Source organism: Mycobacterium sp. 134, from assembly GCF_048282715.1.
Taxonomy (GTDB): Bacteria; Actinomycetota; Actinomycetes; order Mycobacteriales; family Mycobacteriaceae; genus Mycobacterium; species Mycobacterium septicum.
In genome coordinates this window covers 1,979,337-2,035,262 of record NZ_JBLVUN010000008.1, presented here as the reverse complement: position 1 = coordinate 2,035,262, position 55,926 = coordinate 1,979,337, and the positions used below count along the sequence as shown (strand labels likewise).

Genomic DNA, 55,926 nt, shown 5'->3' with positions numbered 1-55,926 from the left:
CACGGCGATCACCGACAGCACCGCCGACTGCAGCCGCGTCTTGGAGATCTTGTCGGCCCACATCTCGATCACGTTGCGGCCCTCGGCATCGGTCCGGCCCAGCAGGTAGGTGAACACCATCATCTGCACACCCATCGCGATGGCGTCGTAGATCGGGTACTGGTGTTTGGTCCCCTCCCACAGGCCCAGCCCCTCGATCACGTAGCCGTAGTAGAACAGGCCGAGCCGCGCACCGATGATCGCGTTGAAGAACAAGGCCCAGCAGAAGCCGACCGCGAAACCCACCAGCAACAGCGTCTGCGGTCGCCGCCAGTTCCACTTCCCGGCCGCCCACCGCCCGAGGGCGGCACCGATGATCGCCGGCAAGACGAAGTAACCCATATAGCCGACGGGTACCGCCGAGGGGAGCCCTCCCCACGTCATGTCGAGCGGCCACCACGATGGCATCCGCGGCAGCGCGGGCGGAAACTGCGCGTACATCGCCCAGTCGTAGGGCGCCTCGATCCAGGAGAACGAGAGCGCCGAGATACAGAGCAACAGCAGCGGATGCAGACGCCCGCGCCGGTAACTCAGATAGATCCCGACCGCCAGGAATCCCAGACCGGTGACGTACGCGAAGGCCACCCCGGCCGTGATCAGGACGTCGACGCTCACGGCTCGACCTCCTCGGCCGGCCGACGCCGTGCTTCAGGATCGAAGTAGAGAACCAGGCCGACGATCAACACGATCAGGACGAACAGGCTGCCGAGCATGATGAGGGCGCCCACCACCACCTCCTTCTGATGCGATGCCCGGTGCTATCGGCCAGGCCCGTTGGGCCACTTGAGCAATGAGCCTCCATCGACACGGATCTGCTGTCCGGTGATGTAGCGGCTGTCGTCACTGGCCAGGAACACACCGAGGTTGGCCATGTCCTCGGGTTCGATGTACGGGATCGGCATCGCCTGGAAGATCGTGAACAACGGCTCGGCATCCTCGCGGGTGGCCTTCTTGCCCTCGGCGGTCAGATCGGGCCGGAACATGGAGTACATGCCGTCGTTCTGCAGCAGGTGGGTGTTGCAGTTGGTGGGGTGAATGGCGTTGACCCGGATCATCTTCGGGGCCAGGTGCAGGCTCATCTCCTCGACGTACTCGATGACGACGCGCTTGCTCCATCCGTACCCTGCCCCGCCGGGGCCCATGTTGGGGTTGTCGGTGGTGCCCCGGATCATGCCGGCTGTCGATCCGGTGACGATGATCGACGATCCGTCGGGCAGGTGCGGAACGGTGACCGCGACGGTGTTCATCACTCCGACCAGGTCCACATCCGAGGCGTCGACGAACTGCATGGGATCCGGCCTGCCCATCGCCATCGGAAGGATTCCGGCGTTGGCGACCACGATATCGATCCTGCCGAGGTCGGCGATCCCGGCTTCGACCGCATCTCGCAGCTCGTGACGTTCGCGGACGTCGGCGACGCGGGCGACGATGCGCCGGCCGAGTTCCTTGATCGCCCTTTCGGTTTCGGCCAGGTCATCGGGCGTGGCCAATGGGTAGGGGTTTGACGGGATGTCGCGGCAGATGTCGACCGCGATGATGTCGGCACCTTCGGCGGCCATCGCGATGGCATGCGCCCGCCCCTGTCCGCGGGCGGCGCCGGTGATGAAGGCGACTTTGCCTTCGAGCTTTCCGGTCATCTGTGCTCCTAGTTGTGCTGGCCGGTCAGGCGGCGGGTTTGAATTCGATGTGAAGCTCGCTGAGCCCACGCATGATGAACGTCGGCTCGTAGGTGTACCGGCGATGCTCGGCGGGACCGTGGTGCCCGGTGGAGATCGTGATGTCGGACATCCGGTCCAAGATCCGGTTCAGGGATATCCGGCCTTCCGCGCGCGCCAGCGGCGCGCCCGGGCAGGAGTGCACTCCCCGGATGAACGCGATCTGTTCGCGCACATTGCCACGGTCCGGCTGGAAGGTGTTGGGGTCCGGGAATTTTCGCTCGTCACGGTTGCACGCCCCCGGCAGCACCATGACGGTGGTCCCGGCAGGCACCTCGATGTCACCGATGCTGGTGGTCTTGCTGGCCATCCGGAAATGAGATTTGACCGGGCTCTCCATCCGCAGCGTTTCTTCGAGGAACGACGGGATCCTGCCCCGGTCGTCGCGCAGCATCGTCTCGAATCCCGGGTTGTCCGCGATGAACCGGACCGCCGAGCTGACCAGCTTCGTCGTGGTCTCCGTACCCGCCGCGAACAGGAACGTCGACAGGTTCATGACGTCCTCGATCTCGGGCGTCGATCCGTCCTCGTACTTGGCCAGCGCCAGGCCGGTCAGCACGTCCTCGCGCGGTGCGCGCCTGCGGTCCTCGATGTAGGCGTAGAACTTGTCGTTGAGCCACTGCAGGGGGTTGTGCGTCGTCGGTGCCTCCTTACCGAGCTCACCGACCGTTTCCAGCGCGAACGCCGCCTTGAACTCCTCATGGTCCTCGCCCGGGACGCCCAGGAGATCGGCAATGACCAAGAGGGAGAACGGCTTGGCGTAATCGGCCAGGAACTCGGCCGATCCGCGGTCGACGAATGTGTCGAGTTGCTGATCTGCCAGCCGCCACATGAAGTCCTCGTTCTCCTTGAGGCGCTTGGGGGTGATCAGCTTGTTCATCAGACCGCGCGTCCGGGTGTGCAGCGGAGGATCCTGCGAGGTGATGTGCTCGCCCATCGGCACCGCCAGCCGGTGCTCCTCGATCAGCTCCGAGACGTCGTCGCTCTCCCCCGGTCCGAACGGCAGACCGGAGAACGGTCCCGCCACCGACACGCACGACGAGAACGCCGGATCCTTGTAGACGGCCAGCGCCTCGTCGTATCCGGTGACGGCCAGCACGTTGAACGGAGTGGCATGGGCCACCGGACATTTCGACCGCAGGTGGTCGAAGTAGGGGTAAGGGTCCGGCACCAGTGATGCATCGGTGAAGAAATCCGCTTCTTCGAACTCGGTCATCTCACGTTCTCCCGGTCAGTTTTCCTTGCGCGAGCAGACGCGAATGTCCCCGAAACGCGGCGTGTCTGGGTACATATGCGTCTGCTCGCCAGAGTTGTCATCCGAAGAGCACCGGCAGCGACGTCGGCGACCGGAAGACCTGACCACGGATGTGCGGGTCGCCTCCGTCCGGGTCCAGCCGCAGGTTGGGCAGGCGGTCCAGCAGAAGGTTGATGGCAGTGCGCATTTCGAGCCGAGCGAGGTGCATGCCCAGACACACGTGTACCCCGTGGCCCCAGCCGAGATTGCCCTTGGACGCACGGAAGATGTCGAACGCGTCCGGATCGGCCCACCGGTCGTCCTGCCGATTCGCCGAACCGAGCATCGGCATCACCGAACAGCCTTCCGGAATGTGAACACCTCCGAGCTCGGTGTCGCACGTCGTGGTGCGCGTGATGGTCAGCAGTGGCGGGTTCCACCGCACCGCTTCCTCGATGGCCTGCGGCAGCAACGACCGGTCGGCCCGGACCGCGTCCAACTGCGTTGTGTCCGAGAGCAACCCGAAAAGCAGGTTCCCCAGTGACCTATAGGTGGTCTCCACTCCGGCGGGCAGCAGTAGTCGCAGGAAGGAGAAGATCTCTTCGTCCGTGAGCTTCTCGCCGTCGATCTCCGCCTCGGCGAGAAGGCTGATCATGTCTTCCTTCGGCTCGGCGCGCCGAGCCTGCAGGATCGGTGCGAAATACTCGCACAGCGCGGCCGACGCCGCCAGCCCGCGTTCCGGGTTCATGATCCAGCTCAGCAGCGAGATGGACCAGCGCTGGAATTGCGGATAGTCCTCCTCAGGCAATCCCAACAGACCCGCGATGATCCGGCTCGGGTAGTCGAACGTGAATGCCTTCACCAGGTCGACCTTGCCGTCGGCGGCGAACTTGTCGATGAGCTCATTGGCGACCCGGCCGACCAGCTCGTCTTCCCAACGCGCCAGAGCCTTCTGCGAGAACGCCTTCGACACCAGCGATCGCAGGCGACCATGCACCGGTTCGTCCATGCCCAGCATCACGCGCTCACCGAGCACCGGGCCGAATGCCGCGATGACACCGGATGACGAGAAGGTCAGATTGTCGCGCAGCATCTGCTGGGCGTCCTCGTAGCGGTACACGATGAAGACAGGTTTGCCCTCCTCGCCCGGCATCGCCGACATGTCGATCCGTTGCACGGGCTCCTCGCGCCGAAGCCTGGCCAGTTCCGGGAATGGATCCCGAACGTCACCCGAGACGGCGTCGTCGAAGGAGCCGAAGTCCTCGAGGTCGTCAAAAAGCTGTTCCACAGAAGTTCTCCTCTATGTCGCCGGGTAGGCGACGGACTTGATCTCGGTGTACTGCTCGAATCCGGCCGTGCCGTTCTGGCGACCCACACCGCTGTTCTTGTAGCCGCCGAACGGGGTGTCCGCCCCGTAGCCCGCCGTGCCGTTGAGCCCGATGAACCCGGCGCGCAGCCGGCGAGCGACGGCAAGTGAACGATCCAGCGAGCTCGACATGACGTTGCCGGCGAGTCCGTACGGGCTGTCGTTGGCAATCCGGATCGCGTCCTCTTCGTCCTCGTAGGGAATCACTACGAGGACGGGACCGAAGATCTCCTCCTGGGCGATCGTCATCGAATTGTCCACGTCGGTGAAAAGTGTTGGGTTGACCCAGAAACCTTTGTCGAACTGGCTGGGCGCCTCGGTGCTGCCGACGAGCATCGTGGCGCCTTCGTCGACGCCTTTTCTGACATAGCCGAGGATGCGGGCCTGCTGCTTGGCCGAAATGACCGGGCCGCAGAGGGTTCCGGGGTCCTGCGGGTCACCGGGACTGATGTTCTCGTAGATGGCCTTCAGAATCGTGACGCCCTCGTCGTAGCGGGACCGCGGCAACAACATCCGGGTGGGAGCAGCGCAGCCCTGCCCGCGTGCAGCAACGGGCCGATACCGATTAAACATGCGGAGTTGAACGCTGTGTCATCCAAGTCCTCCAGCACGATCGTCGCCGACTTGCCGCCGAGTTCGAGGAAGAGCCTCTTCATCGTCGCGGCACCTTTTTCCATGATCCGCTTGCCCACGGCCGTAGAGCCGGTGAACGAGATCATGTCGACCTTGGGCGACAGGGTCAGTTCTTCGCCGACGAGGTGGTCCGATGCCGTCACGACATTCACCACACCCGCGGGGATATCGGTGTTCTCGGCGATGAGCCGGCCGAGCCGCGTGGCGTTGAAGGGAGTGTCCGGCGCCGGCTTGAGGACCACCGTGTTGCCGGTTGCCAGCGCCTGGCCCAGCTTGTTGATGGCGACCTCGAACGGAAAGTTCCACGGCACGATGGCACCGACCACCCCAACCGGTTCATGCCACACCTTGCGCGTGGTGTTCACGCCGGTGACCGATACCACGGTGTCACCGAGATCGGTTTCCCACGGGAAGGTTTCGATGAGCCGGGCCGGATACTTGAGGCCGTCGGCGAGCGGTGCATCGAGTTGTGGTCCGTGTGTCACGGCTCGCGGAGCACCCACCTCGGAGATGAGTTCCTCTCGCAATTCCTCCAACTCGCCCTCGATCGCTTCATGCAGCTGTTCGAGGCACCGCTTGCGGAAGTGGTGGTTGGTCGACCAGTCAGTCTCGTCGAATGACCGGCGAGCGGCGTCGATGGCCCGGTTCATGTCGGCCCTCGAGGCATCCGAGACCTCTCCGAGGATCTCTTCATTTGCCGGGTTGACGTTGGTGAACGTGCCTGCCTCGCCGTCGACGAGCTTGCCGTCGATCAGCATTCTCGATTCGAAAGTCCCTGTCGAACGCTCAGCCATGGCGCGTGCCTTCCCCTCGGAGTGCGCCGAACCGCGGGATGCCCATCATCAGCCGGGTCATCTGGTGCAATCCCGCCGCCGGGATCAAACGATTGGCGATCAACAACATTCGCGCATCGGGCCCGACCGCGGTCCTGACGAACGGCTTCGAGTTGTCCAGCGCTTTCGCCAGGCCCTCGGCGAACTTCTCGGGTGATCTGGCCGCGCGTTTCATCATGGCCCGCCCGCGCTTGTCCATCGTGCGGTGATGGGGAGCATAGGGTCCGTCCAGATCACGGTCGTCAGTCGTTCCCGCATCGGTGATGATCTCCGTGTCGTAGGTCCCGGTGACCAGGATGGTGACACCGATCCCGAAGGGCGCGACCTCCCCGGCCATCGATTCACCCCACCGCTCCAGCGCACCCTTGACCGCCGAATACGGTGCTGTTGCGGGCATTCCACGCACACCCGCGGCACTCGAGATCAGCACGATGCGGCCGCGGCCGGCCTCTCGCATGGCCGGCAGCAGAGCCTTGGTGAGCGCCACCGGGCCGAAGATGTTCGTGGCGAACATGCGCTCCCAGAGGTCGGGCGATGTTTCCTCAACCATTCCCGCCGCCGAGATGCCGGCGTTGTGCACCAACGCATACGGCGCGCCGACCGCCTCCGTGATGGTCTTGGCCGCGGCCGCGATCGACGCTCCGTCGGTGAGGTCGAGCTGGACACCGATCAGCCTGTCGTCGTCCTCGCCGGCTCCGGCCGCCTCCCGCAGCACAGGCATCGCCTTCTCCGGGCTGCGCATCGCAGCCACCACGCGCCACCCCTCGCGATAAAGGCGCGTGGCAGATGCGAAGCCGAGTCCCCGGGACGCCCCGGTGATGACGACTGCCCGATTCTCTTCGCGCAAGTGCTCATCGGGTGTCCGCGGCTCAGCCATCCTGGCCACCCGTCGCGCACCGGTTGCTCGTCGAACCCAACTCGACGTCGGGATTGCGAGCGGGCCCCTGCTGCCAGGTGGACCACTTGCCTACCGAGTAAGGCCCCTCGGCTCCGTTCGCCCGGTAGAACCCTTGTGGGTCATAGATCTTGGCTTCGGGGAACGGCCACGGGCAGGCGACGGAGGTCGCCGCGCCGCTGGCCTTGATGACCCAGAACCAGCTGCCGTAGGCGAAGTACGACACGTTGATGATCGCGAACATCACCAGGAACGTGCCGAGTACCGGCCTCGACGGGAACAGCTTCGCCTTGGCGGCGAGCTTCTCAGCCACGGACTTTCCCGTGTCGTCGCGGTAGACCAGGATCGCCGCCGGGACCATCACGAAAGTCACCGAGAGCGATTCCCAGATCAACGGGAACTGGAAGGTGCTGCCCGGGAACAACGTGCCGAACGGAATGGCCTGCGAGTAGATGTACAACCCCGTACGGACCAGGCTGACCTCCAGGATGGCATCGAAGATGAAGCCGATGACCAAAACCAGTGCGCCCAAGCTGATCAGTGGGTGTCGGGTGACGAACGCCTCGGGACCTCGCTTGGCCTGCAGCTTGCGCAGGATCCAGATCCCCGGGAAGTACGGGCCGAAGTAGAACAGGACGTAACCGAACACGATGAACGGCTCCACCGTCGGCGACATCATGATCAGGTACCAGTTCTCCGGCCAGTGCAGCAGCATCGGGTTGTACACCGCATACGGCGACCAGTTCATGATCGGGTCCTGCCAGACGATCAACGTCGTCACCAGGACCATGAGCAGCACCGGACTGCCGGGGTTCTTCCGCCAACCGACGATGAACATGACGGTGAACACCACGACGATGATCACGGCGCCCACCTGCGGGATGATCTGCCAGTGATCGAACGCGGTCAGGAACGCGACGGGACGCGGCCGGCCCTCGACGTTCGGGTTCGCCACCCGCGGGTCGACGTCGGTCCGACCAACCGCGGCGAACAGGCCGAGAAAGCCGAGCCAGGCGAGCAGGGCGATCACGCGACCCCAGTTCGGACCCTTGCGCGGCGGCGGTTTGACCTGAGCATCAGGCGGTAGGGATTCCCTGGTGGTCATGTCATTCCTCCCCGAACCGGTCGACCAGGTGCGAATTGATACCGTCCGCATCGAGGGTCCGGGCGACCAGATAGCCCGATCCCATCCACGCGCGCCGTGTCCACTTCCCCAGGGACACCCGGGTTCCGGGTGCGCCGGAAGCCGCGGGCATCATCTTCACGCGCTCCAGTGCCTCTTTGACGCCGCGCGGGCTCAGCGGATGGGCATCGGTGAAGGCGCGCACCAGCGTGGCGGCCACGTCGTGATTGACCACCGACACGCAGTACTCGGGGCGACTTCCGCTGTACCGCTTGGCGTATCGGTCAAGCCAGGCCTGTCCGACCAGGTTGCCCTCGTCGTACTGATCGACCCCGACCCAGCCCAGGAACGCGTTCCACATGATCGGGTTGACCCAGGCGTTCTGGAACGCGGTGGTTGTGAAGCGCGGGGGATCCCAGTTGACGGCCTCAAGCGCCGGGTTGATGAACACGATGCCGAAACCGAACCCGAGATGGACGATCGCCTCGGCCTTCGCTTCGTGCAGCGTGCTCACCGCGGCGTTGATGTCCTGTGCCGTCTGCGCGATCGCGGCCTCGGCGACGATCCGAATACCCTTGCGGGCACAGGCCGTTCGCAGGTTCTTCAGGTAGCTGTCGCCGATGAGGTTCTGCTCGACGAGTACGCCGATCTCGGTCAAGCCCCGCTTCGCGACCAGGTCCGCCAGAAAGATGGGTTCGTCGGTCATCGATCCCTGGGGAAAGGCGAACGTCCACTCGCCGAGCCAGTCGTCGGTTCCCGTGACGCTGATGGCCGGCACCTTGAAGCGCTCTTCGATCGCCTCCCGGAGCGGGACACAGTTGTCGGTGATGTTCGGTCCGAACACCACCAGGCAGCCCTCGTCCACGAGTTCGCCATACGCATCGATGACCGCCTTCACCGAACCCTTGGGCAGCCCCTCCACCTCGCGGTAGATCATCTGCACCGGCCGATCCATCAGCCCTTGCTCGACAGCCTCTTCGAACACCAGGTCAAACGTCTGGGTGAATGAAGCCAGCAGCTCGTCCGGAAACCCGGGCGGCAAGGTGAAGTCCATCAGGTAGCCGACCTTGATGGGCTCCGCAGTGCTCTCGTATGACATCTGACCTCCATGGTGCGGGCGTTCGTCGCAGGAACACCGGGGTCGACCTAATATTTGTTCTGAACCTAACGGCGGTGCCGCATGGCGTCAATCACCAGCTGCCGATCCGCCCAGGTAGACGTCGATGAGCTCGTGCAAACCGCGGCTCACGGCCACGTCGTCGGTCAGCGGTCCCGCGACCGCCACCCTGGCCGCCACGGTCATGGGCAACCCCTCGGCGACCAAGCGCCCGGCCGCGATCAGCACCCGGGTCGACGCGACTTCCCGCAGGCCACCGGTCTCCAGGCGCCGGATGGCCTGCCCGAACCGCACCAGCTCGGCGGCGGTGGAAGGATCGACTCCCGCCTCGTGGGCGATGATGCCCTCTTCGACTTCGGGTTCCGGAAAGCCGAACTCGATGGCCACCATCCGCTGGCGGGTCGAGTCCTTGAGGTCTTTGAGAACGCTTTGATAGCCGGGGTTGTAGGACATGACCAGACCGAATCCCGGCGCCGCGTCCAGCGTGATGCCGAGGCGCTCGATCGGCAGCTGGCGGCGATAGTCGGCGAGCGGATGCAGCACCACGGTGGTGTCCTGGCGGGCTTCGACCACCTCGTCCAGGTAACAGATCGCGCCCTCGCGCACCGCGCGGGTCAGCGGGCCGTCCATCCAGACCGTCTCATCGCCCCGCAGCAGATATCGGCCGACGAGATCCGCGGTGGTGAGGTCGTCGTGGCAGGCGACGGTGATCAGCGGCCTGCCGAGATCATGGGCCATCGCCTCGACGAAGCGCGTCTTGCCGCACCCGGTCGGACCCTTCAGAACCAGCGAAAGCCCCTGGCGGTACGCCGCCTTGAACACCGTCTCCTCGTTGCCGACCGGCTTGTAATAGGGACGCGTGCTCAGGGTCTGCGAATTGGCTCCGTTCTGGTGAGCGAGTCCGGACTCGTTGGCCATCAGCACACCTTTCGTGGTATCCGCGACGCTGCGGTACTGGAGCGAGCCTAGCGCGGAACAGATGTTTGTTTCAAGCACTTGTTGCCAGACGTTGCGTGAGCATCGACGTTGCCAATGACATTCTGGGACTTGACATCACCGCCAACGGGACCACCCTTCAGGACACCCGGCGACGAACCTCGCCAGAGCGAATCGCCGAGCGGAACAGCGGACCGATGACACCGGCGAGCTGGTCGGGACCGGAGATGGTCGCGTGCGCGGTGCTACCGAACACCCGGCGCAAGGACTCCACGTCGGTGCTGGCTCCGATGGTCAGGCAGACGCAACCGGTCCCCCGGCGCCGCGCCTCGGCCAAGGCGCGTCTGGCATCCGCGGCGCCGTAGGCCCGCTCGTAGCCGTGGTCGTAGGCCAGTCCGTCGGACAGGACGACCAGCAGTCGCCGCGACGTGCCACCGCGCTTCTCCAGGACCGACGAGCCGTGCCGGATCGCCGCTCCGAGTCGCGAATAGGCACCGGGTTCAAGGCTGTTCAGTCTTCGGATCACCTGCGCATCCAGGTGGTCGTTGAACCGTTTCACCGGGACCATGGTGACCGCGGACCGCCCCTGGGAGTAGTAGGCGTACAGCGATACCCGGTCGCCCAGGTCATGCAGCGCGACCATCAGGTGCGCCACCGCAGTGCGCTGCTGCTGGTGCACGGTGCGGCCGACGGTGCCCGGCTCCGCCGTCGAGCCGGACACATCCAAGAGCAACAGCACCGACAAGTCCCTGCGTCTTCGGAGACTGTCGAGATAGACGGCCTCATCGGGTATCGATCCGGCGCGGACCTCCACGCGCGCCTCGAGCGCGGCATCGATGTCGATGTCGTCGCCCTGAGGCTGGCGGTGGCGCCGGTGCAGACCCATGCCGAGGCGCGCCAGCGGGCGCCGCACGCTGATCGCATCCTCGATCTGCTGGGTGGCATGCGCCTTGATCTGCGGGTCAGCCTCGCGGACGGTGCACCAGTCGAGCCGATAGACCCCCCGGTCGGCGTTCCATTCCGGGTACCTCACGCCCTCGGTCGTGATGTCGACGACTTCCTCCGACGACACCGTGGCCAGCGATGAAACTGCATGCACCCCGCGTCTTGTCGAGTTGGTGCGGTGGGTCGGCGAGTCGGCGCCCGGCGGTCCGCCACCGCTGCCACCCGTCTTGCGCGACGAGGACAGCAGTTTCTTGAGCCATTTTCCGATGGCTCCGCCCCCGCCGACCGGGCTGGAGAACAGATCGGGGTCATCGGAGTCGTCCCAACCATCGGGGTCGCCTTCCTCCAATTCCTCGAGTTCCTGCTTACCCTGCCGCCGCGGCACATGTCCCACAGACTGCTGATCGGCCGGCTTGACCGCCGCACACGCCGCCAGAACCTTCTTGGCCTGAATAACCCCGAAGCCCGCAGGCGGGGCGCTGAGCGCATCCCGCCCGCGGGCGATCGCCAGGGACGATGCGGCCGAATCACTGCGTTCGGCGATACTTCGGTCCATCAGGGCACCAAGAGAATTCGGCAGGAGCGCTTGATTGGCCAGCAGCGCACGATGCCCCTCCACGGCCAGGTAACGTTCGGCCAATCGCCGATGCCGGACCAGGGCTCCGACCACATCGAGGTCCAGGCTGCCTGCCGCGATCAGCGACGCCTGCACGGCTACCGATTCGAGCCGTGCGCGTGCGGGCGCCGACGGGTCGACGAACACGGTCTTGCCATCGGTCCACGGTGCGCTCCCCGCGTCAGCCGGGGCGACCGCGACCGGACGCGCTGCCAGCGCGGACGCCAGCATGCCCAGCCCCGAGAATCGGCCGCCGTCGCCGCCACCGTCAGACACCCGCTACCTCCACTGCACACAGCGCGTTGACCAAATATCTGTTCCACCGTAGAGTTCGGCACCACCGGAGTCAATCGACCGAAGCCGGAACATCAACCAGCAAGGGCTACAAAGTGATCGACTTCAACGACCAGGTCGCCGTGGTGACCGGCGCCGGACGCGGCCTCGGCCGGGAGTATGCGCTCGAACTGGCACGGCGCGGGGCCGCTGTCGTGGTCAACGACCTCGGCGGCACGATGACGGGCCAAGGCTCCGACGCCGCGGTCGCCGATCAGGTCGTCGAGGAGATCACGGCCTCCGGCGGCACCGCCGTGGCATCCTACGATTCGGTCGACAGCCCGGAGGGCGGTGAGGCGATCGTGCGCACCGCGGTCGAACGCTTCGGCCGGCTCGACGCCGTGGTCAGCAATGCCGGCATCTTCAACAGCATCCCGTTCGACGAGCTGTCCGCCGAAGAGTGGCGGCGCATGTTGAGCGTTCACCTCGACGGCGGGTTCTACCTCGCCCAGCCCGCCTACCGCGTGATGAAGAGCCAGGGCTACGGCCGGTTCGTGTTCGTCGCCTCGTCGGCGGGGATGTTCGGCCAGCACCTCGAGGCGCACTACGCCGCGGCCAAATCCGGGCTGGTCGGGTTGACCAACGTGATCGCGCTCGAGGGCGCACCGCACGGGATTCTGGCCAACACCGTGCTGCCGTTCGGTATCTCGCGAATGGTCACCGAGACCCTGGGCGATCCGAAAGTCCTTGAGGACAACGGCTTCTTCAAGGCGATCCGGCCGGAACTGGTCGCCCCGCTGGTGGTGTACCTGGCCAGCCGCGACTGCGGGCTCAGCCACCAGAACTTCTCGGCCTGCGCAGGGCGCTTCGCCCGCGTGTTCGTCGGTTTGGGCGAGGGCTGGATGGCGCCACCGGACTCGGACCCGAGCGCCGACGACATCGCCGCGCACCTTTCGGAAGTCGCTGCGACCGAGCCGTTCACGATTCCGGGATCGATCTACGACGAGGTGTTCGGGGTGACCGAACGGCTCGGCGTCACTGCGTGAGCCGGGCGGCGGCGTTGCGGTCGACACGTTCGGCGCAACTTCGCTGACGCCGGGCGCGAGTGCTCTACCGGCGCATATGGCTGCACGGGATCCCCAGCGCACCAGCACTGTTCTGGTAGCCTCTAACCAAATATTGGGTCAGTCACCCAAATCGTATGACGGGAGCCAGCAATCATCGTGGAGTCGCTGTGGGCCGTCCCCAGGTAACGCCTGGGGAGCGCAGGACGCTCAAGCGCACCCCAGGTCGCGCAATCGACGCCGGCTCCGCTGCTGAGGATCGCACGCGCCGGACCGAGATCCTCGAGACCGCTGCCACGTTGATCGCCACGTCGGGCCTCCGTACCTCACTGCAAGAGATCGCGGATGCGGCAGGCATTCTGCCGGGCAGCCTGTACCACCATTTCGAATCCAAGGAAGCGATCCTGGTGGAACTGCTCGAGCGGTATCACGAGGACCTCGACCGCATCGCCGGGCAGGCCCAGAGCCGGTTGGACGGTCCCGATCCGGCGTCGCCGTTCGACCGTATCGCCGAACTCGGCTCGGATATCGCGCGGTGCGCCGTCGCACACCGGGCCGCGCTCCAGATGTCGTTCTACGAGAGCCCGAGTTCCAACCCCGACCTCGTCGCACTGGCCCAGCGCCGCCCGACTGCCACGCTGGACGCCATGCAGCAGACCCTGCGGGCCGCTCGTTGGGCCGGTTACCTGCGGCCGGACGTAGACCTGGCCGTACTGGCCGACCGGATCTGCCAGTCCATGCTGCAGGTCGGACTCGACGTCATGCGCCACAATGCCGCACCGGAGAAGGTCGCTACCCTGCTGTGCCGGATCTTGCTGGAAGGCTTGTCCACCGGTCAGCCCGCCGATGCCGAGCTCGACAAGTCCGTCCCGTTCATGGCAGCCGACGACGTGGTTCGGAGCTGGATCGAGGAGGCCGAGACCGATGACAAGACCGCCCACATCCGGGCGGTGGCACGGGCCGAGTTCGGCCGGCGCGGCTACGAGGGTACGACCGTGCGGGATATCGCTTCGGCGGCAGGCATGGGTACCGGCACGGTGTACCGGCTCATCGGGTCGAAGGACGAACTACTGGCGGCGATCATGCAGTCCTTCGGCGAGAAGATCGCGGTGGGCTGGACGGAGGTCCTCGGATCCGAGGGCACCACCATCGAAAAGCTCGACGCGCTGAGCTGGATCCACACCAACGCGCTGGACCAGTTCGGAGACGAGTTCCGGATCCAGTTGGCGTGGATGCGCCAGTCGCCGCCGGACACCCCCAACCCCGGCTGGCTGTTCATGCAGCGTGTCAAGCAGGTCAAAGCGCTTCTCGCCGCAGGGATCAAAGCCGGTGAGATCAGTATCGACAGCCCCTCGAACGAGATCCTGGCCCGGTCGGTCATCGGCGTGGGATGGATACCGGAGAACATTCTTCGGCAGTTGGGCACCCGCGCATCGCAGATCCACGTCCGGGACACCAGCCTGCGCGGTGTGATCGTCCGCTGATCACGGACTAGTCGAAAGCGTACCGTGGCAACGTGTTCGGGATATCGACCGAGCTCAGCAAGCCCGCAGGCGCGTCGACAACGTAGGGGATCGCGTTGACCACCCGCATAGCGGTGGCGGCCATCGCCGCCTGCCCGGCACCGTACCCCTCGTCCTCCCCCAAGTTCATCGCACAGTGGATGTCGGGATCACCCTTGATATCCACCCGGTAGGTGGCGTCGAATTCCGATGCCTGCCAATCGGGTGCGACGTCGCGCGACATCCGGATGATGTGCTCGACGACGATGGCCTCACGCCCGTTGACCACACCGGCCGCACGCGTGCACACCGCACCGCAGGTTCCGGCGCCGATGGTCCCGAACGCCACCGTGATGTCGCGGTCGGTGATCCTGCGATCGAGCGAACCCCGGATCTCGGACACCTCGGCCCCGAGCGCATCGGCGATCATGTGAATCGGTGCTTTCCACGCCATCTCGATGAATCCAGGGGTTTTGAGCATCGGCTCGAAATCCAGCGGGCGCCCGAAACCCATCCCGTCCATCATCACGTCGGCGACCGGGTAGTGATCGTTGAGGGACACCTCGGTGACCGTGAGGCGGTCGATCTTCTTCGATTGTGTTGCCAGCATCAGCGCCAGTTGATCCGAGCCGAATCCGGGGAAGACCCCTGAGGCGTAGAACGAACAGTTCCCGACCTTGGCGGCAGCGTCCAACTGATCGCGCCATTCCGCTGAATAGTAGGCCGGCGGGTACACCAGTCCGGTCGATGTCGTTGACACCACGTTGATTCCGGCGTTCAACAGTCGCACGTAGTCGGGCACAGCGCCGGCATCGCGGTCTGGCCCACTCGCCGCGTACACCACACAGTCGGGGGCCGACGCGATCAGCGCCTCGGCGTCATCGGTGGCCGGCACGCCGAGGGGCGCACGCCCCGCGAGCACACCCGCGTCATGCCCGACCTTCGACGGCGAATGCACCCACACACCGGCCAGCTCGAGATCCGGGCGCCGGGCGATCGCGTCGATAGCGATCGATCCGACGCCGCCCGTCGACCAGACGACGGTCCGCAGGGGTCGCAAAGTTCCTGTCACGCTTGACTCCTCATCCGACTTTCGGTCATGCGCGTTCGGATGCCATGACGGCCCGTTCCAGGTAGAACCAGGCGACGTCGGGCGGTAACCCTCCGCACAGCGGTAGCAGGGGCAACGGTCTGCCGGCACGGATGTAACCGGCGGCCTCGTCGACGGTCAGGATCTGATAGGGGCCGCCTGGCCGCCGCAGTTCCGGCACGGTCTGGGCGCGCGAGATGCTGGCGACCGCGTTGTCCCCCTTCCGATAGGCCGCGGCGGTGAGGACGTCGTGAAGTAGGAAGGGGCCCAGCTCATCCCATGCCCGGTCCGCGTCGTCGGCCACGAACACCGCAGTGGGCGTGTTCGGCGCAGGCAACTGGACCACACCGGGTTCGTGGCCGTTGGCGCGGCATTCGGACTCGTAGAACTCCCTGAGTCCCGGGGTCGCGGACTGCGAGATGAACCCGAGGCCGTGGCGGGCCGCACGTCGCGCCGCGGCCCGGGTGCCGCCCGCGATGAGCAGGTACGGTCCCGACGGACTCGCACATCCGGGTGTGACCGTGATTCGCCGGCCGTCATGGTCGACGGTCTCCCCCGCCAACAGACGAAGCAACAGCGCCACCTTCTCGTCGGCCAGCTTGCCGCGTGCGCTCATCTCCACACCGAAATGTTCGTATTCCTCGGCACGATGCCCGATGCCGAAGGCGTACGAGACCCGGCCACCGCTGATGATGTCCAGCGCGCAGATCTCCTCGGCCAGGCGGACCGGATCCCAGAACGGAATCGGCACCGCGGCAAGCAGAATCGGTATTCGATCGGTACGGGCGGCAATCGCCGATGCGAGGACTGTCGGCGCGGCGAGGTGCCCGTCGGCGGTGCCGTGGTGCTCCGACAGCACTGCCATCACCGCGCCGCGCGTCTCGGCCCATGCGCACATGTCGATCGCGGCGCCGTAGAGGTCAGTCGTCGAGGTATGCGGCGCACGCATGTCGAATCGCAGCGTGAACATCACGCCGACTGTAACCTAAGTTTTGTTCCGCGTCACCGGTAGCCGCGAGCAGGCGCAAATGTCCCCGAGACCGATGATCCCGGGGACATTTGCGTCTGCTCGGCGTGACGAACTCAGCGGCGCGGCAGCCCCAGCACCTGGGTGGCGATGATGTTGCGCTGGATCTCGGAAGTCCCGCCGGCGATGGTGCCGCCGAAGCTTCTGGCGTAACGCTCGAACCAGCTCGCGAAGTAGTGGTCGAGGTTCATGTGCTCGTACGGACCCGAGGTGGTCGGGTGGATCAACCCGTCGGGACCGGCCGAGGTCAGCGCATTCTCGAACGCGTTGCGCTCGGCTTCGGATCCGAACAGCTTGAGCACCGACACCGACGCGGTGTCCGCCTCGCCGCGTGAGGCCTTCGCCAGCGCCGCGGATCCCATGGCCCGCAAGGCCTGGTAGTCCATGATCGTGGTGGCGTACTGGTCACGCTCCAGCTCGGTCTTGGGCTGGAAGTCGGCCAGCATGTTGTCGATCCGGTCGGCGAAACCGAGCCACATCATCGTGCGCTCGTGCCCGAGCGAACCGTTGGCCACTCCCCATCCGCCGTTGAGCGGACCGACAAGGTTCTCGGCCGGCACCCGGGCGTCGGTGAAGAACACCTCGTTGAAGTCGAGATTCTCCTCACCGGTCATGTCCGCGAACGGCCGGCACACCACTCCGGGGGTGTCTGTCGGGATGATCAGCACGCTGATTCCCTTGTGCTTCGGGGCATCCGGGTCGGTACGCACGAAAGTCAGCAGCCAGTCGGCGTCATGAGCGCCCGAGGTCCACACCTTCTGTCCGTTTACGACGAAGTGGGTCCCGTCCAGTACGGCGCGCGTGCGCAGCGACGCCAGGTCCGAGCCCGCACTCGGCTCGCTCATCCCCAGCGAGGCGGTCTTCTCACCGCGCAGCACGGGTACCGCCCAGCGGCGCTTCTGCTCGTCGGAACCGAACGTGAGCAGTGATGCCGCAATGATGTTGACGCCCTGCGGGTTGAAGCTGTGGTAGATCCGGCGGCGGCACAGCTCGTCGAGGTGGACGAAGGTCTGCACCACCGACGCGTTTCGCCCGCCGAACTCAGGCGGCTGGGCCGGGAGCAGCCAACCGTTGTCGAACAGCAGCCGCTGCCAGTCGCGGGCCCACTGCGGCATGTGCGACACCGACCGGGGCCGCTCGAGCGTCTGCGCCTCCGAGGGCAGGTTGGCATCGAGGAATGCGGAGAACTCGGCGCGGAACTCCTCGACGTCGGAATCGAATGTCAGCTGCATTTACAGGCCCCTGTAGGTCGTGCGGTATTCGGCGGCGATCAACGCGCGGTGCTCGGCGGCGCCGCCCAACAGGAGCTCGCCCGCCTTGGCCCGCTTGAGCGCAAACTGCACATCGTTCTCCCAGGTGAAGCCCATGGCCCCGAACAGCTGCAGGCCATGACGGAACACCACGGCCTGGCACTCCCCGGCGGCGGCCTTGGCCATCGCCGATGCCAGCCGCCTGCGCGGGTCGTCGGCGGCGATGGTCAGCGCGGCGAAATACGAGAGTGCCCGGGCTCTTTCGATGGCCACGTGCATGTCGACGGCCTTGTGCTGCACGGCCTGGAACGACCCGATCGCCACACCGAACTGCTGCCGCTGCTTGACGTGTTCGAGGGCCAGATCGAGAACCCGCTGGCAGGCTCCGACCATCGTGACGGCTATGCCGGTCAGGGCCAGGTGACGCGCCTTCTCCGTATCCACGTGAATACGATCCGCGTCATCGACATGCACGTCGTCGAACGACACCTCCGCCACGTGCAGCACCGGATCGAACACCGGGCTGCGCTTGGCGGAAACCTTGGCGGCGTCGACCAGGAACACACCACCGTCGGTCACGACAGCCAGGTTCTGGGCACGGTCCCCTTCGAGGACGTGATGGGCGGTTCCGGTCAGCACCCAGCCGGTGGCATCCCGGTTGGCCGTCACACCGCTGTACACCGCGGTGCCGGCCTTGGCCGCGTCGAAGCGGTCCCCCGCCAGCGGCGCATATTGCGTCATGGTCGCCAGGTACGGCGTCAGGTCGGTGGCCCGGCCGAGCTCCTCGAGCACGATGGCCAGTTCCACCGCATTCTCCGAGTCGGTGAGCTCGGTCCAGCCCTGGTCGACATAGCTCTGCCACAGCGGTGTCGGATCGACACCCTGCTCAGCCACTTCACGGACCAGCGTGGCCGGGCACTGTTTGGTCACCGCGTCACGCACGGTTTCCTGCCATAGCCGCTGATCGGCATCAAATTCGAGTAGCAACCGCCGCCTCCTGCCGCACTGTCACGTTCGAAATGAGAATAGCATTCTCTTTCTATGGTGTGACCTTCTCCTCTAGCAAGTACCGGTTCTCCGCAGTAGTCCGCTGTGCAGGTGACCAGCACTGGCAATTACCTGCGACAAACGGCCGAGACGTTCCGAGAACTATGTTCTTGCCATAGAAGAATATGGATCTAGACTGGCTGTAAGATCCGGCGCGAGAGGCACGTCGTCGTCAGCGCGTGCGCAGCTCGTTTCCGGACGGATATCGGAGGACAGTCTTGGTAATCAAAGACCCGGCGCAGCCCGGCAGTGCGGGAACGCCCCTGATCGACGCGAGCGTGCACGTCTTCTTCGGTTCGAACAAGGACCTGCGGCAGAACTTCCTGAAGGAACCGTTCGCCAGCCGCGGCTTCCCCGACTACGAGATGAACTGGTACGGCGCACCGGGTGGCGAATATGCCAAGGACACCAAGGGGCCCGATCGCCAGTACCCCGGTTCCGATCCCGATATCGCCGCGCGGCATCTGTTCACCGACCGCGGCGTGGACATCGCAATCCTGCACCCGATGACCCGCGGCATCATGCCCGACCGTCACCTCGGAACCGCACTGGCCGCCGCGCACAACGCGATGATGGTGACCCGCTGGCTCGAGCACCCTGAACACGGCGAGCGGTTCCGCGGCACCATCCGGGTCAACCCGGATGACATCGTCGGCGCCTTGCGCGAGATCGACAAGTACAAGGACCACCCGCGTGTGGTGCAGATCGGCATCCCGATGCAGTCGCGGGAGCTGTATGGCAAGCCGCAGTTCTGGCCGTTGTGGGAGGCGGCGGCCGAGGCCGGCCTGCCGGTGGCCGTCCACATCGAGGGCGGGGCCGGCATCCAGTTCGCGCCGACCCCGTCAGGCAAGACCCGGACCTATGAGCAGTACCTGGGCTTCATGGCGCTCAACTACATCTATCACCTGATGAACATGATCGCCGAGGGCGTGTTCGAGCGGACGCCCACGTTGAAGTTCGTCTGGGCCGACGGCGCCGCGGACATGTTGACCCCGTTCATGTGGCGCATGGATTGCTTCGGCCGTCCCCACCTCGAGCAGACCCCCTGGGCGCCCAAGATGCCCAGCGACTACCTGCCCGGGCACGTCTACTTCGTCCAGGGTGCCCTTGACGGTCCCGGTGACACCGAATTCGCCGGCGAGTGGTTGAGCTTCACCGGCAAGGAAGACATGGTGATGTTCGGCTCCAGCTACCCGCACTGGCAGCTCAACGAACCCGAGATCCCGAGCGCGTTCAGCACCGAACAACGCGAGAAGTTGTTGTGGCGCAACGCCGCAGAGCTATATGGGTTATCGGATGCGGTTGCATCCGGTTCAACGTCCGCGGTTGCGGCACGGTAGAGGCAGTGAGGACAGCCCTTATGACAACCACGCAGCCGATCACGACAAACCCGCGGGTGCCGGCTACCGAGCGGATTGCGGTCCGGTGCGTCGACTCCGACGTACACCCCATGCCGCGGCGCGGTGAGCTGATCGAGTACATCCCGGAACCCTGGCGCACCAAGTACTTTCTGAACCACAAGGTCGGCGAGCAGATCTACTACGACGCACCGGATTACGCACACGCCTATGCGATGCGAGTGGACGCTTTCCCGCCGGACGGTGAATTCGCTTGTAGCGATCCGGACATGGCGCTGCGTCAGCTCATCATGGAGGCCGGCTCCGACATCGCCATCCTCGAGCCAACGCACTCCGAGCACCGGCTCGGTGAAGCCACTGCGGCCTACTGCACCGCCACCAACCTGTGGCTGGCCAACCATTGGCTCGACAGCCACAACAACTGGCACGAGCGCTGGCGCGGATCGGTCTGTGTGGCAATCGAGGAGCCACAGTTGGCGGTGGCCGAGATCGAGCAGTGGGCCGAACACCCGTACATGGCGCAGGTTCTGATCAAGGCCGAACCGCGGCCGTCATGGGGCGACCCGAAGTACGACCCGATCTGGGCCGCGGCCACCAAGCACGACATCACCGTGAGCTGCCACCTGTCCCGCGGCGAGTACGAGACCCTGCCGCTTCCTCCGGTCGGATTGCCCAGCTACAACCACGACTTCATGGTCAGCTACTCGCTGCTGGCGGCCAACCAGGTGATGAGCCTGATCTTCGACGGGGTCTTCGACCGGTTCCCCACACTGCGCATCGTGTTCGTCGAGCACGCCTTCACCTGGATCCTGCCGCTGATGTGGCGCATGGACGCCATCTACGAGAAGCGCAAGGGCTGGATGGACATCAAGCGGAAGCCCAGTGAATACGTCAAGGACCACATCAAATTCACCACCCAGCCGCTGGACTACCCCGAGGACAAGACCGAGCTGTCCCGGGCGTTCGAGTGGATGGAATGCGAGAAGATCCTGCTGTACTCCAGCGACTACCCGCACTGGACCTTCGACGACCCACGCTGGCTGGTCAAGCACCTGCCCGAACACGCCCGTGAGGCGATCATGTTCCGCAACGGCATCGCGACCTACAAGCTCCCGGAGACCGTTCCGGTCCTCGAGGGACAGGCTCGGGTCTTCTGATGGCAGAACCCGACAAGCGCCCCCGGCTCGCGCAGGGACGCGAGCACGTCGTCGCAACGGTCGACGAAATCCCGCCAGGCACACACAAACTGGTACCGATCGGACGCCACGGCGTCGGTGTGTACAACGTCAACGGCACGTTCTATGCCATCGCCAACTACTGCCCGCACGAGGGCGGCCCCCTGTGCTCGGGCCGGGCACGGGGCCGCACCGTGGTCGACGACGACGTACCCGGCGACGCAGTGATGGTGCGCGACAAGGAGTTCATCTACTGCCCATGGCACCAATGGGGTTTCGAGCTGGCAACCGGCACCACCGCGGTGAAGCCGGAATGGAGTATCCGTACGTACCCGGTCCGTGTGGTTGGAGATGATGTGTTGGTGATGGCGTGAGTGAAATTCAGTTGGCCCTGGGAACCCCCGAGCTCAAGCCTGGCGAGAAGACCATGGAGATCAATGGCGGCAATGTCGTCTACGAAATCCTCGGCGACAAGGGTGATTTCATCGCGCTGACTCCCGGTGGCCGGTTCAGCAAGGACATTCCGGGATTGCGCCCGCTGGCCGAAGCCCTGGTCGAGGGTGGCTACCGGGTGCTGCTGTGGGACCGGCCCAACTGCGGGCGCTCCGATGTGCAGTTCTACGGCCAGAGCGAATCGCACATGCGTGCCGAGACGCTCTACCGGCTGATCACCGCACTCGATATCGGGCCGTGTTTCATCCTCGGCGGCTCAGGTGGAGCGCGGGACTCGATGCTGACCACCATGCTGTACCCGGAGATCGTCCGAAAGCTGGTGGTGTGGAACATCGTCGGCGGCGTGTACGGCTCGTTCGTACTCGGTGGCCACTACGTGACGCCGAGCATCCTGGCGGTACGAGGACTCGGTATCAAGGGATTGCTGAACGTGCCGGAATGGCGCGAACGGATCGCGGAGAACCCGGCGAACCGGCAGCGCCTGCTCGACCTCGATGAAGACGAGTTCCTCAAGGTCATGCTCCGCTGGCTCAACGCGTTTGTCTCGAAACCCGGCCAGACCATTCCCGGTGTCCCCGATGAGATGTTCGACAACATCACCGTGCCCACCCTGATCATCCGGGGCGGCGAGAACGACTGGGACCACCCCAAACGCACCTCGCTTGAGGTGAGCTGCCTGATCAAGGGCTCCAAGTTGATCGACCCACCGTGGCCCGAGGACGCCTGGGAGCGGGCCGGGGAGAAGTTCGCGCAGAGCGGCGGTAAGACGTTCTGCCTGTTCGACACATGGGTCCAGGCCGCCCCGGCGATCATCGACTTCCTGGGGTCGACGTGAAGTCGGTGACGTCTGCCGAGTGCTCACACCGTCCGGATGTGCACCTCGCAGTTCAGCGAAGCCTCCAGAGCGGTGTGGATGCGGCTTTCCGGGATGCGTGTCAGGTCGGCCTTGTCCAGGGTCACCGTCACCACATCCCAGCCCTCCACGTCGACAGAACGAACGATCTCACCGGACAGTCCGAACCCCGCCAGCACACCGCGGGCATCCTCGTCGGTCCCGCGGCTGACGAAGGTGACCACTCCGGGGCTGGGCGCGGTGCCGAAAGCCTTGGCACACAGTTCCATCGCGATGGCCTGCAGCTCTGGTGCGTCGTTGCCGGCGATCAGCACCTCGACCTCGCGGCGATTCGCGGGCAGTCCGGCGAGTTGGTTGTCCAGCACCTCGGCGCCACGTTCACCCAGCAACTCGCGAAGCGTTGCCATGCCGTCGGATAACTCCTGCGCCCCGAGCTCACCGGCCGGGTCGACTCCGACGCGCACCACCGCAGTTCTCATGCCGGTAAGCCTAACCGGGGACGGGATGTGACCATGACAGCCGAACTGACGGTCGCGGCATGGCCGGGAATCACCCCGCGCCTCCTGCGCGACGGACCGGAAGGCCTGAGCGACTATCGACAGGCCGGGGGCTATGGCGCCCTTACTGATCCGCAGCGGTTACTGGACGAGGTACAGGCGAGTGGATTGCTGGGCCGGGGCGGTGCGGCTTTCCCGATGGCGGTGAAGCTGCGCACGGTCCGCGACAACGGGCAGCGGGGCGGCGGCGCCAAGACCGGCTCAGTCGTGATCGCCAACGGCGAAGAGGGTGAACCGGCCTCGATCAAAGACCGCTGGTTGCTGCGCAACCGCCCCCATGCGGTGCTGGACGGCCTGCGACTGGCCGCCGGGATCGTCGGTGCCGATCGCGTCGTGGTGTACGTATCGGATCCCCGCGCCGCCGAGAGCGTCGAGCGCGCGCTCGCCGAGCTTTCCGGCCATCTGGACGGGATGGCAGTCGAATTACTCACCGTCACTCCGGGTTACGTCGCCGGCGAAGAAACCGCCGCCGTACACGTGGTCAACGGAGGACCGGCGAAACCGACGGACAAGCCACCGCGCCCGTTCGAGGAGGGGGTGGATGGCAAGCCGACGCTGATCAGCAATGTCGAGACGCTGGCCCACCTGGCATTCCTCCATCAGCACGGCGCCCGGACGTTCCGGGAACTGGGCACCGAGGCCTCGCCCGGCACCTTCCTGGCCACGATCACCGGGGCCGGACGCGTGCCCGCGCTGTACGAACTACCACACGGCATCGCCTTCGCCGATCTGCTGACCCTGCACGGGGTGTCCCCCGAAAAAGTCCACGGGGCGCTGATGGGCGGGTACTTCGCCGGACTGGTCAACCGCGACATCGTCGGGATCACACTGGATCACGAGTCGGTGCGGGCCCTCGGCAGCGGGTTGGGCTGCGGCGCGATCGGCATTCTCACCGATGACTGCCCGGTGGCGGTCGCGGCGTCGGTACTGGCGTACTTCGACCGCGAAAACGCCGGCCAGTGCGGTTCGTGCTTCAACGGAACGGCCGCCATGGCAGCCGTCGCCACGGGCCTGCGCGACGGCCTGGCCACGCAGGAGGACCTGGACCGGCTCAAGCGGTGGTCGGTGGTGTTGCGCGGCCGTGGCGCCTGCGCCACGCTCGACGGTGCGGCCAATGTGGCGGCGAGCCTGCTGTCCCAGTTCCCCGACCTGGTGCAGCGTCACCTCGAAAATGGCTGTCAGACTTGCCGTTCCGGTGCATTCACTGCCGATCGGCCCTACGAGGTGGAGTCCGTGGAGGCGGTGGTGGCGGTATGAAGGTCAAGCTCGATCGCACGTTGTGCGATGGCTTCGGATTGTGCGCCAAGCACGCACCGGAGTACTTCCCGCTCGACGACTGGGGGTACGCCTCACTTCAGGGTGACGGCAACATTCCCGAGGCCGACGAGGACGCGGTCCGGCGTGCCCTGCTGGACTGCCCCGTGCACGCGATCATCGAGTTGAAGGACACCCGGGCACAGCGGGAGGCCGGCTGAGCCCGGCTCGAATACGTAGGTGCTGGATCACCGATCCCGGAAACTGGTAACGTGATTCTCCACACAGAATAACCCGCTTACCACCGGAGTCGAGTTGTCACAGATACCGGGACGTCCGCTCCCGACGGTCACCACGCTCAACGAGTACTTCTGGACCGCGGGCGCCGACGGGGTGCTGCGAATCCAGGAGTGCCAGGACTGCAGCGCCCTCATCCATCCGCCGCAGCCGGTCTGCCGCTATTGCCGCAGCCACAACATGGGTGTGCGCGACGTGTCCGGCCGGGCATCGCTGGCGGGATTCACTGTCAACCACCGGTTCGGTTTCCCCGATATGCCACCGCCGTATGTGGTGGCCGAGGTGGCCATCGCCGAGGATCCCCGGGTCCGGCTGACGACCAACATCGTCGACTGCGAGCCGGACGATCTGAAGCTGGGGATGCCGGTGGAGGTCGAGTTCCTGCACATCGAGGATGTCTGGCTGCCGGTGTTCAAGCCGTCGGCTGACACCACCTCCACCCCGCCGGTCGCCGAGCCCGTCGCTCCGCAGGACGTCGGCAAGTACGTCCGGCCGATGCTGACCAAGGAGAAGTTCGAGGACCACTCGGCCATCACCGGCATCGGCATGTCCGCCATCGGCCGCCGACTGATGGTGCCGCCGTTGTCACTGACCATCGAAGCCGCCGAAAAAGCGGTCGCCGACGCCGGTTTGACGTTCGACGACATCGACGGTTTGTCCACCTATCCGGGTCTGGACATCGCCGGCATGGGCGAAGGCGGCGTGACCGCGCTGGAGGGCGCGCTCGGGCTCCGGCCGACGTGGATCAACGGCGGCATGGACACGTTCGGTCCCGGAGGCTCGGTGATCGCGGCCATGATGGCCGTCGCCACCGGAATGGCCAAGCACGTCCTGTGTTTCCGCACCCTGTGGGAGGCGACCTTCGGTCAGCTGGTCAAGGAGGGCAAGATGTCCCCTCCGATGGGTGGCCGCACCAACAGCTGGCAGTACCCGTTCGGGTCCACCTCGGCGGCACACACGCTGGCACAGAACGCCGGTCGCCACTTCGACCGGTATGGCACGACGCGGGAGACGCTCGGCTGGATCGCGCTGAACCAGCGCGCCAACGCCGCGCTGAACCCGACCGCGATCTACCGCGATCCGATGACCATGGACGACTACCTGTCGGCCCGCATGATCACCACGCCGTTCGGCCTCTACGACTGCGACGTGCCGTGTGACGGCGCGGTGGCCGTCATCGTCTCCGCCGTCGATGTCGCGCGCGATCTCGCCAAGCCGCCGATCCTATTCGAGGCGGTGGGCACCCAGATCATCGAACGGTTGGACTGGGACCAGACCACGCTGACCCACGAACCGCAGGTGCTCGGGCAGAGCGCGCACATGTGGTCACGAACCTCGTTGCGCCCCAGCGATGTCGATGTCGCCGAGCTCTATGACGGGTTCAGCTTCAACTGTCTGTCCTGGCTGGAGGGTCTTGGCTTCTGCGGCATCGGAGAGGCCAAGGACTTCCTCGACGGCGGCCACAACATCGCCCGCGACGGCATCATCCCGCTCAACACCCACGGCGGCCAGCTCTCGCACGGCCGCACCCACGGGATGGGCCTCATCCACGAAGCCGTCACCCAGCTGCGCGGCGAGGCCGGTGAGCGCCAGGTGGCCGGCGCACGCGTCGCTGTGGCCAGCAGCGGGGGTCTGACCCCGAGCGGCGTGCTGCTGATGCGCAGGGACGACTGAGCCATGAGTAAGGCCGACCCGCACCCCAGGGTGGTGATGGTCGACGGCGTCCCGATGTCGGCCCTGGTCGCCGAGTCCCCCGACCCGCGCGCCGTCGTTGTCGCATTGCACGGCGGCGCCACCACGTCTGCTTACTTCGACTGCCCCGGGCACCCGGAGCTGTCGCTACTGCGCTTCGCGGTCGACCAGGGGTACACCGTGATCGCGCTGGATCGCCCCGGCTATGGCGCGTCGGCGGCCTACCCGGACGCCATGGCACGGCCCGAACAGCGGGTCGCGTTGGCGTTCGGCGCAATCCAGCGCATCGCCGGTGCGTCGGACCTGTTCGTTCTGGGCCATTCGATGGGCTGTGAGCTGGCCCTGCACCTGGCGGTGCAACGGCCCGAGGTGCTCGGCGTATCACTGGCCGGCACCGGCCGCCGCTACCACCCGGGGGCACAGGAGCTGCTGAAGGACGCCTCACCCGTGAATCGCCCGCGCGGTCTGCGTGAACTGCTGTGGGAGCCGGCCAGGCTCTACCCGTCGGACGTGGTCGGCGCCGGATTGTCAGCGGGCGGCACCGCTTACGAGGGCGATGTCATCAAAAGCTGGTCGCGGCAGGACTTTCCGGCCCTGGCCGGACAGACGAAAGTGCCGGTGCAGTTCCTCGCCGGCGAGCACGAGAACGTCTGGGAGTCCGATGCCGAGGCGCTGGCCGCGATCGGCGCGATGTTCACCGCCTCGCCCCGGGTCCAGACCGGTGAGCTCGCCGACAGCGGGCACAACCTCAGCGTGGGGCTGACCGCCGCGAGTTATCACCGCAAGGTTTTGTCCTTCGCCGAACAATGCGTAGCCGACCGCGGCCTCGAGCCGGTGACAGGCACTGTGAATACCGAACTGGAAGTGGAGGCAGGTTGATGCGAGTCGGATTTATCGGGCTGGGCAGCCAGGGCGCGCCGATGGCCCGGCGGATTGTCGAAGGCGGCTTCGAGACGACCCTGTGGGCCCGGCGCCTGGCGTCCCTGGAACCCTTCGCCGACACCGCGGCCAAGACCGCGGGCTCCCCCGCCGAACTGGCCGCAGCCAGTGATCTGGTGTGCCTGTGTGTGGTCGGCGACGACGACGTTCGCCAGGTGCTCGACGGCGAGAACGGTGTGCTGGCCGGACTGGCGCCCGGCGGCGTCATCGCCATCCACTCCACGGTGCACCCCGACACCTGTCGCGAGATCGCAGAAAAGGCTGCCGCCCATGGCGTTTCTGTCGTCGACGCTCCGGTGAGCGGCGGCGAGCCCGCCGCCTCGGCCGGCACCCTGCTGGTGATGGTCGGCGGCGCCGAGGAAGTCGTCGAGCGGGTGCGGCCGGTGTTCGCCACCTATGCCGATCCGATCGTTCACCTCGGCGGGATCGGCGCGGGCCAGGTCGCCAAGATCCTGAACAACCTGCTGTTCAGCGCCAACCTGGGTTCGGCCATGAGTGCGCTGGAACTCGGTGAGGCGCTGGGGGTTCCGCGCCAGGCGTTGTGCGAGGTGATCTCGCGCGGCTCAGCCACCAGTAAGGCGCTCAACAGCATCGCCATGTTCGGCGGGACGCTGGACAACCTGGCGCCGATCGCGGGGGCGCTGCTGCAGAAGGACTGCCGGCATGCCGCCAGCCTGGCCGACGACGCCTCGGCTCCCCAGGGCGCGGTATTCGACGCCGCCGACAACGCCCTGGCCATCATGAACCATCCCCGCTGATGCGCATCGGTTTCATCGGGGCAGGCCGGATGGGCGCTCCGATGGTGCGCCGCCTGGCCGACGCCGGACACCAGGTGCGGGCCTTGGGCCGCGACGACGAAAAGCGCGCTGCGATAGCCGGACTCGGCGCAGAGCCGGTAGATTCGGCGAGCGCTGCCGTCGCCGATGCCGACGTCACGATCGTCTGTGTGTTCACCGACGAACAGGTCCGCGAACTCTGCCCGGATCTGATCGACGAGATGCCGGCCGGTTCGGTGCTCGTGCTGCACACCACCGGCAGTCCCCGCACCGCCGAGGTCCTCGCCGAGCGCGGGGCCGCCCGCGGCATCGCCGTCGTCGACGCACCGGTCAGCGGCGGACCGCATGACATCGCGGCCGGCACCGTCACGGTGTTCGCCGGCGGTGACGAGGACGCGGTCGCTCGCGCCCGCGAAGTGCTGACCGCCTATGCCGATCCGGTACTGCACGTCGGTCCGGTCGGCGCCGGACAACGGGTGAAGCTGGTGAACAACGCGTTGTTCGCCGCGCAGATCGGTGCGGTGGCCGAGGGCGTGCGTCTGGGCGATCGACTGGGTATCGACGAGGCGACGCTGCTGACCGCGCTCACCCACGGCAGTGCGGCAAGCCGCGCGCTGGGCGGTATCGCCGCCACCGGCTCGGCAGACGCATTCATCGCCAGAGTCGGCGAATTCATCGGCAAAGACGTGGCGGTGGTCCGCAGAACCGCCTCTGAGCTGGACAGCGACCTGGGCCGTCTCGAGGACCTGCTCGACGCCGCACTCAAGTGACTTTGCGCGTCATCACGACCTGATCAGCACCCATTTTGTGCTTTTCAAACACCCCAGGAGGGTTTACTGTTAGCGTTACAGTTCAACAGTTTCCCGTAACGTTTCACAGCACTTCCGGCGCAGCCCGCCGCGAAGGAGGAGCCAGCCAAATGACCAAGGCCCAGGTGATTTTCGATCCGTTCTCCGAGGAGTTCTTCAACAACCCGTTCGACATGTACCGCCGGATGCGCCAGGACGCGCCGCTGTACTACAACGAGGACTCCGACTTCTATGCCCTGACGCGGCATGAGGACGTGTCGGCGGCCCTGAAGGACCACGAGGCGTTCTCCTCGTCGCGTGGCTGCGATCTGGCCATGGTGCAGAGCGCCGAGCCGCCACAGAAGTCGATCATCTTCATGGACCCGCCCGATCACCGGCACATGCGCAGCCTGCTCAACAAGGCGTTCACCCCGCGCATGATCCAGTCCCAGCGCGACACCGTGGTTGAGCAGATCGACTACCACCTCGGGTTGATCAAGTCCGACGAGTTCGATGTCGTCCAGGATTTCTCGGGCCCGTTCCCGGTCGAGGTCATCACCCGGATGGCCGGCGTCGACCCCGAGTACCGCCAGCAGGTCCGGCACTGGATCGACACCAGCCTGTCCCGTGAGCCCGGGCAGATCGGCTACTCAGAAGCCGGGATGCAGGCCAACATCGATACCGGCATCTACTACTACGGCCTGGTGCAGAAGCGCCGGGAAGACCCGCAGGACGACATGATCAGCCGGCTCATCGCCGCCGAGATCCCGGGCGAGGACGGCCAGATGCGCCGCCTCGACGACATCGAGATCACCGGGTTCGCCACCCTGCTCGGTGGGGCCGGCGCCGAGACCGTCACCAAACTCATCGGCACCGCCATGGTGCTGTTCGCGCGCAACCCCGAGCAGTGGCAGAAACTCCTCGACGACCGCGAGAAGGTGCCGGCCGCCATTGAGGAATTGCTGCGCTACGAGGGCCCGGTGCAGTACAACGTGCGCTACACCCTCAAGGAAGCCCACGTGCCCAGTGGCACCATCCCGGCGGGCAAGGCGGTGTTCCTGATCAGTGCCGCGGCCAATCGCGATCCCAACGCGTTCACCGACGCCGACGCCTTCGACATCGAGCGCGACCGCACGGAGGCACAGAACCTGGGGCTGGGCTACGGCATCCACAGCTGTCTCGGGGCCGCACTGGCCCGCATGGAGAGCGCCGTCGCGCTGGAGAAGTTGCTCGACTTCATGCCCCGCTACGAGGTGAGATGGGATGAGCTGCAGCGGGTTCACATGCAGAATGTGGCGGGTTACTCGCACGTGCCGGTGAGGGTGTTGCGGTGATGAGCGCTTGCGCGAAGAACAGAGGGCGCTGATGACCAAGAAGGTTCACGTCGATTTCGAGATCTGCGAGAGCAACGCGGTCTGTATGGGGATCATCCCCGAAGTGTTCGATCTCGACGATCAGGACTACCTCCACATCCTTCAGGAGGATGTCACGCCCGAGAACGAGGCGCTGATCCGCGAAGCGGTGCGCCAATGTCCCCGGCAGGCCATCTCGATCAAGGACGAGTAGGCGTGCGGTTCGTCTTCGTACACGGCGGTTTTCACGCGGCCTGGTGCTGGGAGCGGACCGTCGCCGAGTTGCAGAGCCTCGGTCACGACGGCGTCGCCGTGGACCTGCCCGGCCACGGCGCCCGGGTGGCCGAGGAATCAACCCTGGCCAACCGCCGCGCCGCGATCGTCGAGGTGATGCAGCCCGGGGATGTGCTGGTCGGACATTCCGGCGGCGGGTTCGACGCGACCCTGGCCGCCGATGCGGCCCCGGAACTGGTGGGCCACATCGTTTATCTGGCCGCGGCACTGCCCAGAGAAGGCCGGACGTATCCCGAGGCCATGGCCATGCGTTCGGCCGAGGACGATTTGGGTGGCGAGTTCGACGGTGATGTCGGTGAGATGCTGGGCTACCTGCATTTCGACGAGGAAGGCGCCATGCACTTCGCCGACTTCGACGGGGCGTGGCGCTACTTCTACCACGACTGCGACGAGGCAACGGCCCGTTGGGCTTTCGATCGCCTCGGCCCCGAGCGGTTCGGTGACACCACGGTGACGCCGGTGTCGGTGCCGCAGTTCTGGGCGGCCGACCTGCCTCGCAGCTTCATCCGCTGTCTGCAGGATCGCTCGATGCCGCAATGGCTGGCCGACACCGTCACCCGACGTCTCGGTGTCGAACAGCTGACCATCGACGCATCGCACTCGCCGTTCCTGAGCCGCCCGCGCGAGCTGGCCGAGTTGCTGGTGCACGCCACGACCACCACGCCGATCGCCGCGTTGACGCCAGCCTGATTCTCCGCGAGATCAACGCTATGGTCGCTTCTGGATCGGAAAACCGACCAGAGCGTTGATCTCGGCGGGAATGGACTACGCGGCGGCGATAACCGTCTTCCCGAATTTCTCGGCGGCCTCCAGCGCATGCGCCAGACTGTCACCGGGCAGAGTGACATGCAGCCAGGTCACACCCAGCGCGGCGAGCTTGTCCACACCGGCCAGGTAGGCCTCGGCATCGAAGTCGTCGTCGCCGGGGCTTCCGCCCTCAAAGTTGTTGAACACGATGTCGATTCCGTCCGGATCGCGACCGGCCGCGGCCAGCCGCGCCCGCAGATCCTCGATGCCGGTGGCCAAGGCGTCCAGCGAATCGATCGCTGCCGTACCCGCGGTCTTGGCCAGGCCCGCCGGCGCGGCGAACGGGCACCAGCCGTCACCGTGTTTGGCCACCCGGGCGCGCGCGGCAGACGTGTTGCCGCCGATCCAGATCGGCGGATGCGGACTCGCTGCCGGCCGCGGGTGCGCCGTGATCCCCCGGGCGCTGAAGTTCTTGCCCTCGAAGGTGTAATCGTCGGTGGTCCAGATGCCGCGGATCACCTCGAGCGCCTCGTCGAACAGTGCGGCGCGCTCGTCGTAGGAGACCCCGAGCGCGGCGAATTCCCGCTTGAGGTAACCGACTCCGACGGCCAGGGTGAACCGGCCGCCGGACAGCAGGTCAAGGGTGGCACCGGATTTGGCCACCACGAACGGATTCCGATACGGCAGCACCACGATGTTGGGCACCAGGCGCAGTGTCGTGGTGTGTGCCGCGGCGAAACCCATGGCCACGAACGGATCCAGTGCATCGTGACCGCCGGCGTCGAGCCAACGTTGCGACGGAGCTGGATGGTCGGTGAACCCGAAGCCGTCGAAACCCGCCGCTTCGGCCGCAGCGGCCATCGCCGCAACTCCGCTGCCACTCACCAGATCCGGGTGGTAGGGATGAGCGTGCATCGGGTACGTGATGCTGTAACGCACTGCGGCCGCCGATCAGGAAGGGAAGCCGGAGATGATGACGCCGTTGCACTCCGCCGCGCCCTGACGGACCTTGGCGGCTGCCTGGTAGGCGTCGGAGTAATACCATTCGCGCGCGGCGTCGACGGACTCGAACTCCAGCACGACGGTCTGGGTGCCGTGCCAGGCGCCCTCGATGACCTCCGGCTTCTGGTCGACTGCCACGATGGTGGCACCGCCCATCGCCTTCGACGCCAGCTTCGCGTACTCCCCCATCCCGGCCGGGTCCTTGATGTCCTCAGTGATGATGACGTATCCCTTGGCAGCTGCCATTTCCGAACTCCTTCTCTAGCCTTCGATTTCGCTGATTGCCCGCTCCGGGCAATTCTGTATCGCCTCGCGTGCCGCATCCTCAAGGCCGGCCGGAACCTCTTCCGGATCGGCCACTGCCCAACCATCGTCTGACATCTCGAAGACCTCGGGGCACAGCGTCAGGCACATGCCATGGCCGGCGCAACGGTCCTCGTCAACCTGGACCCGCATCAGCTGTCGAACTCCAGGTGCAGTTCGGTCAGCCCGCGCAGGATGAAGGTGGGGATGTAGTTGTAGCGACGGTCGCCGTCCGAACCGTGCGCGGCCTCGGAGATCCGGATGTCGGTGGTCCGGTCCAGCAACCGCTCGATACCGACGCGGGTCTCGGCACGTGCCAACGGGGCACCGGGGCAGCTGTGGATGCCGCGGCCGAAAGCCAGGTGCTGGCGGGCATTTTTGCGCGCCGGGTCGAAGGTGTCGGGATCCTCGAAGCGCCGCGGATCGCGGTTGGCCGCACCGTTGAGCACCATCACCGTGGTACCGGCATTCAACTCGGCGTCACCGATCGTCACCGGGCAGCGCGACAGCCGGAAGTCGCCCTTGACCGGGCTCTCGATGCGCAGCGCCTCCTCGATGAAGTTCGGGATCAGGCTGCGGTCAGCCCGAAGCCGCTGCTGGATCTCCGGCTGTTCACCCAAGACCTTCAACGCGGTGCTGAGCAGACGAACCGTGGTCTCCTGCCCGGCCGAGAAGACATTCGTCGCCACCCGCGCGACATCGCCGACGTCCGGGATGCCGCCGTCCGGGAACGTGGCCTCGGCCAGGCCGGTGAGGACGTCGTCACGCGGGTTGGCGCGGCGATCCGAGATGTAGTCGGAGAACTGGCCGTAGAGGAACTCCAGCGGGCTGTGTGACAGCGATTCCTTGCTGGTGCTGCCGATGCCGCCGCCGGAATGCTGCTTGATGCCGTTGACGAAGCCTTCCCGGTCCTCGGGCGGGATACCGAGCAGATCGGCGATCACCAGGAGCGTGAACGGACCGGCGAAGCCTTTGATGAACTCGCCGCCGCCGGGCGCCAGGTAGCTGTCGAGCACCTCGTCGGCCAGCTGCCACATGGCGTCCTCGTTCTCCTTGAGGCGCTTGGGCGTGATCAACCGCATCAACAGCGAGCGGTGATCGGTGTGGGTGGGCGGATCCAGCGTCGGCAGCTGATCGCTGAACGGCAGATCGTTGCGGTGCTTGTCGATGAGCGCGGTCACCTCTTCGGCGCTGCGCCCCTCCAGCGGGACCGGGAAACCCGGGAACGGCCCGGTGACCGACACGCAGGACGAGAAGGTCTCCTCGTCGTTGTAGACCTGCACCGCCTCTTCCCAGCCGGTCACCATGGTCACGTTGTAGTGGTCTTCACGGGTGACCGGGCACTTGTTCCGCAGCGCCTCGAAGAATGGGTACGGGTCGTCGACCAATCGTTCATCGCGGAAAAAATCGATACCGGTTGGGTCGATCGCCATCAGCTGCTCCCGTTCCAGCCACACATATGAGAATGCGGCTCTCTTCTACGAATAGTAGATTTCCACAGCACCGGTTGCGCGTCAACGTCGCACCCCGAGCTATCAGCGACAAGCAGCAAGAATAGTATTCTCAACCAACCACCGAGCATCGTCAGTCCGCCGTCCACAGCGATCAACTGGCCGGTGATGAAGCCCGCTCCGCCGCCGGCCAGGAACACCAGATCCGGCCCGAGGAATTCCCGCAACAGGTCCACGCCCGGGGTGTCGACCGCCGGCGCGAGCGCGTTCACCGTGACACGTTCAGCCGCCCATGGTCTGCACCGCCGCGGCTGTCATGGAATCAACCGCTCCGGCTTCCCGGACATCGCATTGCACCCAGGTCACCGACGGGCGACCCCGATGCTCGAGGCACCGCCGGCAACCAGAATCCGATGACCATGCAGGGGTGGGTTCAAGGGGAGATAGTTAGACGAACGTCAACTATTTTCAAGAGCCGAATCCGCTGTTAAAGTGCCGTATATGCCCAAGGGAACCACAACCGACGTTGCTGACAGCAGTCAACGTCGCGCGTCTTTCCAACGGGCCCGCTCGCACCGGACCAAGCGCGATCTGGTGCAGGCCGCGATGGCACTCTGGCGCACCAACGGCTACGCGAAGACCACGGTCGCCGACATCTGCCGGGCCGCAGGGGTGTCCCGGGCCCTGTTCTACTTCTATTTCCCGGCCAAAGAGGACGTGCTGTTCGAGGTGGGCCTTACTTCCACCCGGCTGGCGCAGAAGCGGGTGAAATCGCTGCTGGTCGGCGACTACGACATGGCAGCCGTCATCACCGAGGCACTGCGCAGCCTTGAGCGGTCGATGGCGCGCAATCCACCCGAGCTGATCGTCGAGACGATCCTGGAGGGGTACCGGCACGAACACCGGATCCTGGCCGGCGACGTCGACCCGGATACCCAGGACGCCGACATGTTCGGCGAGCTGTTCAGCCGAGCCCAGGCCGACGGCAAGCTCGGCGCGCACGTCGACGTGTCCCACCTGTCCCGGCTGGCCCAGATCCTGGTCAGCGAGGGCGTCCGGCACTGGGCCGGCGGCGGTTTCGGCAACCGCTCGTTCACCGACGTCGTCGCGCGTGACATCAGCGCGATGGTCACCGGCTTCAACATCACCAACAACTAGATCGGAGGACCCCGATGGCGTGGGATTTCGAGACCGACCCGCAGTATCAGGAACTACTGGACTGGGCCGACGAATTCGTCACCGAGCAGATCGAGCCGCTCGACCTGGCCTTTCCGCACCTGCAGTTCACGCAGCTGGAGGGCAAGCGTCGCGAGGCGATCGATCCGCTCAAGGCGAAGGTGCGCGAAAAGGGGCTGTGGGCAACGCATCTCGGTCCGGAACTCGGTGGGCAAGGCTATGGACAGCTCAAGCTGGCGTTGCTGAACGAGATTCTCGGCCGCTCGCAGTGGGCGCCGATCGTGTTCGGCTGCCAGGCCCCCGATACCGGAAACGCCGAGATCATCGCCCACTACGGGACCGAGGAGCAGAAGAAGCAGTACCTGCATCCGCTGCTCGAGGGAGAGTTGTTCTCCTGCTATTCGATGACCGAACCGCATGCCGGTGCGGACCCCACGCTGTTCACCACGAGCGCGGTAAGGGATGCGGATGGGTTGAGCTGGATTATCAATGGTTGGAAGTTCTTCTCCTCCAACGCCGCAACGGCCTCGTTCCTGATCGTCATGGTGGTCACCAATCCTGAGGTCAGCGCCTACCAGGGCATGTCGATGTTCCTCGTGCCCGCCGACACCCCCGGCGTCAAGATCGTCCGCAACGTCGGACTGTACGGCGAACCCGACAATGCCGGCAGCCATGCGTTGATCCACTATGACAACGTCCGGGTACCGGCCGAGGCCCTCCTCGGCGGCGAAGGGCAAGCCTTCGTCATCGCCCAGACCCGGTTGGGCGGCGGCCGGATTCACCACGCGATGCGCACGATCGGACTCGCCCAGAAGGCGCTCGACATGATGTGCGAACGCGCTCTCAGCCGTGAGACACAGGGCAGCCGGCTGTCCGACAAGCAGTTCGTCCAGGGCTACATCGCCGACTCCTATGCCCAGTTGCTGCAGTTCCGGCTGATGGTGCTCTACACCGCGTGGGAGATCGACAAGTACAACGACTACAAGAAGGTCCGCAAGGACATCGCCGCGGTCAAGGTGGCGATGCCCACCGTGCTGCACGACATCGCTTGGCGGGCAATGCAGATCCACGGCGCGCTCGGCGTCACCAACGAGATGCCGTTCCTGGGCATGGTCACCGGCGCTGCGGTGATGGGGCTGGCCGACGGCCCGACCGAGGTGCACAAGACCACCGTTGCCCGGCAGGTGCTACGGGACTACCAGCCGACCACCGACACCTGGCCCACCGAGTGGATACCCCGCAAGCGCGAGGCCGCGAAGGCGAAGTATGCCGAATACCTTGAGGCAGAGGTGGGCAATCTGTGAGCGATATAGATACGGCGCGCCTCGCCGACTGGATGGACAACGCCGGACTCGAGGGCAAGGGCGAGCCGCTTGAGGCCCGCTTCCTCTCCGGCGGAACCCAGAACGTCATCTACGAGATCCGCCGCGGCGAGCACAACTGCGTCCTGCGGATGCCGCCGGCCGGTGCCCCGCCGGACCGGGACAAGGGCATCCTGCGGGAGTGGCGCATCATCGAGGCGCTCGACGGCACGGAGGTCCCGCACACCGCCGCGGTCGGGGTGTGCGCCGATCCCGAGGTGCTGGGCCGGCCGTTCTATCTGATGGGATTCGTCGACGGCTGGTCCCCGATGGATACCCACGGCCGCTGGCCCGAGCCGTTCGACTCCGATCTGGGTACCCGCCCCGGGCTGAGTTATCAGCTGGCCGAAGGCATCGCGCTGCTGTCCAAGGTCGACTGGCAGGCCAAAGGACTGGGTGATCTCGGTCGGCCCGACGGCTTCCACGAACGCCAGGTCTCCCGCTGGATCGGTTTTCTCGAACGGATCAAGAACCGCGAGTTGCCCGGGCTGGAGGTCGCCACCGACTGGCTGCGGGCCCACAAGCCGCTCGATTTCATCCCGGGCCTGATGCACGGGGACTACCAGTTCGCCAACGTGATGTACCGCCACGGCGCCCCGGCCGGCCTGGCCGCCATCGTGGACTGGGAGATGGGCACCGTGGGCGATCCGAAGCTGGACCTGGCCTGGATGGTCCAATCGTGGCCCTCCGATCCGGACAACCCCGAGCCGTCCGAGATGGGTTACGTCGACATGCGCGGGATGCCCTCTCGTGACGACGTCGTCGGGCACTACTCACACGTGTCAGGACGCCAGGTCGACGACCTCGACTACTACCTGGTGCTGGCCAAGTGGAAACTGGCGATCGTGCTGGAGCAGGGTTTTCAACGGGCCGGCGACGACGAGAAGCTGCTGGCGTTCGGCCCTGTGGTGACCGACCTGATGGCCTCGGCCGCCGAACTCGCCGAATCCAGCGACTACCGGTGAGGGCCGCGGTCTGCCCCGAGTACGGGCCACCCGAGGTGGTCCGTCTCGAGGAACTCCCCGCTCCCCCGATCGCCTCCGGCCAGGTACGAGTCGAGGTCGGCGTGGCCGCGGTCAACTTTCCCGACGTGCTGTTGGTCGCCGACCAGTACCAGATCACGGTTCCCGTGCCGTTCATCCCGGGGAGCGAGTTCGCCGGGGTGGTGACCGAAGTAGCCGGTGACACCGACGGTTTCGCCGTCGGCGACCGGGTGACCGGCACCGGATTGTTCGGAGCGTTCGCCGAACAGGTGTGTGTCGCGACCGCCGGACTGGCCCGGATCCCCGACGGCGTGGACGACCGGACCGCGGCAGCTTTCGGAGTGGCCCACCGCACCGCCTATCACACGCTCCGGTCGGTGGCCCGGACCCGACCGGGCGACGACGTGATAGTGCTCGGAGCCGGCGGTGGCGTCGGCCTGGCGGCCGTGCAGCTCGCGACGGCACTCGGTGCCCGGGTCACCGCAGTCGCATCGTCGGACGAAAAGCTCTCCACTGCAGAACAATACGGTGCGGTCTCGGTAGTCAACCACACCCGGGGCGACCTGCGCGCCACCCTACGAGAGGCGCTCCCCGACGGCGCTCACGCAGTGCTCGACCCGGTAGGCGGCGACCTTTCCGAGCCGGCGTTGCGGGCGTTGCGCCGCGGCGGCCGGTTCGTGACGATCGGCTACGCCTCGGGCGTCATCCCCCGGATTCCGCTGAATCTGGTACTGGTCAAGGGGATTGAGGTCCTCGGCTTCCAGTTCCAGGACATCGACCCGGACCAGTTCGCCCGCAATGAAGCGGAATTGCGGGAGTTGCTGGCCGGCGGGACCATTCGGCCACACGTCGGTGCGGTCTATCCGCTGACCGAGACCACCGCGGCGCTGCGTGAAGTGGCCTCCGGGAGAGCGGTCGGCAAGGTCGTGATCGAACTCAGGACTCCTTCGGCGGATAGAAGTACTCCCGCCAGGCCGTAATCTTCTCGTCGCGCACCTCGTAGGCGCCCATCACCGGCCAGCTCATCTGCTTGCCGTCCACGATCCAGTGATCGCGCCGTTCCATCAGCACGACATCCCCGGCCACCGCGAGGTGCAGGATCTCAAGGTCTACACAGTTCCCGCCGGCGAAGAACACCTTCATCATGTCGTGGATCGCGTCGCGCCCCGAGAGCTTCGGCCAGTCGGGCCCGATGTCGAAGGTGGCGTCCTCGGCGAAGTGACTCACGACTTCGTCGACGTCGTTGCGCCCCCATGCCGCGATCTCGGCCCGCACGATCTCCTCAGCGGTCATCAGTCCCCCATCGGCCGTTGTCAGTGACATTTACACTAGCCCGGCCAAGTGTAATTCCGATAGACATCACTTCCGGGCCAGATCGAACTTCAATCCGCAACGGCCAGTTTCGAATCCGTCCGAGGCCGGGCGCTGTCGGCCGATTCCTTGACCGGGCCACCTTCGGCCTGCTAAGCAGATGCACAGCCCATTCAATCTGGTCAGGAGATCAGCCGTGCCAACTTCGACCGAAGCCGATCTGTACTACGACCCGTACAACATCGAACTCAACATGAATCCCTACCCGGTGTTCGCCCGGATCAGGGAGGAAGCCCCGCTCTACTACAACGAGCAGCACGACTTCTACGCGTTGAGTCGCTTCGACGATGTCAACAAGGGCGTCATCGACCACGAGACGTTCATCTCCGGTCGCGGTGCGCTGCTCGAGATCATCAAGTCCGGCATGGAGATCCCGCCGGGCACGTTGATCTTCGAGGATCCGCCGATCCACAACATCCACCGCAACCTGCTGTCGCGGGTGTTCACACCGCGCAAGGTGCTCGCGCTGGAGCCGCAGATCCGTGAGTTCACCGCACGCTGCCTGGATCCGCTGGTCGGGACGGACAAGTTCGACTTCGTCAACGATCTCGGCGAGCAGATGCCGATGCGGGTCATCGGCATGCTGCTGGGCATCCCGGAAGACCGGCAGCGGGCCATCACCGATCACGGCGAAGAGACCCTGCAGGGTCAGACCGTCGATGCGCTGGCCACCGGTGAGGTGTTCGCCGAATTCATCGACTGGCGGAGCGAACACCCCTCCGACGACATCATGACCGACCTGCTCAACGCCGAGTTCACCGACGAGACCGGCACGGTGCGCACGCTGCGCCGCGACGAGCTGCTGCTCTACCTGACCGTGATCGCCACCGCGGGCTCTGAGACCACCACGCGGCTGATCGGCTGGGCCGGCAAGACGCTGGCCGAATATCCCGATCAGCGCCGCGATCTCGTGAACAGCCCGGACCTGATCCCCGACGCGATCGAGGAGATCCTGCGCTGGGAGCCACCGGCCCTACAGATCGCCCGTTACGTCTCGCGCGACGTCGAGTACTACGGCCAGACCGTCCCGGAGGGTTCGGCGATGCTGATGCTCGTCGGCGCGGCCAACCGCGATCATCGCCGGTTCGCGCCCGACGGCGATGTGTTCGACATTCACCGGGAACATCACTCGCACATGACTTTCGGTGCGGGAACGCATTTCTGCATGGGCAACGCGCTCGCACGCCTGGAAGGCCGCATCGCCATGGAGGAGATCCTCAAACGCTTCCCGGAGTGGGAGGTCGACTGGGCCAACGCCAAGCCGTCGGAAACCGCGGCGGTGCGGGGCTGGGCCGCCATGCCCACCTTCGTCTAGCGCTCACCTGACGCCGACACTGCGTACAGATCGCGATCTTGGCGATTTTCGCGATCTGTACGCAGCGTGGACGATCTGTGCGCAGGGTCAGAAGGGAAGGTCCACAAACCCGTTCGTGGTGTTGACCTCGTCGTGGTTGTCGACGCTGTAGTGCGGTCCGATGGGGGTGCCCGGGTCGGCTTGGACCGGCGCGGCGAAGCCGAACACGGCGGCGGTCAGACCGCCGGCGATCAGGGTGGAGACTCCGATCTTCTTCATTGTGATGCCCTCTTCTGATGTGTTGCGGGTGGCGCCGAGCGTCGCGCTACGGCCCCACAGGTCGGCGATCTGGTACTGCATTTCGCCGGTCTGTTCCATCGAACATCGAGGTCAGAGGGTTAATTCCGCTGGCAGAAATTGACCTGCGGTTGGCAGAAATGTTCCGTCAGCTGGCCGGAATCAGGTCTGCGGGCACCGAGCGGCTGATCATCGTGCCGCAGCGGAATGCCTCGGTGGTCCCGACCACCTTGGCCTCGGGATCGTTGACCGCAGCGAGTGCCTGCGCCTTGAAAGCGCGTGCGGCAGCGGATAGTTCGTGACGTACGGGGTCGACGCTCAGGTCCGCCGGACACTCGTCGCCCCACAACGTCACCTCGGTGTGACCCTGCTCCAGCGCGCCCAGGACGCCGCGCCGAACCCGCTCGTCGGTATTGAACAGATCGGCGGCGACCGCGACGGTCTGCGGGTGCGGGCGGTCTTCCCAGGACTCAAGGACAGACTCCAGGGGCATGGTCTCCACCCCGAGAATCGCCAGCGGACGGACATCCTCGTCGGCACCGATCAGCACCGTGACATCCCACCCCGCCATCACTCGGTCGACCAGCCAGCCACCGGCGAACCGGACCGCGTCGACCACGCAGGGGGCGACCACATCAAGCCGATACCGCATGTCGTCCTCCAATCTCACTGGCCGGCCGCCCCGTTGCGGCCGCCCGGCTGCTCGATTTCCCGCCCCAGCATCTCGGCGTAGCTCTTGAACACGTCCGTCAACGGGAGCGAGGGATCGAGTAGCCATGAGGTCTCCATTCCATTGATGAATGCCAGGATCTCCACGGCCTTGGTGGCCGCGTCGAAGTCGGAGCGGTAGCGACCGTCGAGCTGGCCGCGGGTGATGATGTCGGCGACGATGTCGCGCGCATCCTGTTGCCGTTTGAGCAAACGATCGTGCAGTGGCGCATCGGGTTGGATGTTCTCGACCAGCAGCACGGTGAACGTGCCGACCAGCTCGGGCGCCCGGACGAACCGGTCGGCCACCCGCTTGATCTCGTCGGCGAGGTTCCCGGACCGGTCCGCGTGGGTGTCGTCGTCGTGATCGCGCGCGTCGAGCACGGCGTTGAGCAGCTGCTCCTTCGACTCGAAATGGTGGAGCAGACCGGCCGGCGTGACTCCGGCTTCCCGGGCGATCTGGGCCAGCGAGGTGTTGCGCCACCCATTGCGAGCCAGCAGCTTCTCAGCCACAGAAAGTATCCGCTGCCTGCGGTCTTCCCCCTTGGCCAGGAGCGTCGCGTAGGGCCTCGCGCCCGCTGAAGATGCCTCTGCCCCTACCACCGAAGCCACCGGACTCCTTCGTCGAACCAACCTAGTGAACACACAGTAGGTTGGTTTGACCGTCTGTGACAAGTGTCTCAGAGAAAGAGATTCCCGGCGGCCGTCACAACCGCCGGGAACGCCCGGTCAGAGCCCCAGCGACTTGGCGATGATCACCTTCATGACCTCGCTGGTCCCGGCGTAGATCCGGGACACCCGGGCATCCGTGTAGAGCCGCGCGATGGGGTACTCCATCATGTAGCCGTACCCGCCGAAGAGCTGCAGGCAACGATCGATCACCCGCGCCTGCATCTCCGTGCAGAACAGTTTCACCCGGGCCGCGTCGGCACCCGACAGCTCTCCGTCGACGTGCAGCGCCACCGCCCGATCGAGCATCGCCTGTGCCGCTTCGACCTCTGTCGAGCACGCCGCCAGTTCGAACTTGGTGTTCTGAAAGGACGCGACCGGCTGGCCGAACGCTTTGCGATCCTTGGTGTAGCCGATGGCCGCGGCGATGGCCGAGCGGGCCTGTGCCACCGACCCCACGGCCACGGTGAGGCGCTCCTGGGCCAGGTTGTGGCCGAGGTAGCTGAACGCCTCGCCCTCCTCCCCCAGCACGTTGGCCACCGGCACCCGCACATCGCTGAACGACAGCTCCGCGGTGTCCTGCACCTTGCAGCCCATCTTCTCCAGCTCGCGGCCCCGCTCGAAGCCCGCCATGCCGTCCTCGACGACCAGCAGCGTCAACCCCCTGCGTCGGTTGTCCGGGTCGGTGGACGTCCGGGCCACCACGACCACCAGATCGGCCTGGATACCACCGGTGATGAACGTCTTGGCGCCGTTGAGCACGTACTCGTCACCGTCGCGTACCGCGGCGGTGCGCATGCCGGCCAGATCCGATCCGGTGCCCGGCTCGGTCATCGCGACCGCGGTCAGCAGCGTGCCCGCCGCCAGCCCGGGGAACCAGCGCTGCCGCTGCTCTTCGTTCGCGTAGTGCAGGAAGTACGGCAGGATCACCTCGAGCTGCGTGCGCACCGTCGACAACGTCACCAGGGCGCGGGCGGCCTCCTCCTGCAGCACCACGTTGTACCGGTAGTCGTCGATGCCGGCGCCGCCGTACTCCTCGGGGATCGCCATCCCGAGCATGCCGAGTTCACCCATGTGCTTGAAGACGTCACGGGGCATCCGGCCGCCCTTCTCCCACTCGGGATAGGCAGGGACGACTTCCTTTTCGATGAAGTCGCGCGCGAGCGCGCGGAAGGCCTCATGGTCCTCGGTGAACAGATTGCGTTGCACTACTTCTCCCTAGCGTCAGTCGATGAGCTCGACCAGCGTGGCGTTGGCAGTACCGCCGCCCTCACACATGGTCTGCAGGCCGTACCGAATTCCGTTGTCGCGCATGTGATTGATCATCCGGGTCATCAGCACCGCGCCCGACGCCCCAAGCGGGTGCCCCAGCGCGATGGCGCCGCCGAGCGGGTTCAGCTTGGCCTCGTCGGCGCCTGTCTCGGCGAGCCACGCCATGGGCACCGGGGCGAAGGCCTCGTTCACCTCGAACACGCCGACCTCGTCGAGACGCACGCCAGCCTTGTGCAGCACCTTCTCGGTGGCCGGGATCGGCCCGGTCAGCATCAGCACCGGATCGGCTCCCGTCACCACACCCGCGCGGTACCGCGCGATCGGCGAAAGACCCATCGTCACAGCACGTTCCTCGGTCATCACCAGCAGCGCCGCGGCGCCGTCGGAGATCTGAGACGAGTTGCCCGCGTGGATCACGCCGTCCTCGGCGAATGCGGGTTTGAGACCGGCAAGCTTCTCCACCGTGGTGCCCCGGCGCACGCCTTCGTCGGCTACCACCGGGTCCAGCTGATCGGCGGGGTCGGGAAACACGGTGATCATCTGGTTCTCAAAGGCACCGCGGTCCTGGGCCGCCGCGGCCCGCTCATGCGAGGCGACGGAGTACTCGTCCAGCTGGGTCCGGCTGAAACCCCACTTCTGCGAGATCATCTCGGCCGAGATGCCCTGGTTGAACGCAAAGTCCTTGTACCGCTCGAACACCTTCGGACCGTAGGGAGTACCGGTGGCCCGGGCCGCGCCCAGCGGGACCCGGCTCATCACCTCCACACCGCCCGCGACGACCACGTCCTGCTGGCCCGACATGACAGCCTGGACCGCGAAATCCAGTGCCTGCTGGCTCGATCCGCACGCCCGGTTGACCGTGGTTCCCGGGATGTGTTCGGGCCAGCCCGCGGCCAGCACCGAGTAGCGGCCGATGTTGCTTGATTGATCGCCGACCTGCGAGACGCAGCCCCAGACGACGTCGTCGACGATGTCGGGGCTGATGCCCGCCCGCTCCACGAGCGCATTGAGCACCAGTGCCGACAGATCGGCGGCGTGGAATCCGGACAGGCCGCCGTTACGCTTACCCACCGGGGTACGGACGGCCTCGACGATGACAGTTTCGCGCATGCGATTCTCCTCTGGAACTAAGACTGGTAGGCCGGGCCGATTGCGCCCTGCTCCCGCAGGGCGTCGATCTGCTCGGCACTCAGGCCGATCCCGGCCAGGATGACATCGGTGTGCTCGCCGAGCCCCGGCACCGCACCCATGCCCAACTCCATGCCGCTGATCACCGGCGGCGGCAGCAGGGCCGAGATCTCCCCGTTGGGGGTGCCGACCTGACGCCACCGGTCCCGCGCTTTCAGATGCGGGTGTGCGATGACCTCACTGGGCAGGTTGTAGCGCGAATTGCCGATCCCGGCATCATCGGCGGTCCGCTGAATGTCATCGAGATCATGCTGGGCGCACCAGGATTCGATGGCCTTGTTCAGTTCGTCCCGATGCGCGCAGCGATCGGAGTTGGTGGCGAAACGCGGGTCGTCGGCCAGATCGGGACGCTCGATGATCTCGCGGGCCAACCGCTGCCATTCCCGGTCGTTGGTCGTTCCCAGCACCACGGTCTGCCCGTCGCGGGTATCGAACGCGCCGTACGGAGCCACTGCCGGCGAACTCATCCCCAGCGGAACCTGGTCGACGCCGGAGTGCTGGGTGTAGGCCAGCTGGTATCCCATGATGTCGGTCATGGTGTCGAACAGGCTGACGGCCACCGCCGGTGCGGCACCGGTGTCACCCTTGCGTGCCCGGCCGAGCAACAGCGCCATGATCGACAGCGCCGAATACAGCCCTGTGGTGATATCCGCAACCGCCGCACCGGGTTTGGCCGGCATCCCGGCATAGCCGGTCGACGCGCACGACCCGGACTCGGCCTGCACCAGCAGGTCGTAGGCGCGCTTGTGCGACAGGGGCCCGCCGGGGCCGTACCCATCGATCTCCACGGGGATCACCTGGGGATGGCGCACCTTCAGGTCCTCGGGCCCGAGCCCCAGGCGCGCGGTGGCGCCGGGAGCGAGGTTGGACACGAAGGCGTCGGCACCGTCGAGTAACCGGTGCAGCACCTCCATGCCCTCCGGCGACTTCAGATTGAGGGTGATCGATTCCTTACCCCGGTTGGCCCAGACGAAATGGGCCGCCTGCCCCAGCACGACATCGTCGTAGTCGCGGGCGAAATCGCCCCCCTTGGGATTCTCGATCTTGACCACCCTGGCGCCGAAGTCGGCGAGCACCCGGGTGCACATCGGCGCGGAGACCGCCTGCTCCATCGCGATGACGGTGATACCGGCCAGGGGCAGTGCGGATTCCGCCGCTGTGCTTGATGGTTCGCTCGTAAACTCGCTCACAACGTCACATAACCATGCCGCCATCGACCGGCAGAACCTGCCCGGTGATGTACGACGCGGCATCGGAGGCCAGGAAGACGAACGCGCCCGCGACCTCGTCGGCCTCGGCCCACCGCTTGAGCGGGATGCGGTTCATCATGTTGGCCGCGAACTTCTCGTTGGTCCGGATGGTCTCCGTCATCGGCGTGGCCGCCAGCGGCGCCAGCGCGTTGACCATGATGTTCTTGGCCGCCAATTCCCGTGCCAGCGATTTGGTGAAACCGATCAGGCCGGCCTTGGCCGCCGAGTAGTTGACCTGCCCCAGCGTGCCGGTGATCCCGGCCGACGAGGTGACGTTGATGACGCGGCCGGTGCCGTCGGTCGGCATGTGCGGCAGGGCGGCCTGGGTGACGTGGAAGGTGCCCATCACGTGGATGTCGAAGGTGACCCGGAACGTCTCGTCGGTCAGCTTCGGGAACATCGCCGGTGAGGTGACGCCGGCGTTGTTGACCACGATGTGCAGGTTGCCCTCGCCCAGCGCGGCGGCCTGCGCGGCGGCGGCCACCGCCGCGTCACGGTCACTGACGTCCAGCGCGGCACTGTCGGCCTTGCCGCCCGCGGTATTGATGCGCTCGGCGACCGCGGCCGCGGCGTCACCGCTGATATCGGTGACGAGTACCGAGGCGCCGGCCGCGGCGAGTGCCTCCGAAACCGCCGCGCCGATGCCGGCACCGGCCCCGGTCACCAGCGCCGAACGTCCGGTCAGGTCGAAATAGGTCCTCATTGAACTTCGAAATCTCCTCAGTAGCTCTTGGGCAGGCCGAGAACGTTGGCGGCGAGGAAGTTCAGGATCATCTCCTGGCTCACCGGTGCGATCTTCATCAGCCGGGACTCGCGGAAGAACCGGGAGATGTTGTATTCCTCGGAGTACCCCATCCCGCCGTGGGTCTGCAGCGCACGGTCGGCCGCACCGAATCCGGCATCGGCACACAGGTACTTGGCCATGTTGGCCTCACGTCCGCAGGGCTTGCCGTTGTCGTAGAGCCAGGTGGCCTTGCGCAGGATCAACTCGGCGGCGTCGAGCCGGGCCAGCGAGTCGGCCAGCGGGAACTGGATGCCCTGGTTCATGCCGATCGGCCGGTCGAACACCACCCGCTCGTTGGCGTACTTCACCGCACGGTCGAGCGCCACCCGGCCGATGCCGAGCGCCTCGGCCGCGATCAGCATCCGCTCCGGGTTGAGCCCGTGCAGGATGTACTTGAACCCCTTGCCCTCCTCGCCGATGCGGTGCTCGGCCGGCACCCGCAGATCGTCGATGAACAACTCGTTGGAGCTCACCGCGTTCCGGCCCATCTTGTTGATGGGCCGGATCTCGACGTGATCGCGGTCGAGGTCGGTCAGGAACAGCGTGAGGCCCTCGGTCGGCTTCCCTCCGCGCTTCTCGACATCCTCACGCGACTCGGTACGGGTGAGCAGCAGGATCTTCTCGGACTCGAGCGCTTTGGAGATCCACACCTTGCGGCCGTTGACCACATAACCGTCGCCGTCCTTCTTGGCGAACGTGGTGATGCGCGAGGTGTCCAGGCCTGCACCGGGTTCGGTGACGCCGAAGCACACATGCAGATCTCCGTCGACGATGCGCGGTAGCGTCGCCTTCTTCATCTCCTCGGAGCCGAACACCACCACCGGCTGCATCCCGAAGATCGACATGTGGATGGCGCTCGCGGCGTTCATGGCTCCGCCGGACCGGGCCACCTCCTCGGCCAGGATGGTGGCCTCGGTGATGCCGAGGCCGTGCCCGCCGTACTCCTCGGGGATGGTCATCCCGAGCCATCCCCCGCCGGCGATGGCGTCGTAGAACTCCTGCGGGAACTCGTGGGCCTGATCCTTGGTCATCCAATAGTGATCGTCGAACTTGCCCGCCAGCTCCGCAACGGAATTGCGGATCAGCTGCTGGTCCTCGGTCAGCTCGAAGTTCATACCGCCCGACACTGTGTGCTCTCCTATTTTTCTCGGCCGATCGTCTCGGCGTTCAGTCTCGCGCGCCGGCAACGGCTTTGGCGTTGGCCTGGAAGTCGGCGAAGGTGGTGCCGGTCTTCTCCTTGTGGCTCAACGCGCGGATGGAGACATCGTGCCCCTCGGCCTGCTTGCGCAGCGCACCGACGGTCGCCTGCTCCTTGGGGACGTGGACGAACGGATCGAAGTGGTACAGCCGCATGGCGTTCTCGTGGGTGATCTTGTTGATCTCGTCGTCGGGAACCTCGTAGGTTTCGAACACCGCGCTCAACTCCTCGGGGGCCCCGGGCCACATCGAGTCACTGTGCGGGTAATCCATCTCCCAGCAGATGTTGTCCACCCCGATCTCGTGGCGGTTCTTCACGCCGACGGGGTCGGAGATGAAGCACGTCATGAAGTGCTCCCGGAACACCTCCGAGGGCAACTTGTCGCCGAAGTCCTGGTGCGTCCACGTCGAGTGCATGTCGTAGGTGCGGTCCACCCGGTCCAGGAAGTACGGAATCCACCCGGTGCCGCCTTCGGACAGCGCGATCTTGAGGTCGGGGTATGCCTTGATCGGCGCGGACCACAGCAGGTCGGCCGCGGCCTGCACGATGTTCATCGGCTGCAGGGTGATCATCACGTCCATCGGGGCATCCGGGGCGGTGATCGCCAGCTTTCCCGACGATCCGATGTGCACGTTCATCACGGTGTCGGTGTCGACCAGGGCCTCCCACAACGGCTTCCAGTACTCCAGGTCATGGAAGGACGGGTAGCCCAGTGTCGACGGGTTCTCGGTGAAGGTCAGCGAGTGCACGCCCTTCTTCGATACCCGGCGCACCTCGTCGGCGCACAGCTGCGGATCCCAGATCGCCGGAATGGCCATCGGAATGAACCGTCCGGGGTTGGATCCACACCACTCGTCGATGTGCCAGTCGTTGTAGGCCTGCACCAGCGCCAGCGAGAACTCCGCATCCTCGGTGGCGAACAACCGCGCCGCGAAACCCGGGAACGAGGGGAAGTTCATCGTGGCCAGCACGCCGCCGGCGTTCATGTCCTTGACCCGCTCGTTGGGGTCGTAGCAGCCCTTGCGGATCTCGTCGAGCCCCTGGGGCTCCAGTCCGTACTCCTCTTTCGGCCGGCCCGCCACCGCGTTGAGCGCCACATTCGGGATCACCGTGTCGCGGAACTGCCAGGTGTCGCTGCCGTCGGGGTTGTGCACCAACCGTGGCGCCTCGTCGCGGTACTTCTCCGGAAGGTGGTTCTTGAACATGTTCGGCGGTTCGATGATGTGGTCGTCGACGCTGATCAAGATCATGTCGTCTTTGTTCACTGCCTCGCTCCGTCCCGTTGGCCGTCACATTGGTTCTCTATGAGAGAAAACTAGCTTCTCATCTAGAGAGAATCAATGTCTGTGGCGGTTGACGAGGAGATTTAGCCAGGTCACCACACAAACACACACGTTCTTGTTGACCATCGCCGCAAAAGATGGAAACCTCTTAGTCGGAAATGAGAACCTGATTCTCGCAACCGAGAGTCGGAGCTGGGTCATCGAGAGGAGAACCGCCCCGTGCGCTTGGCCCCCTTGCCCGCCGAGGAGTGGGACGACGATGTGCGACGAGCGTTGTCGGTCATGCTTCCGGAGGAGCGGCTCAATCCCGAGGGAGCGGGCACCGCGCTGTCGACGCTGGCCCGCCACCCGGCGCTGACCAAGGCGTTCCTCCGGTTCAGCAATCATCTGCTGTTCCGCTCGACGCTGGACCCGCAGATGCGCGAGCTTGCCATCCTGCGGATCGCCCACCGCAAGAAATGCGAGTACGAGTGGACGCACCACGCGTTCATCGGCAAGTCCGAGGGCCTCACCGATGAGCGGATCGCGAGCAGTACGAGCGGCGAAGGCTCCACTCCCCTGGATCAACTCGTGCTCGACTCCGTCGACGAACTCGACGGGCAATCGGAGATCTCGGACGGCACCTGGGCCGCCCTGAGCGAGCACCTCACCGAGCGCCAGCGCATGGACCTGGTCTTCACGATCGGCGGCTACGGCCTGATGGCCATGGCTTACAACACCTTTGGAATCGCGCCGGAATCCGGCCACTGACTCAAGAAGAAAGTAGAGGTAGATGATGGCGTTCTTCCCGAAGCCGGCTGCCGGCAGCTGGACCGAGAATTGGCCCGAACTGGGCACCGGCCCGGTCAACTACGAGGACTCGATCGATCCCGAACACTGGAAGCTGGAGCAGCAGGCCATCTTCCGCAAGACCTGGCTGCAGATGGGCCGCGTGGAGCTGATTCCCAAGAAGGGCCGGTACATCACCCGCGAACTGCCGTCGGTCGGCCCCGGCACCTCGATCATCATCGTCAACGACGGCGAGCAGATCCGCGCCTTCTACAACCTGTGCCGCCACCGCGGCAACAAGCTGGTCTGGAACGACTACCCGGGCGAAGAGGTCTCCGGCAGCTGCCGGCAGTTCGTCTGCAAGTACCACGCCTGGCGTTACGACCTCAAGGGCGACCTGACGTTCATCCAGCAGGAGCAGGAGTTCTTCGACGTCGACAAGGCCGACTACCCGCTCAAGCCCGTGCGCTGCGAGGTGTGGGAAGGCTTCATCTTCGTCAACTTCGACGACGACGCGGTGTCGCTCGAGGAGTACCTGGGCGAGTTCGCCGAGGGCCTCAAGGGTTATCCGTTCCACGAGATGACCGAGCATTACAGCTACCGCTCCGAGATCAAGGCCAACTGGAAGCTCTTCATCGACGCGTTCGTCGAGTTCTACCACGCGCCGATCCTGCACATGAAGCAGGCGGAGAAGGAGGAAGCCGAGAAGCTGGCCAAGTTCGGCTTCGAGGCGCTGCACTACGACATCAAGGGTGATCACTCGATGATCTCGTCCTGGGGTGGCATGAGCCCGCCGAAGGATCTGAAGATGGTCAAGCCCATCGAGCGCATCCTGCACAGTGGCCTGTTCGGGCCGTGGGATCGCCCAGACATCAAGGGCGTCCTGCCCGACGAGTTGCCGCCGGCGATCAACCCCGGCCGGCATGCGACGTGGGGCCAGGACTCGTTCGAGTTCTTCCCGAACTTCACCCTGCTCTTCTGGGCGCCGGGCTGGTACCTGACCTACAACTACTGGCCGACCGGTGTGGACAGCCACATCTTCGAAGCCGACCTGTACTTCGTGCCGCCGAAGAACCTGCGCGAACGGCTGTCCCAGGAACTGGCCGCGGTGACGTTCAAGGAGTACGCGTTCCAGGACGCCAACACCCTGGAAGCCACCCAGACGCAGATCGGCACCCGGGCCGTGCTCGACTTCCCGCTGTGCGACCAGGAGATCCTGCTGCGCCACCTGCACCACACGGCCCACAATTACGTCGACCGGTACAAAGAAGCCAAGACCAACGGGAATGGTTCGACGAACGGCAATCACGCCGCCCCGAGCGAGAAGGCCGCAGAAAAGGATGCCGCAAATGTCTAAGTTGCCTGAAGAATTCGCCGACCTGGAGCGGTTCAGCGACTGGTGCCTGCCCACCGAGGAGGAGCGGTATCAGAAGCGCCTCAACTCGACCATGGACGAGATGCAGGAACTCTACGACGCCGGCATGGCGCGCCTCGAGGACATCATGGTCTACGTCGATGCCCGCTTCCCGCTGGCGAGCATGCCGGATGACGCCAAGGCGCTGGTGCACCTCGGACAGTCCGTCGTCATGGTGAGCTTCCCGATCGAGGTGTGGAAGCAACCGCGGGTGCTCGACAGCGGTGCGGCCTACGTCAATCTCATCAAGGAGCCGGTGGTTTAGTCGTGCTGACCCTCAAAGCTGCGGGTCTTGTCGACGTCGATGCCGGGACGATCATTCGTCCCGGCATTGTCCGTGTCGACGGCGACCGCATCGTGGCCGTCGGAGACGGCAAATCAGACCCAGTCATCGGTCCTGACGACGAGATCATCGATCTCGGCGACTCCATCCTGCTGCCCGGCCTCATGGACATGGAAGTCAACCTGTTGATGGGCGGCCGCGGTGAGAACCCCGGCCTGTCCCAGGTGCAGGATGATCCCCCGACCCGCGTGCTGCGCGCGGTGGGCAACGCCCGTCGCACCCTGCGCGCCGGGTTCACCACAGTTCGCAACCTCGGGTTGTTCGTCAAGACCGGCGGCTACCTGCTCGACGTCGCCCTGGGCAAGGCCATCGATGCCGGGTGGATCGACGGTCCGCGCATCATCCCCGCCGGTCACGCCATCACGCCCACCGGCGGCCACCTGGATCCGACGATGTTCGCGGCGTTCATGCCGGGCGTGCTGGAGCTGACCATCGAGGAAGGCATCGCCAACGGTGTCGATGAGATCCGCAAGGCGGTGCGCTACCAGATCAAGCACGGGGCCCAGCTGATCAAGGTGTGCTGCTCGGGCGGCGTCATGTCGCTGACCGGTGAGGCTGGGGCACAACATTATTCGGACGAGGAACTGCGCGTCATCGTCGACGAGGCGCACCGGCGCGGGCTGCGCGTCGCGGCCCACACCCACGGCGCCGAGGCGGTCAAACATGCCGTGGACTGCGGCATCGACTGCATCGAGCACGGATTCCTGATGGACGACGAGGCCATCCAGAAGCTGGTCGACAACGACCGGTTCCTGGTCACCACCCGTCGGCTGGCCCAGGCCATGGACGTCTCGAAGGCACCGAAGGTGCTGCAGGACAAGGCAGCCGAGATGTTCCCCAAAGCCGAGACCTCCATCAAGGCGGCGTACGAGGCCGGGGTGAAGATCGCGGTGGGTACCGACGCGCCTGCCATCCCGCACGGCAAGAACGCCGACGAACTCGTCACGCTGGTCGAGTGGGGCATGCCACCGGCCGCGGTGCTGCGGTCAGCCACCACGATCGCCGCCGATCTGATCAACGTCACCGACCGGGGCCGGCTGGCAGAAGGCCTGCTCGCCGACATCATCGCAGTGCCGGGCAATCCACTCGAAGACATCACCGTTACACAGCATGTAGATTTTGTAATGAAAGGCGGTAAGGTCTTCCGCAATGAGCACATCAACTGATTCCCCGACGCGGACCGAGGATCTGATCGAGATCCAGCAGGTGCTCGCCAAATACGCGGTGACCATCACCCAGGGCGACATCGACGGTCTGATCAGTGTTTTCACCCCCGACGGCACGTACAGCGCATTCGGCGAGACCTACACGCTCAATCGCTTCCCGGTACTGGTGGACGCCGCCCCCAAGGGCCTGTTCATGACCGGTACCGCCCTGATCGACCTGGTCGAAGGGGCCGATACCGCCTCAGGCACACAGCCGCTGTGCTTCATCGAGCACTCCAAACACGACATGCGCATCGGCTACTACCGCGACACCTACGAGCGGACCGCGGAGGGCTGGCGACTGAAGACCCGCGCGATGACGTTCATCCGGCGTAGTGGCGATCACGACCACGGCCGGCCGCACGCGATCGGCAGGCCGGAAGCCGGATGAGCGAGCGTAGCGAGCGAATGACACATCTGAAATGCGGGAGCCGAGCATGCGAGGCAACCGCATGAGCGATCTATTCGAACCAGCGGCTTTCCGCACGGCGCTGCAGGATTGGCTCGCCGAGAATGACCTGACGCCACCCGATGACCACTCGCTGGAAGGTCATATGCGCCAGTTCGCCCGCGTGCAGAAGGGACTGTACGACGGCGGCTGGAGCCGCTACGGCTGGCCCGAGCACGCCGGCGGCCTGGGTGGTCCGGAGATGCTGCGCGCAATCGTCGGCGAGGAGGTCGTGGGCCGCAGACTGGCCGAGCCCGGCCCCTACTCGATGCTGGAAGTGCTGGCGCCGACGATGATCGACTACGCGCCCAAGGAACTGGCCGCCGAGATGGTGCCGAAACTTCTCTCCGGCGAAGAGCAATGGTGCCAAGGGTTCTCCGAACCCGGCTCGGGCAGCGACCTGGCATCACTGACCACACGCGCGGTACAGCGCGGTGACAAATGGGTCATCAACGGCCAGAAGGTCTGGACCAGCTTCGCGCAATACTCGCACCGGTGCATCCTGCTCACCCGCACCGGCGATGCGGACACACCCAACCACCAGGCGATCACCGCGTTCTTCGTCGACACCGACTCCCCCGGCATCACGGTCCGGCCGTTGCGCACCATGCACGATGTCGATGAGTTCTGCGAGGTGTACTTCGACGATGTCGAGGTCGACGCGAGCCGGATGCTCGGCAAGCCCGGCGACGGCTGGCAGCTGGCGATGGACCTGCTGCCCTACGAGCGGTCGACCTGCTTCTGGCAGCGCATCGCCTACCTGTACTCACGGTTCGACGCACTCGTCGAAGCGGTGAAACGGCAAGGGCAGGTGGTGGATCCGGACCTCGGAGAGGTCTACCTGGCCCTGCACACGCTGCGCTGCCGTTCGGCGGCAACCCAGCACCGGCTGGCCAAGGGCCACAAGCTCGGACCCGACACCTCGATCGACAAGGTACTGCTGGCGACTGCCGAACAGCTGCTCTACGACACCGCGCGCAACCTGATGCCCGGCGTCATCGAACTCAAAGACTCCGAATGGCGCACCGAATACCTGTATTCGCGCGCGTCGACAATCTACGGCGGCACGGCCGAAGTGCAACGCAACATCATCGCGCGTCGCCTGCTGGACCTCGGGAAGGAGTGAGGCGTGACCGATTTGGATACCGAATCCCTCGGCCTGCTCGAAGACACCCTGCGCAAGACCATGCTGTCGGCCTCGGGAGCCAAGCTGGATGCCGCGCTGGCCGAACTCGGCTGGGCCGAGATGCTGTCCGACATGCCGGAGGTGGCCATGCCTCTGGTGTTCCGCCTGCTGGGCGAAACAGGTTCGCACGCATCGATTCTCAACGATGTGCTGCTTGAGACCATCGGCGGCCTGCCCGGCGGTACGCCACCGATGCCCTATGCCGGTGGCATCTGGGTGGTGTGGGAACGCAACGAAAACCCGGACAGCGCGGTCGACACAATGGGCGGCCTGCCACTGCGGGAAGTGCCCGACGGCCAGTTGCTGCGGGTATCGGAGGCGCGCCGCGCGCTGGGCTGGTGGCTGGTCGGCTCGGCCCGCGGAATGCTGGCCCTGGCCCGGCAGCACGCACTGGACCGCGTCCAGTTCGGCAAGCCGATCTCGTCCTTCCAGGCCGTGCGGCATCGACTGGCCGAGACACTCGTGGCCATCGAAGGTGCCGAGGCGACGCTGAGCCTGCCCGGTGCGGACAACGTCGACCTGAACTCGCTGCTGGCCAAGGCCGCCGCGGGTAAAGCCGCGCTGACCGCGGCCAGGCACTGCCAGCAGGTGCTCGGCGGCATCGGGTTCACCGAGGAGCATGAGCTGCACAACCACGTGAAGCGGGTTCTCGTGCTCGACGGATTGCTGGGTAGTTCAAGGGAACTCACCCGCAAGGCCGGCGCCGGTCTGCGGGCCCGAGGCACCGTCCCTCGCTTGGCCCAGCTGTAGCGTTTTTCTGCCGAGCAGACGCGGAGGTACCCCGGGAAACGGATCTCCGGGTACCGACGCGTCAGCTCGCGCTAAGGGGTGACGGGCTCGGCGAAGACGGTGGCCGTCGAGCGGCCACGCAACACCGTCGAACCGCGCACCACCCAGTGCTCGCCTTCGTCGGCATCGGCGTGGGCCAGCGCGCTTCCCGAGCACAACACCGTCGACTCGCGGTCCTTGGCGTGGTCGGCCAACCGCGCCGCCTCGTTGACCGCGTCGCCGATCACGGTGTACTCGTAGCGGTTCTCGGCGCCGATGTTGCCCGCGAACACAGAGCCGCACGAAATGCCGACGCCGAACTCCACATCCGGTAGCTCGTGGAGCCGCGGCACCAGCGCCCGCGCGGTGGCCAGCGCCGAGGAGGCCGGGTTGTCGAGCCGTAGCGGTGCACCGAAGACAGCCAGCACGGCATCGCCCTCGAACTTGTTGATCAGGCCGTGGTGGTGCTCGACCGTGTCCACCACGATCTTGAAGAATCCGTTCAGCAGCTGCGCCACCTCCTGCGGCGGACGCGAGGCACCCAACGCAGTCGAGCCGACCAGGTCGACATAGAGCACTGCGGCCTCCCGCACATCGCCGGTGACCGCCGCGCCCTGCTCCAGGGCATGGCGGGCCACGTCGACGCCGACATACCGCCCGAACAGGACGCGCAACCGGTTCCGCTCGGCCAGGCCGGCCAGCATCCGGTTGAATCCGTATTGGAGCCGGCCGATCTCGGAGGACTCATACACCTTGACCGAGACACCCGACCAGCCTCTTTCGACGGCTTTCATGGCCAGCACGACTTCCCCGATCGGGTCGGAGACAGACCGCGCAACCAGAAACATCGACCGCAGACCGAAGATCAGCGAGACGATGGCCAGCACGAGCACCGCGGCCTCGACCGGCGCCGTCTTCTGCACGAACCAGCCGTTGGAGCGCGCCAGCACGATCAACGCGATCC

General features: G+C 65.7%; 56 protein-coding genes and 2 pseudogenes (2 of these 58 running past the window's edge). 27 read left to right on the top strand and 31 right to left on the bottom strand.

Annotated features, from left to right (window positions below):
* The 10 genes and pseudogenes from ACNQVK_RS14610 to ACNQVK_RS14565 form a co-directional block, all read right to left on the bottom strand.
* Positions 1-654: the 5' portion of a spirocyclase AveC family protein gene (locus tag ACNQVK_RS14610; RefSeq protein WP_418030072.1), read on the bottom strand. 126 nt of this gene lie to the left of the window's left edge; the window shows 654 of its 780 coding nt (coding positions 1-654); the start codon lies at positions 652-654; its stop codon lies beyond the left edge, outside the window.
* Between the two features lie 143 nt (positions 655-797).
* On the bottom strand, positions 798-1,676 hold the full coding sequence (locus ACNQVK_RS14605) for a mycofactocin-coupled SDR family oxidoreductase (RefSeq protein ID WP_409551545.1): 879 nt from the start codon (positions 1,674-1,676) through the stop codon (positions 798-800).
* A 25-nt stretch (positions 1,677-1,701) separates the two neighbouring features.
* The gene (locus tag ACNQVK_RS14600) at positions 1,702-2,970 is read right to left on the bottom strand and encodes a cytochrome P450 (protein ID WP_418030071.1); all 1,269 of its coding nucleotides are present in this window, start codon (positions 2,968-2,970) and stop codon (positions 1,702-1,704) included.
* Positions 2,971-3,067: 97 nt separating this feature from the next.
* Positions 3,068-4,276, bottom strand: coding sequence for a cytochrome P450 (locus ACNQVK_RS14595; RefSeq protein WP_418030070.1), 1,209 nt, complete (start codon positions 4,274-4,276; stop codon positions 3,068-3,070).
* A 12-nt stretch (positions 4,277-4,288) separates the two neighbouring features.
* Positions 4,289-5,781: pseudogene (locus ACNQVK_RS14590) on the bottom strand (aldehyde dehydrogenase family protein).
* Entirely contained in the window at positions 5,774-6,697 is a 924-nt protein-coding gene (locus ACNQVK_RS14585; protein ID WP_418030069.1) for an SDR family oxidoreductase, read from the bottom strand. The pseudogene ACNQVK_RS14590 and the gene ACNQVK_RS14585 overlap by 8 nt, the downstream one beginning before the upstream one ends.
* Positions 6,690-7,820, bottom strand: a complete 1,131-nt coding sequence (locus ACNQVK_RS14580; protein ID WP_418030068.1) for a spirocyclase AveC family protein — start codon at positions 7,818-7,820, stop codon at positions 6,690-6,692. The genes ACNQVK_RS14585 and ACNQVK_RS14580 overlap by 8 nt, the downstream gene beginning before the upstream one ends.
* Position 7,821: 1 nt before the next feature.
* Positions 7,822-8,937, bottom strand: a complete 1,116-nt coding sequence (locus ACNQVK_RS14575; protein ID WP_044522353.1) for an ABC transporter substrate-binding protein — start codon at positions 8,935-8,937, stop codon at positions 7,822-7,824.
* An 87-nt stretch (positions 8,938-9,024) separates the two neighbouring features.
* Positions 9,025-9,873 carry a CbbQ/NirQ/NorQ/GpvN family protein gene (locus ACNQVK_RS14570; RefSeq protein WP_418030067.1) on the bottom strand — a complete coding sequence of 283 codons (849 nt, stop codon included), beginning with the start codon at positions 9,871-9,873 and terminating at the stop codon, positions 9,025-9,027.
* Between the two features lie 157 nt (positions 9,874-10,030).
* Positions 10,031-11,683, bottom strand: a complete 1,653-nt coding sequence (locus tag ACNQVK_RS14565; protein ID WP_418034165.1) for a nitric oxide reductase activation protein NorD — start codon at positions 11,681-11,683, stop codon at positions 10,031-10,033.
* A gap of 158 nt (positions 11,684-11,841) precedes the next feature.
* On the opposite strand from ACNQVK_RS14565, the gene ACNQVK_RS14560 reads away from it, so the two are divergent.
* Positions 11,842-12,771, top strand: a complete 930-nt coding sequence (locus ACNQVK_RS14560) for an SDR family NAD(P)-dependent oxidoreductase (protein ID WP_418030066.1) — start codon at positions 11,842-11,844, stop codon at positions 12,769-12,771.
* Positions 12,772-12,959: 188 nt separating this feature from the next.
* Complete coding sequence (locus ACNQVK_RS14555; RefSeq protein ID WP_418030065.1) at positions 12,960-14,273, top strand: TetR/AcrR family transcriptional regulator; 1,314 nt, start codon at positions 12,960-12,962, stop codon at positions 14,271-14,273.
* A 7-nt stretch (positions 14,274-14,280) separates the two neighbouring features.
* Here ACNQVK_RS14555 and ACNQVK_RS14550 read toward each other — a convergent pair whose 3' ends face one another.
* The 4 genes from ACNQVK_RS14550 to ACNQVK_RS14535 all read right to left on the bottom strand — a co-directional run bounded on the left by ACNQVK_RS14550 (position 14,281) and on the right by ACNQVK_RS14535 (position 18,645).
* Positions 14,281-15,363 carry a dihydrodipicolinate reductase gene (locus ACNQVK_RS14550; RefSeq protein ID WP_418030064.1) on the bottom strand — a complete coding sequence of 361 codons (1,083 nt, stop codon included), beginning with the start codon at positions 15,361-15,363 and terminating at the stop codon, positions 14,281-14,283.
* Between the two features lie 25 nt (positions 15,364-15,388).
* Positions 15,389-16,351 (bottom strand): LLM class flavin-dependent oxidoreductase, encoded by a 963-nt coding sequence (locus ACNQVK_RS14545; protein WP_418030063.1) that lies wholly within the window; start codon positions 16,349-16,351, stop codon positions 15,389-15,391.
* A gap of 113 nt (positions 16,352-16,464) precedes the next feature.
* Positions 16,465-17,640 carry an acyl-CoA dehydrogenase family protein gene (locus ACNQVK_RS14540; RefSeq protein ID WP_418030062.1) on the bottom strand — a complete coding sequence of 392 codons (1,176 nt, stop codon included), beginning with the start codon at positions 17,638-17,640 and terminating at the stop codon, positions 16,465-16,467.
* Positions 17,641-18,645: an acyl-CoA dehydrogenase family protein gene (locus tag ACNQVK_RS14535; protein WP_418030061.1), complete on the bottom strand. Its 1,005-nt coding sequence runs from the start codon at positions 18,643-18,645 to the stop codon at positions 17,641-17,643. It abuts the gene before it with no gap.
* Positions 18,646-18,923: 278 nt separating this feature from the next.
* On the opposite strand from ACNQVK_RS14535, the gene ACNQVK_RS14530 reads away from it, so the two are divergent.
* Genes ACNQVK_RS14530 through ACNQVK_RS14515 form a run of 4 tightly spaced genes read left to right on the top strand, consistent with a single transcriptional unit; the run spans position 18,924 to position 22,526 of the window.
* Complete coding sequence (locus tag ACNQVK_RS14530; RefSeq protein ID WP_418030060.1) at positions 18,924-20,045, top strand: amidohydrolase family protein; 1,122 nt, start codon at positions 18,924-18,926, stop codon at positions 20,043-20,045.
* A 20-nt stretch (positions 20,046-20,065) separates the two neighbouring features.
* Positions 20,066-21,220, top strand: coding sequence for an amidohydrolase family protein (locus tag ACNQVK_RS14525; RefSeq protein WP_418030059.1), 1,155 nt, complete (start codon positions 20,066-20,068; stop codon positions 21,218-21,220).
* Positions 21,220-21,612: a Rieske (2Fe-2S) protein gene (locus tag ACNQVK_RS14520; RefSeq protein ID WP_409551561.1), complete on the top strand. Its 393-nt coding sequence runs from the start codon at positions 21,220-21,222 to the stop codon at positions 21,610-21,612. The genes ACNQVK_RS14525 and ACNQVK_RS14520 overlap by 1 nt, the downstream gene beginning before the upstream one ends.
* 53 nt (positions 21,613-21,665) lie before the next feature.
* Positions 21,666-22,526: an alpha/beta fold hydrolase gene (locus ACNQVK_RS14515; RefSeq protein WP_418034164.1), complete on the top strand. Its 861-nt coding sequence runs from the start codon at positions 21,666-21,668 to the stop codon at positions 22,524-22,526.
* Between the two features lie 23 nt (positions 22,527-22,549).
* On the opposite strand, the gene ACNQVK_RS14510 is transcribed toward ACNQVK_RS14515, so the two are convergent.
* Entirely contained in the window at positions 22,550-23,023 is a 474-nt protein-coding gene (locus ACNQVK_RS14510; RefSeq protein WP_418030058.1) for a hypothetical protein, read from the bottom strand.
* 33 nt (positions 23,024-23,056) lie between these two features.
* Between ACNQVK_RS14510 and ACNQVK_RS14505 the strand changes: the two genes are divergently transcribed.
* The 9 genes from ACNQVK_RS14505 to ACNQVK_RS14465 all read left to right on the top strand — a co-directional run bounded on the left by ACNQVK_RS14505 (position 23,057) and on the right by ACNQVK_RS14465 (position 31,183).
* Positions 23,057-24,358 carry an NADH-ubiquinone oxidoreductase-F iron-sulfur binding region domain-containing protein gene (locus tag ACNQVK_RS14505; RefSeq protein WP_418030057.1) on the top strand — a complete coding sequence of 434 codons (1,302 nt, stop codon included), beginning with the start codon at positions 23,057-23,059 and terminating at the stop codon, positions 24,356-24,358.
* Positions 24,355-24,576, top strand: coding sequence for a ferredoxin (locus ACNQVK_RS14500; RefSeq protein ID WP_044522330.1), 222 nt, complete (start codon positions 24,355-24,357; stop codon positions 24,574-24,576). Before ACNQVK_RS14505 ends, ACNQVK_RS14500 begins: the two co-directional genes overlap by 4 nt.
* Before the next feature lie 94 nt (positions 24,577-24,670).
* A complete protein-coding gene (locus ACNQVK_RS14495) occupies positions 24,671-26,326 on the top strand; it encodes a thiolase C-terminal domain-containing protein (protein WP_418030056.1) in 1,656 nt (551 codons plus the stop codon).
* Between the two features lie 3 nt (positions 26,327-26,329).
* A complete protein-coding gene (locus ACNQVK_RS14490) occupies positions 26,330-27,223 on the top strand; it encodes an alpha/beta fold hydrolase (RefSeq protein WP_418030055.1) in 894 nt (297 codons plus the stop codon).
* Positions 27,223-28,041, top strand: coding sequence for an NAD(P)-dependent oxidoreductase (locus tag ACNQVK_RS14485; RefSeq protein ID WP_418030054.1), 819 nt, complete (start codon positions 27,223-27,225; stop codon positions 28,039-28,041). The genes ACNQVK_RS14490 and ACNQVK_RS14485 overlap by 1 nt, the downstream gene beginning before the upstream one ends.
* The gene (locus ACNQVK_RS14480) at positions 28,041-28,829 is read left to right on the top strand and encodes an NAD(P)-dependent oxidoreductase (RefSeq protein ID WP_418030053.1); all 789 of its coding nucleotides are present in this window, start codon (positions 28,041-28,043) and stop codon (positions 28,827-28,829) included. Before ACNQVK_RS14485 ends, ACNQVK_RS14480 begins: the two co-directional genes overlap by 1 nt.
* A 149-nt stretch (positions 28,830-28,978) precedes the next feature.
* Positions 28,979-30,181, top strand: coding sequence for a cytochrome P450 (locus tag ACNQVK_RS14475; protein WP_418030052.1), 1,203 nt, complete (start codon positions 28,979-28,981; stop codon positions 30,179-30,181).
* Positions 30,182-30,212: 31 nt separating this feature from the next.
* Positions 30,213-30,413 carry a ferredoxin gene (locus tag ACNQVK_RS14470; RefSeq protein WP_044522319.1) on the top strand — a complete coding sequence of 67 codons (201 nt, stop codon included), beginning with the start codon at positions 30,213-30,215 and terminating at the stop codon, positions 30,411-30,413.
* A 2-nt stretch (positions 30,414-30,415) separates the two neighbouring features.
* Entirely contained in the window at positions 30,416-31,183 is a 768-nt protein-coding gene (locus ACNQVK_RS14465) for an alpha/beta fold hydrolase (protein WP_418030051.1), read from the top strand.
* A gap of 75 nt (positions 31,184-31,258) precedes the next feature.
* Here the strand turns inward: ACNQVK_RS14465 and ACNQVK_RS14460 are convergent, their stop codons facing one another.
* From ACNQVK_RS14460 to ACNQVK_RS14440, 5 genes and pseudogenes are all read right to left on the bottom strand, one after another.
* Entirely contained in the window at positions 31,259-32,179 is a 921-nt protein-coding gene (locus ACNQVK_RS14460; RefSeq protein WP_418030050.1) for an LLM class F420-dependent oxidoreductase, read from the bottom strand.
* Between the two features lie 12 nt (positions 32,180-32,191).
* A complete protein-coding gene (locus ACNQVK_RS14455; protein WP_418030049.1) occupies positions 32,192-32,488 on the bottom strand; it encodes a DUF1330 domain-containing protein in 297 nt (98 codons plus the stop codon).
* Positions 32,489-32,503: 15 nt separating this feature from the next.
* On the bottom strand, positions 32,504-32,698 hold the full coding sequence (locus tag ACNQVK_RS14450) for a ferredoxin (protein ID WP_418030048.1): 195 nt from the start codon (positions 32,696-32,698) through the stop codon (positions 32,504-32,506).
* The gene (locus tag ACNQVK_RS14445) at positions 32,698-33,978 is read right to left on the bottom strand and encodes a cytochrome P450 (protein ID WP_418030047.1); all 1,281 of its coding nucleotides are present in this window, start codon (positions 33,976-33,978) and stop codon (positions 32,698-32,700) included. The genes ACNQVK_RS14450 and ACNQVK_RS14445 overlap by 1 nt, the downstream gene beginning before the upstream one ends.
* 140 nt (positions 33,979-34,118) lie before the next feature.
* Positions 34,119-34,295 (bottom strand): annotated as a pseudogene (locus ACNQVK_RS14440) (short-chain dehydrogenase); the annotation flags it as partial.
* Positions 34,296-34,497: 202 nt separating this feature from the next.
* Between ACNQVK_RS14440 and ACNQVK_RS14435 the strand changes: the two are divergent.
* The 4 genes from ACNQVK_RS14435 to ACNQVK_RS14420 are packed head-to-tail and all read left to right on the top strand — an operon-like array spanning position 34,498 to position 38,496.
* Positions 34,498-35,154, top strand: coding sequence for a TetR/AcrR family transcriptional regulator (locus tag ACNQVK_RS14435; RefSeq protein ID WP_418030046.1), 657 nt, complete (start codon positions 34,498-34,500; stop codon positions 35,152-35,154).
* Between the two features lie 14 nt (positions 35,155-35,168).
* On the top strand, positions 35,169-36,476 hold the full coding sequence (locus ACNQVK_RS14430; protein WP_418030045.1) for an acyl-CoA dehydrogenase family protein: 1,308 nt from the start codon (positions 35,169-35,171) through the stop codon (positions 36,474-36,476).
* Positions 36,477-36,508: 32 nt separating this feature from the next.
* The gene (locus tag ACNQVK_RS14425) at positions 36,509-37,498 is read left to right on the top strand and encodes a phosphotransferase family protein (RefSeq protein ID WP_418034163.1); all 990 of its coding nucleotides are present in this window, start codon (positions 36,509-36,511) and stop codon (positions 37,496-37,498) included.
* Positions 37,495-38,496 carry an NADPH:quinone oxidoreductase family protein gene (locus tag ACNQVK_RS14420; RefSeq protein ID WP_418030044.1) on the top strand — a complete coding sequence of 334 codons (1,002 nt, stop codon included), beginning with the start codon at positions 37,495-37,497 and terminating at the stop codon, positions 38,494-38,496. The genes ACNQVK_RS14425 and ACNQVK_RS14420 overlap by 4 nt, the downstream gene beginning before the upstream one ends.
* Here the strand turns inward: ACNQVK_RS14420 and ACNQVK_RS14415 are convergent.
* Positions 38,453-38,809: a limonene-1,2-epoxide hydrolase family protein gene (locus tag ACNQVK_RS14415; RefSeq protein WP_418030043.1), complete on the bottom strand. Its 357-nt coding sequence runs from the start codon at positions 38,807-38,809 to the stop codon at positions 38,453-38,455. The two genes, ACNQVK_RS14420 and ACNQVK_RS14415, sit on opposite strands and share 44 nt — an antisense overlap.
* Positions 38,810-38,987: 178 nt before the next feature.
* On the opposite strand from ACNQVK_RS14415, the gene ACNQVK_RS14410 reads away from it, so the two are divergent.
* A complete protein-coding gene (locus tag ACNQVK_RS14410; RefSeq protein WP_418030042.1) occupies positions 38,988-40,202 on the top strand; it encodes a cytochrome P450 in 1,215 nt (404 codons plus the stop codon).
* Between the two features lie 87 nt (positions 40,203-40,289).
* On the opposite strand, the gene ACNQVK_RS14405 is transcribed toward ACNQVK_RS14410, so the two are convergent.
* The 9 genes from ACNQVK_RS14405 to ACNQVK_RS14365 form a co-directional block, all read right to left on the bottom strand.
* On the bottom strand, positions 40,290-40,559 hold the full coding sequence (locus tag ACNQVK_RS14405; protein ID WP_418030041.1) for a hypothetical protein: 270 nt from the start codon (positions 40,557-40,559) through the stop codon (positions 40,290-40,292).
* A gap of 67 nt (positions 40,560-40,626) precedes the next feature.
* A complete protein-coding gene (locus tag ACNQVK_RS14400) occupies positions 40,627-41,130 on the bottom strand; it encodes a hypothetical protein (protein WP_044524118.1) in 504 nt (167 codons plus the stop codon).
* Positions 41,131-41,144: 14 nt separating this feature from the next.
* Entirely contained in the window at positions 41,145-41,789 is a 645-nt protein-coding gene (locus ACNQVK_RS14395; protein ID WP_418034162.1) for a TetR/AcrR family transcriptional regulator, read from the bottom strand.
* A gap of 126 nt (positions 41,790-41,915) precedes the next feature.
* Positions 41,916-43,064, bottom strand: coding sequence for an acyl-CoA dehydrogenase family protein (locus tag ACNQVK_RS14390; protein WP_418030040.1), 1,149 nt, complete (start codon positions 43,062-43,064; stop codon positions 41,916-41,918).
* 15 nt (positions 43,065-43,079) lie between these two features.
* On the bottom strand, positions 43,080-44,237 hold the full coding sequence (locus tag ACNQVK_RS14385; protein ID WP_418030039.1) for a thiolase family protein: 1,158 nt from the start codon (positions 44,235-44,237) through the stop codon (positions 43,080-43,082).
* 17 nt (positions 44,238-44,254) lie between these two features.
* On the bottom strand, positions 44,255-45,505 hold the full coding sequence (locus tag ACNQVK_RS14380; RefSeq protein WP_418030038.1) for a CaiB/BaiF CoA transferase family protein: 1,251 nt from the start codon (positions 45,503-45,505) through the stop codon (positions 44,255-44,257).
* A gap of 4 nt (positions 45,506-45,509) precedes the next feature.
* The gene (locus tag ACNQVK_RS14375; protein WP_044522284.1) at positions 45,510-46,268 is read right to left on the bottom strand and encodes an SDR family oxidoreductase; all 759 of its coding nucleotides are present in this window, start codon (positions 46,266-46,268) and stop codon (positions 45,510-45,512) included.
* A 17-nt stretch (positions 46,269-46,285) separates the two neighbouring features.
* Complete coding sequence (locus ACNQVK_RS14370) at positions 46,286-47,464, bottom strand: acyl-CoA dehydrogenase family protein (RefSeq protein ID WP_273735657.1); 1,179 nt, start codon at positions 47,462-47,464, stop codon at positions 46,286-46,288.
* A gap of 52 nt (positions 47,465-47,516) precedes the next feature.
* Complete coding sequence (locus ACNQVK_RS14365; RefSeq protein ID WP_418030037.1) at positions 47,517-48,812, bottom strand: amidohydrolase family protein; 1,296 nt, start codon at positions 48,810-48,812, stop codon at positions 47,517-47,519.
* 237 nt (positions 48,813-49,049) lie between these two features.
* Here ACNQVK_RS14365 and ACNQVK_RS14360 point away from each other — a divergent pair, with 237 nt between their 5' ends.
* The 7 genes from ACNQVK_RS14360 (at position 49,050) to ACNQVK_RS14330 (ending at position 54,944) form a co-directional block, all read left to right on the top strand.
* Positions 49,050-49,580, top strand: a complete 531-nt coding sequence (locus tag ACNQVK_RS14360) for a carboxymuconolactone decarboxylase family protein (protein WP_418030035.1) — start codon at positions 49,050-49,052, stop codon at positions 49,578-49,580.
* 25 nt (positions 49,581-49,605) lie between these two features.
* A complete protein-coding gene (locus ACNQVK_RS14355) occupies positions 49,606-50,955 on the top strand; it encodes an aromatic ring-hydroxylating oxygenase subunit alpha (protein WP_418030034.1) in 1,350 nt (449 codons plus the stop codon).
* Complete coding sequence (locus tag ACNQVK_RS14350; RefSeq protein ID WP_409551584.1) at positions 50,948-51,277, top strand: hypothetical protein; 330 nt, start codon at positions 50,948-50,950, stop codon at positions 51,275-51,277. The genes ACNQVK_RS14355 and ACNQVK_RS14350 overlap by 8 nt, the downstream gene beginning before the upstream one ends.
* 2 nt (positions 51,278-51,279) lie before the next feature.
* Positions 51,280-52,521: an amidohydrolase family protein gene (locus ACNQVK_RS14345; protein WP_418030033.1), complete on the top strand. Its 1,242-nt coding sequence runs from the start codon at positions 51,280-51,282 to the stop codon at positions 52,519-52,521.
* Positions 52,505-52,951, top strand: a complete 447-nt coding sequence (locus tag ACNQVK_RS14340) for a nuclear transport factor 2 family protein (RefSeq protein ID WP_019344217.1) — start codon at positions 52,505-52,507, stop codon at positions 52,949-52,951. The genes ACNQVK_RS14345 and ACNQVK_RS14340 overlap by 17 nt, the downstream gene beginning before the upstream one ends.
* 61 nt (positions 52,952-53,012) lie before the next feature.
* The gene (locus tag ACNQVK_RS14335) at positions 53,013-54,134 is read left to right on the top strand and encodes an acyl-CoA dehydrogenase family protein (protein ID WP_418030032.1); all 1,122 of its coding nucleotides are present in this window, start codon (positions 53,013-53,015) and stop codon (positions 54,132-54,134) included.
* 60 nt (positions 54,135-54,194) lie between these two features.
* Positions 54,195-54,944: an acyl-CoA dehydrogenase family protein gene (locus ACNQVK_RS14330; protein WP_409551675.1), complete on the top strand. Its 750-nt coding sequence runs from the start codon at positions 54,195-54,197 to the stop codon at positions 54,942-54,944.
* 71 nt (positions 54,945-55,015) lie between these two features.
* Here the strand turns inward: ACNQVK_RS14330 and ACNQVK_RS14325 are convergent, their stop codons facing one another.
* Positions 55,016-55,926, bottom strand: the 3' portion of a protein-coding gene (locus ACNQVK_RS14325) for an adenylate/guanylate cyclase domain-containing protein (RefSeq protein ID WP_418030031.1). Its footprint extends 571 nt past the window's final position; 911 of the gene's 1,482 nt are visible here — the last part of the coding sequence; its start codon lies off the right edge, out of view — the gene reads right to left on this strand; its stop codon occupies positions 55,016-55,018.

What these genes read in the sequence shown, in the direction of transcription:
- ACNQVK_RS14480 (WP_418030053.1), top strand. Translation starts at nt 28,041, where the DNA reads ATGCGCATCGGTTTCATCGGGGCAGGCCGGATGGGCGCTCCGATGGTG.
- ACNQVK_RS14410 (WP_418030042.1), top strand. Translation starts at nt 38,988, where the DNA reads ATGCACAGCCCATTCAATCTGGTCAGGAGATCAGCCGTGCCAACTTCG.
- ACNQVK_RS14405 (WP_418030041.1), bottom strand. Translation starts at nt 40,559, where the DNA reads ATGGAACAGACCGGCGAAATGCAGTACCAGATCGCCGACCTGTGGGGC.
- ACNQVK_RS14355 (WP_418030034.1), top strand. Translation starts at nt 49,606, where the DNA reads ATGGCGTTCTTCCCGAAGCCGGCTGCCGGCAGCTGGACCGAGAATTGG.
- ACNQVK_RS14385 (WP_418030039.1), bottom strand. Translation starts at nt 44,237, where the DNA reads ATGCGCGAAACTGTCATCGTCGAGGCCGTCCGTACCCCGGTGGGTAAG.
- ACNQVK_RS14580 (WP_418030068.1), bottom strand. Translation starts at nt 7,820, where the DNA reads ATGACCACCAGGGAATCCCTACCGCCTGATGCTCAGGTCAAACCGCCG.
- ACNQVK_RS14370 (WP_273735657.1), bottom strand. Translation starts at nt 47,464, where the DNA reads ATGAACTTCGAGCTGACCGAGGACCAGCAGCTGATCCGCAATTCCGTT.
- ACNQVK_RS14470 (WP_044522319.1), top strand. Translation starts at nt 30,213, where the DNA reads ATGACCAAGAAGGTTCACGTCGATTTCGAGATCTGCGAGAGCAACGCG.
- ACNQVK_RS14375 (WP_044522284.1), bottom strand. Translation starts at nt 46,268, where the DNA reads ATGAGGACCTATTTCGACCTGACCGGACGTTCGGCGCTGGTGACCGGG.
- ACNQVK_RS14400 (WP_044524118.1), bottom strand. Translation starts at nt 41,130, where the DNA reads ATGCGGTATCGGCTTGATGTGGTCGCCCCCTGCGTGGTCGACGCGGTC.
- ACNQVK_RS14485 (WP_418030054.1), top strand. Translation starts at nt 27,223, where the DNA reads ATGCGAGTCGGATTTATCGGGCTGGGCAGCCAGGGCGCGCCGATGGCC.
- ACNQVK_RS14570 (WP_418030067.1), bottom strand. Translation starts at nt 9,873, where the DNA reads ATGGCCAACGAGTCCGGACTCGCTCACCAGAACGGAGCCAATTCGCAG.
- ACNQVK_RS14520 (WP_409551561.1), top strand. Translation starts at nt 21,220, where the DNA reads ATGGCAGAACCCGACAAGCGCCCCCGGCTCGCGCAGGGACGCGAGCAC.
- ACNQVK_RS14505 (WP_418030057.1), top strand. Translation starts at nt 23,057, where the DNA reads ATGACAGCCGAACTGACGGTCGCGGCATGGCCGGGAATCACCCCGCGC.
- ACNQVK_RS14445 (WP_418030047.1), bottom strand. Translation starts at nt 33,978, where the DNA reads ATGGCGATCGACCCAACCGGTATCGATTTTTTCCGCGATGAACGATTG.
- ACNQVK_RS14415 (WP_418030043.1), bottom strand. Translation starts at nt 38,809, where the DNA reads ATGACCGCTGAGGAGATCGTGCGGGCCGAGATCGCGGCATGGGGGCGC.
- ACNQVK_RS14525 (WP_418030059.1), top strand. Translation starts at nt 20,066, where the DNA reads ATGACAACCACGCAGCCGATCACGACAAACCCGCGGGTGCCGGCTACC.
- ACNQVK_RS14435 (WP_418030046.1), top strand. Translation starts at nt 34,498, where the DNA reads ATGCCCAAGGGAACCACAACCGACGTTGCTGACAGCAGTCAACGTCGC.
- ACNQVK_RS14600 (WP_418030071.1), bottom strand. Translation starts at nt 2,970, where the DNA reads ATGACCGAGTTCGAAGAAGCGGATTTCTTCACCGATGCATCACTGGTG.
- ACNQVK_RS14605 (WP_409551545.1), bottom strand. Translation starts at nt 1,676, where the DNA reads ATGACCGGAAAGCTCGAAGGCAAAGTCGCCTTCATCACCGGCGCCGCC.
- ACNQVK_RS14545 (WP_418030063.1), bottom strand. Translation starts at nt 16,351, where the DNA reads ATGTTCACGCTGCGATTCGACATGCGTGCGCCGCATACCTCGACGACT.
- ACNQVK_RS14330 (WP_409551675.1), top strand. Translation starts at nt 54,195, where the DNA reads ATGCTGTCGGCCTCGGGAGCCAAGCTGGATGCCGCGCTGGCCGAACTC.
- ACNQVK_RS14510 (WP_418030058.1), bottom strand. Translation starts at nt 23,023, where the DNA reads ATGAGAACTGCGGTGGTGCGCGTCGGAGTCGACCCGGCCGGTGAGCTC.
- ACNQVK_RS14340 (WP_019344217.1), top strand. Translation starts at nt 52,505, where the DNA reads ATGAGCACATCAACTGATTCCCCGACGCGGACCGAGGATCTGATCGAG.
- ACNQVK_RS14540 (WP_418030062.1), bottom strand. Translation starts at nt 17,640, where the DNA reads ATGCAGCTGACATTCGATTCCGACGTCGAGGAGTTCCGCGCCGAGTTC.
- ACNQVK_RS14575 (WP_044522353.1), bottom strand. Translation starts at nt 8,937, where the DNA reads ATGTCATACGAGAGCACTGCGGAGCCCATCAAGGTCGGCTACCTGATG.
- ACNQVK_RS14515 (WP_418034164.1), top strand. Translation starts at nt 21,666, where the DNA reads ATGGAGATCAATGGCGGCAATGTCGTCTACGAAATCCTCGGCGACAAG.
- ACNQVK_RS14565 (WP_418034165.1), bottom strand. Translation starts at nt 11,683, where the DNA reads ATGCTGGCGTCCGCGCTGGCAGCGCGTCCGGTCGCGGTCGCCCCGGCT.
- ACNQVK_RS14585 (WP_418030069.1), bottom strand. Translation starts at nt 6,697, where the DNA reads ATGGCTGAGCCGCGGACACCCGATGAGCACTTGCGCGAAGAGAATCGG.
- ACNQVK_RS14500 (WP_044522330.1), top strand. Translation starts at nt 24,355, where the DNA reads ATGAAGGTCAAGCTCGATCGCACGTTGTGCGATGGCTTCGGATTGTGC.
- ACNQVK_RS14455 (WP_418030049.1), bottom strand. Translation starts at nt 32,488, where the DNA reads ATGGCAGCTGCCAAGGGATACGTCATCATCACTGAGGACATCAAGGAC.
- ACNQVK_RS14475 (WP_418030052.1), top strand. Translation starts at nt 28,979, where the DNA reads ATGACCAAGGCCCAGGTGATTTTCGATCCGTTCTCCGAGGAGTTCTTC.
- ACNQVK_RS14430 (WP_418030045.1), top strand. Translation starts at nt 35,169, where the DNA reads ATGGCGTGGGATTTCGAGACCGACCCGCAGTATCAGGAACTACTGGAC.
- ACNQVK_RS14490 (WP_418030055.1), top strand. Translation starts at nt 26,330, where the DNA reads ATGAGTAAGGCCGACCCGCACCCCAGGGTGGTGATGGTCGACGGCGTC.
- ACNQVK_RS14450 (WP_418030048.1), bottom strand. Translation starts at nt 32,698, where the DNA reads ATGCGGGTCCAGGTTGACGAGGACCGTTGCGCCGGCCATGGCATGTGC.
- ACNQVK_RS14350 (WP_409551584.1), top strand. Translation starts at nt 50,948, where the DNA reads ATGTCTAAGTTGCCTGAAGAATTCGCCGACCTGGAGCGGTTCAGCGAC.
- ACNQVK_RS14335 (WP_418030032.1), top strand. Translation starts at nt 53,013, where the DNA reads ATGAGCGATCTATTCGAACCAGCGGCTTTCCGCACGGCGCTGCAGGAT.
- ACNQVK_RS14425 (WP_418034163.1), top strand. Translation starts at nt 36,509, where the DNA reads ATGGACAACGCCGGACTCGAGGGCAAGGGCGAGCCGCTTGAGGCCCGC.